This window comes from Gammaproteobacteria bacterium, assembly GCA_016200485.1.
Lineage (GTDB): Bacteria > Pseudomonadota > Gammaproteobacteria > Tenderiales > Tenderiaceae > JACQEP01.
The window spans coordinates 57672-112565 of sequence record JACQEP010000024.1 but is presented as its reverse complement, the minus strand read 5'-3'; the positions used below and the strand labels follow the sequence as shown (position 1 = coordinate 112565).

General features: G+C 54.2%; 64 protein-coding genes, 1 tRNA gene and 2 pseudogenes. 57 read left to right on the top strand and 10 right to left on the bottom strand.

The features are described from left to right. Positions 1-72: 72 nt before the first annotated feature. Entirely contained in the window at positions 73-606 is a 534-nt protein-coding gene (locus HY272_14225) for a DUF615 domain-containing protein (GenBank protein MBI3773838.1), read from the bottom strand. Between the two features lie 61 nt (positions 607-667). On the opposite strand from HY272_14225, the gene pmbA reads away from it, so the two are divergent. From pmbA to HY272_14165, 12 genes and pseudogenes are all read left to right on the top strand, one after another. Next, the gene (gene pmbA, locus HY272_14220) at positions 668-2020 is read left to right on the top strand and encodes a metalloprotease PmbA (protein MBI3773837.1); all 1353 of its coding nucleotides are present in this window, start codon (positions 668-670) and stop codon (positions 2018-2020) included. 43 nt (positions 2021-2063) lie between these two features. Continuing rightward, positions 2064-2354, top strand: coding sequence for a nucleotidyltransferase domain-containing protein (locus HY272_14215; GenBank protein MBI3773836.1), 291 nt, complete (start codon positions 2064-2066; stop codon positions 2352-2354). Further along, positions 2347-2717 (top strand): annotated as a pseudogene (locus HY272_14210) (DUF86 domain-containing protein). Before HY272_14215 ends, HY272_14210 begins: the two are co-directional and overlap by 8 nt. After that, complete coding sequence (locus HY272_14205) at positions 2717-3022, top strand: nucleotidyltransferase domain-containing protein (protein MBI3773835.1); 306 nt, start codon at positions 2717-2719, stop codon at positions 3020-3022. The pseudogene HY272_14210 and the gene HY272_14205 overlap by 1 nt, the downstream one beginning before the upstream one ends. A 288-nt stretch (positions 3023-3310) precedes the next feature. Further along, complete coding sequence (locus HY272_14200) at positions 3311-4144, top strand: ABC transporter ATP-binding protein (GenBank protein ID MBI3773834.1); 834 nt, start codon at positions 3311-3313, stop codon at positions 4142-4144. Further along, positions 4141-4917, top strand: coding sequence for a lipid asymmetry maintenance ABC transporter permease subunit MlaE (mlaE, locus tag HY272_14195; GenBank protein MBI3773833.1), 777 nt, complete (start codon positions 4141-4143; stop codon positions 4915-4917). The genes HY272_14200 and mlaE overlap by 4 nt, the downstream gene beginning before the upstream one ends. Positions 4918-4928: 11 nt before the next feature. After that, on the top strand, positions 4929-5417 hold the full coding sequence (gene mlaD / locus HY272_14190) for an outer membrane lipid asymmetry maintenance protein MlaD (GenBank protein MBI3773832.1): 489 nt from the start codon (positions 4929-4931) through the stop codon (positions 5415-5417). Beyond that, the gene (locus HY272_14185; GenBank protein MBI3773831.1) at positions 5414-6766 is read left to right on the top strand and encodes a TolC family protein; all 1353 of its coding nucleotides are present in this window, start codon (positions 5414-5416) and stop codon (positions 6764-6766) included. Before mlaD ends, HY272_14185 begins: the two co-directional genes overlap by 4 nt. Continuing rightward, positions 6763-7368 carry an ABC transporter substrate-binding protein gene (locus tag HY272_14180; protein ID MBI3773830.1) on the top strand — a complete coding sequence of 202 codons (606 nt, stop codon included), beginning with the start codon at positions 6763-6765 and terminating at the stop codon, positions 7366-7368. The genes HY272_14185 and HY272_14180 overlap by 4 nt, the downstream gene beginning before the upstream one ends. Continuing rightward, positions 7361-7660 carry an STAS domain-containing protein gene (locus HY272_14175; GenBank protein ID MBI3773829.1) on the top strand — a complete coding sequence of 100 codons (300 nt, stop codon included), beginning with the start codon at positions 7361-7363 and terminating at the stop codon, positions 7658-7660. Before HY272_14180 ends, HY272_14175 begins: the two co-directional genes overlap by 8 nt. 50 nt (positions 7661-7710) lie before the next feature. Continuing rightward, positions 7711-8106 carry a PA2779 family protein gene (locus tag HY272_14170; protein MBI3773828.1) on the top strand — a complete coding sequence of 132 codons (396 nt, stop codon included), beginning with the start codon at positions 7711-7713 and terminating at the stop codon, positions 8104-8106. Between the two features lie 27 nt (positions 8107-8133). Further along, the gene (locus HY272_14165; protein ID MBI3773827.1) at positions 8134-9105 is read left to right on the top strand and encodes a PA2778 family cysteine peptidase; all 972 of its coding nucleotides are present in this window, start codon (positions 8134-8136) and stop codon (positions 9103-9105) included. 13 nt (positions 9106-9118) lie between these two features. On the opposite strand, the gene HY272_14160 is transcribed toward HY272_14165, so the two are convergent. Next, positions 9119-10621: a methyl-accepting chemotaxis protein gene (locus HY272_14160; protein MBI3773826.1), complete on the bottom strand. Its 1503-nt coding sequence runs from the start codon at positions 10619-10621 to the stop codon at positions 9119-9121. Between the two features lie 63 nt (positions 10622-10684). Beyond that, positions 10685-11539, bottom strand: a complete 855-nt coding sequence (locus HY272_14155) for a PhnD/SsuA/transferrin family substrate-binding protein (protein MBI3773825.1) — start codon at positions 11537-11539, stop codon at positions 10685-10687. Between the two features lie 393 nt (positions 11540-11932). On the opposite strand from HY272_14155, the gene HY272_14150 reads away from it, so the two are divergent. The 14 genes from HY272_14150 to tatC all read left to right on the top strand — a co-directional run bounded on the left by HY272_14150 (position 11933) and on the right by tatC (position 23489). After that, positions 11933-13093 (top strand): ATP-binding protein, encoded by a 1161-nt coding sequence (locus HY272_14150; protein MBI3773824.1) that lies wholly within the window; start codon positions 11933-11935, stop codon positions 13091-13093. Between the two features lie 211 nt (positions 13094-13304). After that, complete coding sequence (gene murA / locus HY272_14145) at positions 13305-14564, top strand: UDP-N-acetylglucosamine 1-carboxyvinyltransferase (protein ID MBI3773823.1); 1260 nt, start codon at positions 13305-13307, stop codon at positions 14562-14564. A 13-nt stretch (positions 14565-14577) separates the two neighbouring features. Next, a complete protein-coding gene (locus HY272_14140) occupies positions 14578-15216 on the top strand; it encodes an ATP phosphoribosyltransferase (protein ID MBI3773822.1) in 639 nt (212 codons plus the stop codon). A 130-nt stretch (positions 15217-15346) separates the two neighbouring features. After that, on the top strand, positions 15347-16654 hold the full coding sequence (hisD, locus tag HY272_14135; GenBank protein ID MBI3773821.1) for a histidinol dehydrogenase: 1308 nt from the start codon (positions 15347-15349) through the stop codon (positions 16652-16654). 126 nt (positions 16655-16780) lie between these two features. After that, positions 16781-17872 carry a histidinol-phosphate transaminase gene (locus HY272_14130; GenBank protein ID MBI3773820.1) on the top strand — a complete coding sequence of 364 codons (1092 nt, stop codon included), beginning with the start codon at positions 16781-16783 and terminating at the stop codon, positions 17870-17872. A gap of 75 nt (positions 17873-17947) precedes the next feature. Then, on the top strand, positions 17948-18541 hold the full coding sequence (hisB, locus tag HY272_14125) for an imidazoleglycerol-phosphate dehydratase HisB (protein MBI3773819.1): 594 nt from the start codon (positions 17948-17950) through the stop codon (positions 18539-18541). Positions 18542-18580: 39 nt separating this feature from the next. Next, positions 18581-19237, top strand: a complete 657-nt coding sequence (gene hisH / locus HY272_14120; GenBank protein MBI3773818.1) for an imidazole glycerol phosphate synthase subunit HisH — start codon at positions 18581-18583, stop codon at positions 19235-19237. Between the two features lie 227 nt (positions 19238-19464). Next, entirely contained in the window at positions 19465-20196 is a 732-nt protein-coding gene (gene hisA / locus HY272_14115) for a 1-(5-phosphoribosyl)-5-[(5-phosphoribosylamino)methylideneamino]imidazole-4-carboxamide isomerase (GenBank protein ID MBI3773817.1), read from the top strand. Position 20197: 1 nt separating this feature from the next. Beyond that, positions 20198-20971, top strand: a complete 774-nt coding sequence (gene hisF / locus HY272_14110) for an imidazole glycerol phosphate synthase subunit HisF (GenBank protein MBI3773816.1) — start codon at positions 20198-20200, stop codon at positions 20969-20971. Positions 20972-20975: 4 nt separating this feature from the next. Beyond that, the gene (gene hisI / locus HY272_14105) at positions 20976-21374 is read left to right on the top strand and encodes a phosphoribosyl-AMP cyclohydrolase (protein MBI3773815.1); all 399 of its coding nucleotides are present in this window, start codon (positions 20976-20978) and stop codon (positions 21372-21374) included. Continuing rightward, on the top strand, positions 21371-21694 hold the full coding sequence (locus HY272_14100) for a phosphoribosyl-ATP diphosphatase (protein ID MBI3773814.1): 324 nt from the start codon (positions 21371-21373) through the stop codon (positions 21692-21694). Before hisI ends, HY272_14100 begins: the two co-directional genes overlap by 4 nt. A gap of 390 nt (positions 21695-22084) precedes the next feature. Next, positions 22085-22330: a Sec-independent protein translocase subunit TatA gene (tatA, locus tag HY272_14095; GenBank protein ID MBI3773813.1), complete on the top strand. Its 246-nt coding sequence runs from the start codon at positions 22085-22087 to the stop codon at positions 22328-22330. 12 nt (positions 22331-22342) lie between these two features. Further along, entirely contained in the window at positions 22343-22738 is a 396-nt protein-coding gene (tatB, locus tag HY272_14090) for a twin-arginine translocase subunit TatB (GenBank protein ID MBI3773812.1), read from the top strand. Continuing rightward, complete coding sequence (gene tatC, locus HY272_14085; protein ID MBI3773811.1) at positions 22716-23489, top strand: twin-arginine translocase subunit TatC; 774 nt, start codon at positions 22716-22718, stop codon at positions 23487-23489. Before tatB ends, tatC begins: the two co-directional genes overlap by 23 nt. Positions 23490-23995: 506 nt before the next feature. Here the strand turns inward: tatC and HY272_14080 are convergent. Next, positions 23996-25150: a Do family serine endopeptidase gene (locus HY272_14080; protein ID MBI3773810.1), complete on the bottom strand. Its 1155-nt coding sequence runs from the start codon at positions 25148-25150 to the stop codon at positions 23996-23998. A 63-nt stretch (positions 25151-25213) separates the two neighbouring features. On the opposite strand from HY272_14080, the gene HY272_14075 reads away from it, so the two are divergent. The 8 genes from HY272_14075 (at position 25214) to HY272_14040 (ending at position 33854) form a co-directional block, all read left to right on the top strand. Beyond that, positions 25214-25975, top strand: a complete 762-nt coding sequence (locus HY272_14075; GenBank protein ID MBI3773809.1) for a Nif3-like dinuclear metal center hexameric protein — start codon at positions 25214-25216, stop codon at positions 25973-25975. Between the two features lie 624 nt (positions 25976-26599). Beyond that, positions 26600-27112, top strand: a complete 513-nt coding sequence (locus tag HY272_14070; protein ID MBI3773808.1) for a cytochrome c3 family protein — start codon at positions 26600-26602, stop codon at positions 27110-27112. A 57-nt stretch (positions 27113-27169) separates the two neighbouring features. Next, complete coding sequence (locus HY272_14065; GenBank protein ID MBI3773807.1) at positions 27170-29389, top strand: molybdopterin-dependent oxidoreductase; 2220 nt, start codon at positions 27170-27172, stop codon at positions 29387-29389. Next, on the top strand, positions 29379-30224 hold the full coding sequence (locus HY272_14060; GenBank protein MBI3773806.1) for a 4Fe-4S dicluster domain-containing protein: 846 nt from the start codon (positions 29379-29381) through the stop codon (positions 30222-30224). The genes HY272_14065 and HY272_14060 overlap by 11 nt, the downstream gene beginning before the upstream one ends. 44 nt (positions 30225-30268) lie before the next feature. Beyond that, positions 30269-31696 carry a polysulfide reductase NrfD gene (gene nrfD, locus HY272_14055; protein MBI3773805.1) on the top strand — a complete coding sequence of 476 codons (1428 nt, stop codon included), beginning with the start codon at positions 30269-30271 and terminating at the stop codon, positions 31694-31696. A gap of 2 nt (positions 31697-31698) precedes the next feature. Further along, the gene (locus tag HY272_14050; protein MBI3773804.1) at positions 31699-32226 is read left to right on the top strand and encodes a DUF3341 domain-containing protein; all 528 of its coding nucleotides are present in this window, start codon (positions 31699-31701) and stop codon (positions 32224-32226) included. Continuing rightward, positions 32223-32777, top strand: a complete 555-nt coding sequence (locus HY272_14045; GenBank protein MBI3773803.1) for a cytochrome c — start codon at positions 32223-32225, stop codon at positions 32775-32777. Before HY272_14050 ends, HY272_14045 begins: the two co-directional genes overlap by 4 nt. Before the next feature lie 27 nt (positions 32778-32804). Beyond that, positions 32805-33854 (top strand): polysulfide reductase, NrfD, encoded by a 1050-nt coding sequence (locus HY272_14040; protein MBI3773802.1) that lies wholly within the window; start codon positions 32805-32807, stop codon positions 33852-33854. 172 nt (positions 33855-34026) lie between these two features. Here the strand turns inward: HY272_14040 and HY272_14035 are convergent, their stop codons facing one another. Both HY272_14035 and HY272_14030 read right to left on the bottom strand, forming a co-directional pair. Beyond that, the gene (locus HY272_14035) at positions 34027-34701 is read right to left on the bottom strand and encodes a hypothetical protein (protein ID MBI3773801.1); all 675 of its coding nucleotides are present in this window, start codon (positions 34699-34701) and stop codon (positions 34027-34029) included. Positions 34702-34832: 131 nt separating this feature from the next. Next, complete coding sequence (locus tag HY272_14030) at positions 34833-35693, bottom strand: DUF3530 family protein (GenBank protein ID MBI3773800.1); 861 nt, start codon at positions 35691-35693, stop codon at positions 34833-34835. 348 nt (positions 35694-36041) lie between these two features. Here HY272_14030 and rpe point away from each other — a divergent pair, with 348 nt between their 5' ends. From rpe to HY272_13985, 9 genes and pseudogenes are all read left to right on the top strand, one after another. Continuing rightward, on the top strand, positions 36042-36734 hold the full coding sequence (gene rpe / locus HY272_14025) for a ribulose-phosphate 3-epimerase (GenBank protein ID MBI3773799.1): 693 nt from the start codon (positions 36042-36044) through the stop codon (positions 36732-36734). Positions 36735-36751: 17 nt separating this feature from the next. Continuing rightward, positions 36752-37432, top strand: a complete 681-nt coding sequence (locus tag HY272_14020) for a phosphoglycolate phosphatase (GenBank protein MBI3773798.1) — start codon at positions 36752-36754, stop codon at positions 37430-37432. A gap of 123 nt (positions 37433-37555) precedes the next feature. Beyond that, positions 37556-39043 carry an anthranilate synthase component I gene (locus tag HY272_14015; protein MBI3773797.1) on the top strand — a complete coding sequence of 496 codons (1488 nt, stop codon included), beginning with the start codon at positions 37556-37558 and terminating at the stop codon, positions 39041-39043. A gap of 52 nt (positions 39044-39095) precedes the next feature. Then, positions 39096-39474: pseudogene (locus HY272_14010) on the top strand (GxxExxY protein). Positions 39475-39514: 40 nt separating this feature from the next. Further along, entirely contained in the window at positions 39515-40093 is a 579-nt protein-coding gene (locus HY272_14005; protein MBI3773796.1) for an aminodeoxychorismate/anthranilate synthase component II, read from the top strand. A 189-nt stretch (positions 40094-40282) separates the two neighbouring features. Then, the gene (trpD, locus tag HY272_14000; protein ID MBI3773795.1) at positions 40283-41305 is read left to right on the top strand and encodes an anthranilate phosphoribosyltransferase; all 1023 of its coding nucleotides are present in this window, start codon (positions 40283-40285) and stop codon (positions 41303-41305) included. Positions 41306-41387: 82 nt separating this feature from the next. Next, on the top strand, positions 41388-41657 hold the full coding sequence (locus HY272_13995; GenBank protein ID MBI3773794.1) for a hypothetical protein: 270 nt from the start codon (positions 41388-41390) through the stop codon (positions 41655-41657). Positions 41658-41729: 72 nt separating this feature from the next. Next, entirely contained in the window at positions 41730-42521 is a 792-nt protein-coding gene (gene trpC, locus HY272_13990; GenBank protein MBI3773793.1) for an indole-3-glycerol phosphate synthase TrpC, read from the top strand. Positions 42522-42640: 119 nt separating this feature from the next. Continuing rightward, positions 42641-43900: a conjugal transfer protein TraF gene (locus HY272_13985; protein ID MBI3773792.1), complete on the top strand. Its 1260-nt coding sequence runs from the start codon at positions 42641-42643 to the stop codon at positions 43898-43900. 84 nt (positions 43901-43984) lie between these two features. On the opposite strand, the gene crp is transcribed toward HY272_13985, so the two are convergent. Next, a complete protein-coding gene (gene crp / locus HY272_13980) occupies positions 43985-44626 on the bottom strand; it encodes a cAMP-activated global transcriptional regulator CRP (protein ID MBI3773791.1) in 642 nt (213 codons plus the stop codon). A 106-nt stretch (positions 44627-44732) separates the two neighbouring features. Between crp and HY272_13975 the strand changes: the two genes are divergently transcribed. The 3 genes from HY272_13975 to speD are packed head-to-tail and all read left to right on the top strand — an operon-like array spanning position 44733 to position 46432. Continuing rightward, positions 44733-45164 carry an OsmC family protein gene (locus tag HY272_13975; GenBank protein MBI3773790.1) on the top strand — a complete coding sequence of 144 codons (432 nt, stop codon included), beginning with the start codon at positions 44733-44735 and terminating at the stop codon, positions 45162-45164. A 19-nt stretch (positions 45165-45183) separates the two neighbouring features. Further along, entirely contained in the window at positions 45184-45567 is a 384-nt protein-coding gene (locus HY272_13970) for a VOC family protein (protein ID MBI3773789.1), read from the top strand. Positions 45568-45619: 52 nt separating this feature from the next. After that, entirely contained in the window at positions 45620-46432 is an 813-nt protein-coding gene (gene speD, locus HY272_13965; protein MBI3773788.1) for an adenosylmethionine decarboxylase, read from the top strand. 80 nt (positions 46433-46512) lie between these two features. Here the strand turns inward: speD and coq7 are convergent, their stop codons facing one another. Further along, positions 46513-47151 (bottom strand): 2-polyprenyl-3-methyl-6-methoxy-1,4-benzoquinone monooxygenase, encoded by a 639-nt coding sequence (coq7, locus tag HY272_13960; GenBank protein MBI3773787.1) that lies wholly within the window; start codon positions 47149-47151, stop codon positions 46513-46515. A 102-nt stretch (positions 47152-47253) separates the two neighbouring features. After that, positions 47254-48492: a (Fe-S)-binding protein gene (locus HY272_13955; protein MBI3773786.1), complete on the bottom strand. Its 1239-nt coding sequence runs from the start codon at positions 48490-48492 to the stop codon at positions 47254-47256. Positions 48493-48560: 68 nt separating this feature from the next. Here HY272_13955 and HY272_13950 point away from each other — a divergent pair, with 68 nt between their 5' ends. The 8 genes from HY272_13950 (at position 48561) to HY272_13915 (ending at position 52637) form a co-directional block, all read left to right on the top strand. Further along, entirely contained in the window at positions 48561-48869 is a 309-nt protein-coding gene (locus tag HY272_13950) for a (2Fe-2S) ferredoxin domain-containing protein (GenBank protein ID MBI3773785.1), read from the top strand. Between the two features lie 35 nt (positions 48870-48904). Then, positions 48905-49813 (top strand): ATP-binding cassette domain-containing protein, encoded by a 909-nt coding sequence (locus HY272_13945; protein MBI3773784.1) that lies wholly within the window; start codon positions 48905-48907, stop codon positions 49811-49813. 160 nt (positions 49814-49973) lie between these two features. Then, positions 49974-50726 carry an ABC transporter permease gene (locus HY272_13940; GenBank protein MBI3773783.1) on the top strand — a complete coding sequence of 251 codons (753 nt, stop codon included), beginning with the start codon at positions 49974-49976 and terminating at the stop codon, positions 50724-50726. A gap of 198 nt (positions 50727-50924) precedes the next feature. Then, positions 50925-51353 (top strand): 50S ribosomal protein L13, encoded by a 429-nt coding sequence (rplM, locus tag HY272_13935; protein ID MBI3773782.1) that lies wholly within the window; start codon positions 50925-50927, stop codon positions 51351-51353. 23 nt (positions 51354-51376) lie between these two features. Continuing rightward, positions 51377-51769, top strand: a complete 393-nt coding sequence (gene rpsI / locus HY272_13930; protein MBI3773781.1) for a 30S ribosomal protein S9 — start codon at positions 51377-51379, stop codon at positions 51767-51769. Positions 51770-51871: 102 nt separating this feature from the next. Continuing rightward, a tRNA-Gln gene (locus HY272_13925) sits at positions 51872-51945 on the top strand. A gap of 167 nt (positions 51946-52112) precedes the next feature. After that, a complete protein-coding gene (locus HY272_13920) occupies positions 52113-52403 on the top strand; it encodes a nucleotidyltransferase family protein (protein ID MBI3773780.1) in 291 nt (96 codons plus the stop codon). Positions 52404-52412: 9 nt separating this feature from the next. After that, on the top strand, positions 52413-52637 hold the full coding sequence (locus HY272_13915) for a DUF86 domain-containing protein (GenBank protein MBI3773779.1): 225 nt from the start codon (positions 52413-52415) through the stop codon (positions 52635-52637). A 63-nt stretch (positions 52638-52700) separates the two neighbouring features. On the opposite strand, the gene HY272_13910 is transcribed toward HY272_13915, so the two are convergent. Further along, complete coding sequence (locus HY272_13910) at positions 52701-52868, bottom strand: hypothetical protein (protein MBI3773778.1); 168 nt, start codon at positions 52866-52868, stop codon at positions 52701-52703. A 257-nt stretch (positions 52869-53125) separates the two neighbouring features. Between HY272_13910 and HY272_13905 the strand changes: the two genes are divergently transcribed. The 3 genes from HY272_13905 (at position 53126) to HY272_13895 (ending at position 54885) form a co-directional block, all read left to right on the top strand. After that, positions 53126-54205: a porin gene (locus tag HY272_13905; protein MBI3773777.1), complete on the top strand. Its 1080-nt coding sequence runs from the start codon at positions 53126-53128 to the stop codon at positions 54203-54205. Positions 54206-54373: 168 nt separating this feature from the next. Further along, positions 54374-54664, top strand: coding sequence for a BrnT family toxin (locus HY272_13900; protein ID MBI3773776.1), 291 nt, complete (start codon positions 54374-54376; stop codon positions 54662-54664). Then, on the top strand, positions 54661-54885 hold the full coding sequence (locus HY272_13895; GenBank protein MBI3773775.1) for a BrnA antitoxin family protein: 225 nt from the start codon (positions 54661-54663) through the stop codon (positions 54883-54885). The genes HY272_13900 and HY272_13895 overlap by 4 nt, the downstream gene beginning before the upstream one ends. Positions 54886-54894: the final 9 nt, after the last annotated feature.

Genomic DNA, 54894 nt, shown 5'->3' with positions numbered 1-54894 from the left:
ACCAAGCGTGCCCAAAGCGCTTCGCGGGGCAGGCTCTTGCGCAGCAACACAACTTGTTTTTGAAGGCGCAGTTTATTCTGCGGGGTGTTCGATCAGCTCGCGCAAATAGCGAAACAAGGTGCGGGCGGATTTTGGAGGCTGGTTCTGGTTGCGCTCTTTGGCGGCATTAACGACGAGTTGCCGTAAGCGCTGTCGTTCGGCATGCGGATATTCGTTGAGGAATTGGGTGAGAGCATCATCCCCTTCGGCAAGCAGGCGGTCACGCCAGCGTTCGATGCGGTGATAGTTGGCGGCGGATTGCTGGCCGCAGTGGCGAATGGAGTCGACGGCTTCACGGATAGGGTCGGCGTCGACCCGGCGCATCAGCTTGCCGATGTATTGCATCTGGCGGCGCAGGGCGCTGTGACTGCTGATACTGCGGGCGTGATGAACGGCGTCGGCCAATTGATCAGGTAAGGGTACCTTGGCGAGATCGGAGGCGGACATTTTGACCAGCACAGTACCCAGATCCTGCAAGCCCTCCGACTCGCGCTTGAGTTGGGAACGGCTTTTAGGTTCGCTAAGATCACCATCGTGATCAAAGGCATCATCGTCGTGGTCGTGCATCGGTCACAGGCTTTTCATGGTTGAATAGGTGAGAGTTTACAACGGATAGGGATGGAGGAGTATGGCGCAGGCGCCAGTGATTAAAAATTCGGTGTTTACCCGCGACAAGCTGGAATCGGTAGTGGCGGAGATTTTGGCCGCCGCCAAGGCCCAGGGGGCCACCGCCGCCGAGGCGGCTGTCAGTATCGAAGCTGGTTTGGCAGTGAATGTGCGGTTGGGCGAGGTCGAGACCATCGAGCATACCCATGACAAAGGTCTGGGCGTGACGGTTTATTTTGGCCAGCGCAAGGGTTCGGCCAGCAGCTCGGATTTTGCCTCCGACGCGTTGAATGATACGGTGGCCGCCGCGTGCCGGATTGCCAAATATACCGCCGAGGATAGTTACTCGGGCTTGGCCGCGGCCGAGCTGATGGCCAAGGATATCCCGGATCTTGATCTGTCTCATCCCTGGGATCTGACGCCGGAGCAGGCGATTGATGTGGGGTTGATCTGTGAAAATGCAGCCCGCGAATACGATTCACGCATCGACAATTCCGAGGGCGCTAGCGTCAGCAGCCATCAGGCCTATCGTGTCTATGGCAACAGCCACGGATTTATCGGTGCCTATGGCGGTACGCATCATAGCCTGAGTTGCGCCGTGATTGGCCGCGAAGGCGAAAATATGCAGCGTGATTATTGGTATAGCTCGTCACGCCTGGCACAGGAACTGGAAGCGCCATCGGATGTGGGGCGCATGGCCGCACAGCGTACCCTGCAACGGCTGGGGGCACGTCGTTTGAAGACACAAGAAGTGCCTGTGATCTTTGCCGCTGAAATCGCCGGTAGTTTGATCAGCAGTTATCTCGCGGCGGTACGAGGCGGTGCTCAATACCGCAAGACGACATTTTTACTCGATAGCCTTGGTCAGCAAGTGTTTCCTGAATTCATTCATGTTTACGAACGGCCGCGCCTGCCGCGCGCGAATAACAGCGCGGCCTTTGATCGTGAAGGCGTGGCAACGGTGGATCGTGATCTGGTCACGCAAGGCAGGGTGCAAACCTATACGCTCGATAGCTACGCCGCACGTCGTCTTGGCCTGCAAAGCACAGGCAATGCCGGCGGCACACGCAATGTGTTTGTTGACACTGGGGCGCTTGATTTCGCGGCGCTGTGTCGTGAAATGGGCTCTGGTCTGGTCATTACTGAAATGATGGGCCATGGCGCCAACATCGTCACCGGCGATTATTCACGCGGTGCCGCCGGATTCTGGGTCGAGAATGGCGAGATTCAATATCCCGTGGAAGAGATTACCGTTGCCGGCAATTTGCGTGATATGTTCAAAGGTATTGTTGCTGTGGGTAAGGATGTCGATCATCGTGGTAATGTGCATACGGGTTCGATTCTCATCGAGCGGATGATGGTCGGTGGTGAGTGAGAGGGGATGGCGATTTTTGTGGCGATTGTATCGGAGGTTGGTCATGAAAAGAGATAGCGTTCTTGCCATCTTGCGCGAGTTCAAGCGGGATTATGGGGAAAAATACGGCATTCTTGAGATTGGAATATTTGGCTCGGTTGCCCGCGATGAGGCGGGGGAGAAGAGCGATGTTGACGTCTGCGTCAAGACGAAAACGCCAGATCCCTTTGTGCTGGTGCATGTCAAAGAAGACATTGAGGCGCGGGTTCACGCGCATGTGGATATTGTCCGGGTTCGCGAAAAGATGAATCCCTTCTTAAAGGCGCGTATCGAAAAGGAAGGCATCTATGTTTGATCGTGCCCTCGCGCTGGCTATTCTCGAGCAAATTGATGAGGCGCTGGAAAAGATCAAAAGCCGTTCCGTGCAGATTCAAAAAGTAGAGGATTTTACCGGCACGCCATCGGGCATGGAAAAACTGGATGGTTTGTGCATGCTTTTTATGGCTATCGGCGAAGCGTTGAAAAATCTGGATAAAATCACCGGTGGTACGTTGCTTTCGCAATATCCCGGGACTGACTGGAAAGGTGCGATGGGATTCAGGGACATCATTGCCCATCATTACTTTGATGTTGATGCCGACAGGTGTTTTGGATATGTACTCACGAGGTAGGGTCATTGTCTGTGACCATAAAAAAGATGATAGAGGCTTTGCGTTAATGGAGCGTACGGTTTTGAAGCCTGAGCAACTCCGTGTCCTGCTGAAGGCGTTCAAAGAGCAACATGGCGCGGAGTACCGCTTGCGTGCTTTGGGTTACTTTGGGTCGTATGCCCGCAATGAGGCAACGCCTGAAAGCGATGTGGACGTTGTTTTCGAAACTGATGAGCCTAATCTGTTTAAAACGGTTCTCTTGAAACAGGATCTGGAAGCATTGCTGGAACATCCTGTGGATGTTTTGCAGTTGCGCGGACTGACGAATCCAAAGTTGCGCGTGCGGATAGAGAAGGAAGCGGTTTATGTATGATCAGAGATTGTTGATCGAGCGGTTGGAAAGCTGCGTCGAAGCTCTGGAGCGTATTCCCCGGCGGTTTGCAACTAATCATGCCCTGAGGATTTTGATGCTACCGAGGATGGTGTCGATCGGAAAGATGCTATTTGTATGATTCTGATTGTGGTGGGCGAAGAGTTTAAGCAGATTGATCGCAAGACCGGGGGGCAGTTTTTTAATCGTTACCCGCAGGCCATTGAGGCGCTCCGGAAAATAATCCAGGATTTACAGCATGGTGCCGGATAGAAAATTTTTGTGTTCTGAATGGATTGGTTGAGGGTGGCGGGCAGCAATAATGATGTCCTGGTCCGCGTTCGCGACATGCACTTCAGTCGCGGCGGGCGCGCGATTTTTTCCGGCGTTGATCTTGATATCTGTCGCGGCAAGATCACGGCGATCATGGGGCCGAGCGGCACCGGTAAGACGACAATGCTGAAGCTGATCGGCGGTCAATTGCGGCCATCGAAGGGTAGTGTTGAAGTCGATGGCCATAATGTCCACCGTTTATCGCGCACCGAGCTGTTCGAATTGCGCAAGCGGATGGGGATGTTATTTCAAAGTGGCGCCTTGCTGACCGATATCAATGTCTTTGACAATGTCGCTTTTCCCTTGCGCGAGCACACCAAATTGTCCGAGGCGATGATTCGTGATCTGGTATTGATGAAACTGGAAGCGGTTGGTCTGCGCGGCGCACGCGCGCTGATGCCCAGCGAACTTTCAGGTGGCATGGCGCGGCGCGTGGCGCTGGCGCGGGCGATTGCGCTAGACCCGATGATGATCATGTATGATGAGCCGTTTACCGGTCAGGACCCGATTTCAATGGGTGTGCTGGTACAATTGATCCGTAAGCTTAATGATGCGCTGGGCCTGACGAGCATTATCGTTTCCCATGATGTGCAGGAAACGGCGGCGATCGCCGATTACATCTATGTATTGTCAGACGGCAAGGTGGTGGGTGCGGGTACGCCGCAGGAATTAAGCCGCACGGATTCAGCCTGGGTGCAGCAGTTTCTGCAGGGACTACCGGATGGTCCCGTGCCCTTTCATTACCCCGCGCCTGAGTACGCCGTCGATCTGTTGGCAGGGGGGCAGGCGTGATTCGCGCCCTACGCCATTTGGGGCGATCGGGCTTGAGTTTTTTTGAGCGATTGGGGCGCGGCCATTTGTTCTTGTGGCAGGTGCTGGCCGGCGTGCCCAGCCTGTTGCCGCGGCCACGTCTGCTGATCCAGCAGATGTATTCGGTCGGCGTGCTCTCATTACTGATTATTGTCGTTTCCGGTATTTTTGTCGGTATGGTGCTGGGCTTGCAGGGTTACAATACCTTGGTCGATTTCGGCGCCGAGGAGTCGCTGGGGGTAATGGTGGCCTTGTCGCTGGTGCGCGAGCTGGGTCCGGTGGTGACGGCATTGTTGTTTGCGGGGCGTGCAGGATCGGCGCTCACGGCCGAAATAGGATTGATGAAGGCCACCGAACAACTCTCCGGCATGGAGATGATGGCGGTCGATCCGCTGAAACGGGTGATCGTGCCACGCTTTATCGCAGGGATATTGTCCCTGCCTTTGTTGGCGGCGATTTTCAGCGCGGTGGGGGTAATGGGCGGATATTTTGTCGGCGTCGGTTTGTTGGGTGTCGATGACGGTGCGTTTTGGTCGCAGATACAGGCACGCGTGGATTTTTATGACGATGTTGTTAATGGCGTGATCAAGAGTATCGCCTTTGGCTTTGCCGCCGCCTGGATTGCGATGTTTGAAGGTTATGATGCGGTGCCGACATCGGAGGGTGTGAGCCGCGCGACAACGCGCACTGTAGTGCACACCTCGTTGGCGGTGCTGGGCTTAAATTTTATGTTGACGGCATTTATGTTCGATTGAGGAGCGACTTTATGTTCCAAGGCAAGACGATCGAAGTAGCGGTAGGGGTCTTTGTGGCGGCAGGGTTAGGTGCTCTGTTCGTGTTGGCGATGAAGGTAAGCAATCTCGCCGCCTTCAATGACCAGGCAGGTTATCCTTTGATTGCGCGCTTCGATAATATCGGTGGGCTTAAGGAGCGCGCGCCAGTGACCATGGCTGGCGTGCGCATCGGGCGCGTGGAAAAAATCGGCTTTGATAACGGAACCTATGAAGCAGTGGTGACACTCAATATCAACAGCCAATATAACCATGTGCCGAAAGATACCTCGGCCAGCATTTTTACTTCGGGTCTGTTGGGCGAACAATACATCGCCCTGGAACCGGGCGGTGATGATAAATACATGGGCGCCAACGATTCGATCAAGATCACTCAGTCGGCGCTGGTGCTGGAGCAATTGATCGGTCAGTTCCTGTTTAAAACGGCCGAGGGTGGCAGCAAAGACAAAGGTAGCGCCGAGTGAGGCAGATGTTCTTTACCGTGTTGCTGGCGCTGCCCGTGTTTGCGGTGCGGGCCGAGACGCTAAATCTTGAGCAGGCGATTGATCGTGCCCTGCATTCCGATCCGCGCATTGAAGAGCGGCGGCAATTTGTTGAAGTCGCGCGCGCCACCTTGGCCGAGGTCAAAGGGCATGAGGGCTGGATTCTCGATGCCAATACCTTTTTAGCCTTGGCGCCAAAAGTTGAAGGCAATATTTTCAAGGACGGTGTTTGTAATCCCGGTCAGTGTCAATTGCGTAATGATCGTTATGATATTAATAACATCTCGCCCTGGGTTCATCTGAAAATGACGCTGGTCAAGCCGCTCAATACCTTCGGCAAAATTGAAAACTATGAAGACGCAGCGCAGGCCAATATTCTGGTCAAGGATCAGGATGTGCGCTTGCAGCGGACGAGCACTGCCATGGATGTGAAGCGTGCTTATTACGGCTATCTTGCCGCCCGCGACAGTCGTCTTTTATTGGAGGATGTCGCGCGCCGTCTCGATAAGGTCATCGCACTGGTTGAAAAATGGTTGGATGAAGGCGAAGGCGACGTCAAGCAGATGGATCTGTATGCCTTGCAGTCGGGGCGCGCCCTGGTGGCCAAGTATCGCGCCCAGGCGGAAGCCTTGGAGCAGGTGGCGCTGAGCGGGCTCAAAGTCGTGACGGGCGTTGGTCTTGATCAGCCGCTGGAAGTGAGCGATGAACGTTTGTCGCCGGTGGCATTGCCAGCCACAGCGCTGCCCGAGTTGCAGCAATTGGCGCTGGAGCAGCGTCCGGAAATGAAACAGCTTGCATCCGGTCTGCGGGCGCGGCGATCCTTGGTGGCGGCGAGCAAGTCCGAGGCCAATCCCAATCTCTACGCCGGTGTCTCCGGATTTCTTTCTTATACGCCGGGTCGTGATCACCTCGACAATCCCTATATCAGTGATCCGTTCAATGATATAGGTTTGAGCCCGATGATCGGCTTGCAATGGTCGTGGACCAAAGGCGTGCAGGACGCCAAGACCCAGGCCGCCGAAGCTGAGTTGAACGCCCTGATTGCCAAGTCCAGTCTTGCGCGACAAGGTATCCCGTTCCAGGTGGCAGAACAGTATTATCAGACTCAAGGTTATTATCAGGCGGTGCAAAATCTGGAAGAGGCCAGCCGTTCGTCGCGGCGCTGGATGATTGCCGCCTATACCGATTTTGAGGCCGGAATGGAAAAGGCCGAGAAAATCATGATGGCCTTTCAGGGATATGTGATGGCATCCACCGACTATTTGCAAACGATTTTCGAATACAATATGCATGTCGCACAGTTGGAGAGCGTCAGCGGAGCGTTGCCATGAAAAATTTGCTGTTGGTGTTATTGCTCAGTTGTGGTTTTACCTCGGCTGTTTGGGCCAATCAAGCGCCGGATCAGTTGGTGCAGGAAACCTCGAAGCAGATGCTGGCCAAACTCAAGGAGGAGCGCGACGTCATCAAAAAGAATCCTGAGCGGATTTATGATCTGGTGCAGCAAATCGTATTGCCGCATTTTGATTTTGAATACATGTCGCAACTGGTGCTGGCCAAAAACTGGAAACGCGCGACCGATGCGCAACGTAAGGCCTTTGTCAGCGAGTTCCGGACCTTGCTGGTGCGCACCTATGCCACATCGTTGAATGAATATACTGACCAGAAGCTCACCTATTTGCCCTTCCGTCAGAATCAGGGGGATACCGAAGTCACGGTGCGTACCGAGGTCGAGCAGCCCGGTGGTTTGCCGATCCCGATTGATTACCGGCTGCATCAGCGTGATAACGAGTGGATCGTGTTCGATGTCATCATCGATAACGTCAGCCTGGTGAGCAACTATCGCACCACTTTTGCCAAGGAAGTGCGTCAAGGCGATATCGATGGCCTGATCAAAACCCTGGTCGACCGCAATAAACAGGCTCGACGTGAGTGATCTGAAATTACTGCGGCTGGCGGAAGGTGAGTTTCGCCTTGAGGGCGAACTCAGTTTCAAGAGCGTCCCTATACTGGGTGATCAGGAAGACGTGCTGTTCAATAGTGGTGACACCGTCATTTGTGATTTGAGCGGCATCGAGCGCAGCGACAGCGCCGGCTTGGCCTTATTGATGAGTTGGATGCGTGCAGCGCAGCACCGTGGGAGATCTCTGCGTTTGCGTGCGATGCCTGCCCAGTTATTATCTTTGGTGCGAGTGAGTGGTTTGGAAGCGGTGTTGCCGTTGGAGTAATTCCGGCCGTATCATGAGATGTGTATTAATGTTTATTAACGGAGATGCTTATGTTGAACAGCGCCACACGTAAACGAATGGTTTCGTTATTTCTTTGTATGTCATTCACCGGGTTGAACGTCATGCCCGCACAGGCTGCTATGGTCAGCACGCCGGAGCTGGTGCAGAGCGAGCTCAAGCAGCTTAGTCGCGCGCAATTGGCGCAGTGGCTAAATCGTGGTGATGTACAGCAACGGTTGATAAAAATGGGTGTCGATCCTGCTGCCGCACAGGCACGCGTTGCCGATCTGACCGATGCCCAGGTCGCGGAACTCAATCAACGTCTGGAGCAGCTCCCGGCCGGTGGCGATATTCTGGGACTTGTAGTGCTGCTGTTTCTCGTTTTTGTCTTCACCGACATCATCGGCGCTACCGATATCTTCCCCTTTGTGCATCCGGTGAGGTAGTTGCCCTGGTATTATCAATACGCCCGCATGTTTGCGGGCGTTCTTTTTTGTGCGATGTTGGCAGCTTGTGCCACGCCGCCGCAAACCCGGCAGCTACAGGAAATTCCACCGTCGCTGCCGCCGCACATTGAACTGACCGAAACGCCATTCTTCCCGCAGGAAAAATATCAATGTGGCCCGGCCGCGCTCGCCACCGTGCTGGCAGCACAGCGAATTGAAGTCACTCCTGATCAGCTTGTAGCAGCAGTTTATGTCCCGGCAAAACAGGGTAGTCTGCAAGTCGAAATGATGGCGGCCGCGCGCAGTTATGAGCGGCTGGTTTATCCACTTGCGCCGGAGTTGACCGATTTGCTGTCAGAAGTCGCTGGTGGCAATCCGGTGCTGGTGCTGCAAAACGTAGGGCTGGATTGGTTGCCGCGCTGGCATTATGCCGTAGTGGTCGGTTATGACCTGGCGCGCGGCGAGATCATTCTGCGTTCGGGTACCTATCAGCGCTGGGTCACACCGCTCTCAGTCTTCGAACGCACCTGGCAGCGGAGTCATCACTGGGCCATTGTTGTCGTCCCGCCAGGGCGGATTCCGGCAACCGCCCAGCCGTTAACCTATCTCCAGGCCGCGAACGATCTCGAAACAACAGGCCACGCACAAGCGGCATATCAAGCCTATCAAGCCGCCACGCAGCGCTGGCCACAACATGAGCTCGGTTGGATGAGTTTAGGTAACGCGTCTTACGCGCGAGGTGAATATCAAAGCGCCATCGCCGCCTTTCGTCAGGCGATCACGCTCAATAACAGGCAGGCCGCCGCCTGGAATAATCTGGCGTATGCCCTCAAAGCTACGCAGTGTTCTGCCGCTGCGATTCAGGCGGTGCAGTGTGCCGTTGCTATAGCGCCGGATTATCCCGAGTATCAACAAAGCTTGGAAGAAATCGAGGATTCGTCCATGAACTCCGAAATGCAAAAAAGCTGCATAGTTATGGAATGTCCTGGCCATAAGTAGGATGAGCGCGTGACTATGTTCTAAATCTTCCCACCAGAGACTTTAGGTTGACTGACAATTTAGCCATCTCTTGACTGCTTTCACTTGATACCTTGGCATCCTCGGAAGTTTTATTCACCATTTCATTAATCATCAGCACATCAGCATTGATAGTTTCGGCGGCAGCAGATTGTTCTTCAGCAGCGCTGGCGATGGTATTCGTCATATCCGAGATCGAGGCGATTGACTCCGCGATGCGCGTAAATGAGTCATTCGCCACTCCGGCCTTGCCGACGCTTGTCACCGCTTGTTGCTTTCCGCGTTCCATGACGGTTACAGCATCGCCGGCGGCTGACTGGAGCCGTTGAATGATTTGCTGAATTTCCAGGGTGGAGTTCTGGGTGCGCTGGGCCAGTGTTCTGACCTCGTCTGCCACCACAGCAAAGCCACGGCCTTGTTCACCGGCGCGCGCTGCCTCAATGGCAGCATTCAGGGCCAGCAGATTGGTTTGTTCGGCGATACCTTTAATGACGTCGAGAACTGTAGCCACATCGTCTGTATCTTTGCTAAGGCGGTTTATGACTTCTGCCGCGCGTTGGACCTCCTCGGCAAGCAGATTGCTCGCCTTGATGGACTCATCAATCACTTTCTGGCCTTGCCTGGAATCTGCGTCGGCCCGTTTCGCCGCATCTGCGGCAGCCAGGGCACTTTGGGCCGAGTTTTGCACGGTTGCCACCATCTCGGTCATGGCCGTCGCGACCGAGTTTATCTTTTGCTGCTGCATGGCAACATTCTGCAAGGTGGTATTGGATACGGAGGCAATGCTGTCGGAAGCCCTGGTTAGCGGATCCGACGTTGCGCCGATATCCTTGATCATTGTCTGTAGCTTATCCACAAACTTGTTGAACCCCTTACCCAGTTCGCCAATTTCGTCACTTGTGGTAACGGTCAGCCGCTTGGTCAGATCACCCTCGCCCTCGCCGATGTTCTTAATCATGTCCACGGTCTCTTGCACGCGCCGCACGATAATCGTGCGCACCAGCATCATGAGACCTACGCTCATCAGTATCAGGGCGATGACAATTCCACCGATGACTAATAGTACGTTACGGCGTAGGTTATCTTGCAGGGCCTTGGTGCTGTAGCCGATGCGCAGCATACCAAGCACCTTCTTATCGTCACCGCTGACGGCACGCTCATAAATCTTTATATTGGTGTCCCCCTGCTTCTCTTCGGAGGTTTTGGTAACGGATTTCTTTTGCGCATCATAAAATACGGCAAACTCCACTTCCGGGTCGGCGACCATTTGCTTGACCAGTTGCTCCAAGGCGAGAAAGTCGAAATTCTGGTAAGAAGGCACGCTGATCTGGGCCATCAAATTTGCCATGGCACCGGATTTGTTATCCATGGTCTGCTCTATGGACGCATTATTGCTGGTGATCAGAAACGCACCCAATCCCACCAGGGACACTAGGGTCAACAACAGTGTCGGGGCCAGAAATTTCTTGCTGATGCTATTGGAGAAACTCGTGCTCATTATCATTCTCTCCCGGGTTTATCCGCAGGGGCGGCCCATGCCGCCCCTGTTTTTCGGCTTAAATTAAAACGCGAACTTGAAGGAGGCATCGATCCCCGCTTTCTTCAATAATTCCAAGTTGTGTTTAAAATCGGCGGTCGTCGTGGTGATGTACTCCTTAATGTTTAAGGAATCACGTACCGCATTGGCCCCGGCGGAACTGTCACCCTTCAAGCCCAACAAGGCGCTGGAGATTTTTTTGACAGTATCTGCATTGGCTTTTTTGGATACGATCAAAGTGCTATCCGGGTTTTCACCGGTGTCCTCGCCTACCACAGTCAGATTGGAATACTTACTCTTTTCCTTATCCCAAATCCGGTTCTTGACGATCGCCACATCGGCGGCACCCTTGGACAGGGCATCGATGGCGGCCCCATGGGAGGCGGCCTTCATGATGGTTGTCTTGACCGTATTGGCGCCCGGCAATGAGTGGTAAAAGATTTCACCAGTGGAACTGAGGCTGGCGAACATGACCTTTTTGCCGGCGAAATAATCGGCTGATCCAGTGAATTTGGCGGCACCCGCCGGGGCGATCACGACGGTCCAATAGGTGCTGGTGCCTTCCTTGCTCACCGGTCGCACCACCGGGGTGGCCAAATCCTTGATGATCATGGTGCCCGCCACGCCAGAGCCGCTAAACATGCCGTCGGCCTCCCCGGCAGCGAACATCTGTGCTGCCTTAACATAATCAGGGGCGCCGACCAAAGTGACGTCGACTCCCTTGGTCTTGAGATAGTCGGCGAGAGGGGCGTATTTTTGAGCGGCACCCTTATCATCCTGCATGATGACCAGCTTGAACTGATCGGCCTGGGCGATGACCGCCGAACCACTTAGTATCATGGCGGCAACGCTGCTAATGATGAGTTTTTTCACGTTCATATTGAGTTTCTCCGTCTAGAGTTTGGTGATAATTGGGGTGGACTATAATTGGAAAAATCGCCGCGCCTCATTTTTAGATGCAATTCCCATAATAAATTTCTTCAATATTTGATGATGGTTAATGAGGAAGCAACACGAATGCACTGAAGCTATCGTCCCCCCCCCCCCACACTAATCTTTAGTAGTAAACAAGGGACTTTTCATATTGGTGCCAGGACGAAGTGGTAGCGTTGAAACGCCCATAGGAGACGGAGATCTCAGGTTAAGGTTCTAAAGCCCTCCAACAACCGGTAATCCTATAGCGTTTCCCGCGCCTTCGGGACGGGTTCTGTATCTGATACGATAAAGGGCGTTATCCTTGCAATTTGTCCATTTGTAGGATAAATTACAAGGATGATTGATCGTCAATTAGCCAGGGATCTCACGGAAGCGTTGAGTCGCTTTCCCGTGGTTGCTCTGATCGGGCCGCGACAGGTGGGTAAGACCACGCTGGCGCGTGAGTTCCTGCGCTTGTGTCCGGGATCGGAATACCTTGATCTTGAGCGCCCCTCGGATCGGGCGCGCATCGCAGAACCGGAGCTGTATCTTTCCGGCCGCAAGGACAAATTGGTCATTCTCGATGAAGTGCAGCAACTGCCGGAACTGTTTCCGGTGTTGCGTTCGCTGGTGGATGAGCACCGTGAGCCAGGACGTTTTTTGCTGCTGGGTTCGGCATCGCCCGAATTGATTAACCGTTCGTCTGAGTCTTTGGCCGGGCGCATCCGCTATCTCGAAATGCGCCCCTTTGCGTTGGGTGAAATCGATGGCGGTACGAACGCCGTCGAGCGGCTTTGGATACGGGGCGGTTTTCCAAACAGCTATCTGGCCGCCGACGACATGATGTCATTCGAGTGGCGCGAAGCCTTCGTCCGTACCTTTTTGGAGCGGGACGTGCCAGCGCTCGGTTTTCGTCTCCCGGCGCACAGTTTGCGGCGTTTCTGGCAGATGCTGGCGCATTGGCATGGTCAGTTGTGGAATGCGAGTACCGTGGCGCGAAGTTTGGATGTTTCGCCCCAGACGGCTAATCGTTATCTTGATCTGTTGTGCGATGCCTTTATCGCGCGCCGCCTGCTGCCCTGGCATGCCAATACCGGCAAGCGTCTGGTCAAATCACCGCGCTTATATCTGCGCGATAGCGGGTTGCTGCACGCGTTGTTAAATATCCAGACGCTCGATAGTTTGTTGGGACATCCTTCGCTCGGTGCCTCCTGGGAAGGTTTTGTCATCGAACAAGTCATTGGGGTGCTCGATCCGGTTGAAGTGGGATTCTATCGAACGTCAGCGGGTTCCGAGCTTGATCTGGTGCTGAAGCTGCGAGGACGGAGCGACCCTGTCGCTGTGGAAGTGAAATACAGCGCCGCTCCAAAACCAGGCAAGGGATTCTGGAACGCGCTAGACGATCTCGGAATCGAAAGAGCATTTGTCATCTACCCTGGCAGGGACGATTATCCGATCGAGCAACGTGTTACGGCGTGGCCGGCGGTCAAGATACCGGCGCTCAATACAATGTTTTGATTTTCGAGCGACTGCCCTGGGGCCGCTTTGCGATTTCGGAAGATTGGTTTTTTTGATGGGATGCAAGGTAACTTTGAAAGTACCGCAAAGCTGACCACTTCCCTCAAATTCCACTCCCCGCTGTTCAAAATTGCCCCAACAACCGGTATCCTATGCCGTTCCCCCGCGCCTTTTGGCCCGGCCATGCCTTGATGAGAGTTTCTTGATTTAAATGGACAAATTACTAATTTCCGGTGGCGTGCCCTTAAACGGCGAGATCCGTATTTCCGGGGCCAAAAACGCCGCTTTGCCGCTGATGGCGGCGACCCTGCTGGCCGAGACCCCGATCACCCTGCGTAATGTGCCGCATTTGCAGGATATTACCACCACCATGGAGTTGCTGGGGCGGATGGGGGTACGGCTGACGGTCGATGAAAAGCTCAATGTCGAGGTCGATTCCTCGACCATCAATGATTTCTGCGCACCGTATGAGCTGGTAAAGACCATGCGCGCCTCGATCCTGGTATTGGGGCCGCTGGTCGCGCGTTTTGGCCAAGCTGAAGTGTCATTGCCCGGCGGCTGCGCCATCGGTTCGCGGCCGGTAAACCTGCATATTCAAGGCCTGCGGGCGATGGGGGCGGAGGTGGAGGTCAGTAATGGTTTTATCCATGCCAGAGCCAAGCGCCTGAAGGGTGCGCACCTGTTCATGGATGTGGTGACTGTGACCGGCACCGAGAATTTGTTGATGGCGGCGACGCTGGCCGAGGGCACCACGGTGATCGAAAACGCGGCTCGCGAGCCGGAAGTGGTCGATCTGGCCAATTGCCTGAATACGATGGGCGCAAAGATTACCGGTCACGGCACTGACCGGATCGTAATTGAAGGCGTTACAGGGTTGCACGGCACCGATTATCGCATCATGCCGGATCGTATCGAGACCGGAACTTACCTGGTCGGCGCCGCGATCACGGGTGGCCGGGTCAAGCTGCGCGAAACCGATCCCAATTTGCTGGATTCGGTAATTGCCAAGTTACGCGAGGCTGGGGCTGAAATTACCTGCGGCAAAGACTGGATCGAGCTGGATATGAAAGGCAAGCGGCCGCGAGCGGTGGATATTCATACCGCGCCGTATCCTGCGTTCCCGACCGATATGCAGGCGCAATTTACCGCGCTTAATTCAATCGCCGAAGGTACCGGCGCGATTTCCGAAACCGTGTTCGAAAATCGCTTCATGCATGCGCAAGAGCTGGCGCGCATGGGCGCCAAAATTCATGTTGAAGGTAACATGGCGATTGTGACTGGCGTGCAGAAGTTGACCGGCGCGCCGGTAATGGCCACCGATTTGCGTGCCTCGGCGAGCCTGGTGCTGGCGGGGTTGGTGGCCGACGGTGAGACCACGGTCAGTCGTATTTACCACATCGATCGTGGCTACGAGTGCATCGAAGAAAAATTGCAGCAGCTCGGTGCGCGGATTCGACGCGTGCCGGATTGAGGGAAGCGTGAGCGTGATTAATCGGATTACCATCGCGATATCCAAGGGGCGCATTTTCAAGGATGCACTGCCGTTGCTGGCCGAGGCCGGTGTGGTGCCGGTGGATGATCCGGAGACCAGTCGTAAACTGATTCTTGATACCACCCGTGACGACGTCAAGCTGGTATTGATCCGTGCCTCGGACGTGCCGACGTATGTTGATTACGGTGCCGCTGATATCGGCATTGCCGGTAAAGACGTGCTGATGGAATACGAAGGCGATGGTTTGTATGAGTTGGTGGATTTGAAAATTGCACGCTGCAAGCTGATGGTGGCCGGATTTCCGGGTAAGCCTGTAGGGGTGCGGCCGCGCATTGCCACTAAATATGTCAATTCCACCAAGCGCTACTTTGCCAGCCGCGGCCAGCAGGCGGAGATCATCAAGCTTTATGGCTCAATGGAGCTGGCGCCGTTAGTGGGGCTTGCGGATCACATCGTCGATGTCGTCGACACCGGTAATACCTTGCGCGCCAATGGCCTGGAACCGCTGGAACATATCGCCGATATCAGTTCGCGGCTGATTGTGAATAAGGCCTCGATGAAAATGAAGCACGCGTTGGTGAAGACATTTGTCGATAAGATCGCGCAGGCCGTGGCCAAGCGTGATAAATAGGGCGGCTAGAGACGCAAAAGATCCAACGCGGAGACGCAGAGGAAGGCGAAAATTTATGCGTATTTCAAAGTTTTTCTCCGCGCCTCTGCGTCTCTGCGTTAGATTTTTTGTTTTTTTATGAGGTGAATCAATGAGCGCTTTAGCGATCAAGCGGCTTAATGCGCAGGATCAGAATTTCTGGCAGCAACTGGATGCGCTGCTGGCATGGGATAGCGTGTCTGATGATGCAGTGGCCAATACCGTACGGGAGATTATCGCCAATGTGCGCAAGCGCGGCGACGCGGCGCTGATTGAATACACCAATCGTTTTGATCGCATGCAGGTGCGCGATGTGCGTGAGTTGGAAATCCCGGTCGAGCGTTTGCGCGAGGCCTTGGCGCGTATCCCGCAAGATCAGCGCAGGGCCTTGGAGTTTTCCACGCAACGCCTGTTTATGTATCACGAACATCAGCGCGCCGAGTCCTGGTCTTACACCGAGCCGGATGGCACGATGCTGGGGCAAAAGATAACCGCGCTTGATCGCGTGGGTTTATATGTTCCGGGTGGCAAGGCGTCCTATCCGTCTTCGGTATTGATGAATGCGGTGCCCGCCAAGGTCGCGGGTGTGGGCGAAATCATCATGGTCGTGCCAACGCCGGGTGGTGAAGTCAGTGACATGGTCTTGGCAGCAGCGGCGATAGTCGGCGTCGATCGCGTATTTGCTGTCGGTGGCGCGCAAGCAATCGCGGCCTTGGCCTATGGCACGGAAACGGTGCCGCGTGTCGATAAAATCGTCGGTCCTGGCAATATCTATGTTGCGACGGCCAAAGGCATGGTCTTCGGTGCGGTCGGTATCGATATGATCGCTGGGCCTTCTGAAATTCTGGTGGTGTGTGATGGCCGTACCGATCCGGACTGGATTGCGATGGATCTGTTCTCACAGGCTGAGCATGATGAAGATGCTCAGTCGATTCTGGTGAGTACTGATGCCGTATTTCTCGACAAGGTGCAGGCGAGTATTGATCGCTTGTTGCCGGAGATGGAGCGTGAAGGCATTATTCGTCAGTCGCTGGGGCGTCGTGGCGTCATGATTCAGGTGTCTGATATTGATGAGGTGGCGAAGGTCGTGAATCACGTTGCGCCTGAGCATCTTGAATTGTCGGTGGATGACCCGGAAGAATTGTTGGAAAACATTCGCCACGCGGGCGCGATCTTTATGGGGCGTTACACTGCCGAAGCGGTTGGTGATTATTGTGCCGGCCCCAATCATGTGTTGCCGACTTCACGCACCGCACGCTTCTCATCACCGCTCGGTGTGTATGATTTCCAGAAACGTTCCAGTCTGATTCAGTGTTCGGCGGCGGGCGCCTCTTTCCTGGGTAAGTCAGCCTCGGTGCTGGCGCGCGGTGAAGGACTGACCGCGCACGCGAGATCGGCTGAGTACCGCATTAAGAATTAATTATTTACCACAGAGGCACAGAGGACGCAGAGGGTGTGTTAATAAGAACTTTCAGCAGGCTATCAACTCCAAATGTCTTAAAAACCCTGCGCTCTCCGCGCCTCTGTGGTTAATGTTTATTATTTTATGACGCTAACTAAAAAATTAATCGAACAATGGGTGCGGCCCGAGATTCGCGCCCTGCATGCCTATCATGTGCCCGATGCGCGCGACATGATCAAATTGGATGCGATGGAGAATCCATACACCTGGCCCGCCTATTTGCGCGGTGATTGGATTGAGTTGCTGCAGGATGTCAGTGTTAACCGTTATCCCGACCCCAGCGCTCGCGCCCTAAAAGATCGGTTGCGAGATGTTTATGCTATCGATGATCAATTTGAGATTTTGCTCGGCAACGGTTCGGATGAGCTCATTCAGCTGATCGCCATGGCCGTAGCAGCGCCGGGACGCAAGCTATTGGCGCCGGAGCCCGCCTTTGTCATGTATCGCATGATCGCCGGTTTTGTCGGCATGGAATACGTGGGTGTACCGCTGCGGGCAGAGAATTTCACGCTCGATATGCCGGCGATACTGGCGGCGATCAAGCAGCATCAGCCCGCCGTCGTGTTTCTGGCCTATCCCAATAATCCCACCGGCAATTTGTTCGGTGAGGATGAAATCATCCAGATTATCGAGGCCAGCCCCGGTCTGGTAGTGGTGGACGAAGCCTATACACCCTTCGCCCAGGCGAGTTTCCTGCCGCACCTGGCCAAGTATGAAAATCTGTTAGTGATGCGCACCTTGTCCAAGTTGGGGCTGGCGGGATTGCGGCTCGGCTTTTTGGTGGGGGCGCGTGGTTGGCTGGAACAATTCGACAAACTGCGTCTGCCCTATAACATTAATACCTTGACCCAGGTCAGCGCCGAATTCGCCCTGACCTATGCCGATGTCTTCGACGGCCAGACGGCGCAGATTCGCGAGGATCGCGAACGGCTGGCACAGGCTTTGGCGCAGTTGCCGGGGCTGGAGGTTTTCCCCAGTGCCGCCAATTTCATCCTGTTTCGGGCGCCTGCGGGGCGCGGCCGGGAATTGTTCGCGGCGCTTAAGGCAACAGGAATTCTGATCAAGAACCTGGATGGCGGCAGCCCGTTATTGCGTGATTGCCTGCGGGTCACCGTGGGTAAGCCAGGGGAAAATCGGGCCTTTATTGCGGCCTTGGGGCGAGCGTTAGGGGCGTGATTCCCTTCAAACTGGGGCCCGAACAGAGTATCCTATACAAACCAAATACTTATTTATCGGGCGATGGAGCCGGCAATGGCGGAACGTAAGGCCGCAGTAAAACGCAATACCCTGGAAACGCAGATTGAGGTCACGCTTAATCTTGATGGCAGCGGTCAATCCCGCTTTGAAACCGGTGTTGCCTTTCTTGATCACATGTTGGATCAGGTCGCGCGTCATGGCTTGATTGATCTGACTGTCATCGCCAAGGGTGATTTGCACATCGACGCCCATCATACCGTGGAAGATATCGGCATCACGATCGGCCAGGCGTTGGCGCAAGCCGTCGGCGATAAAAAAGGCATACGCCGCTACGGCCATGCCTATGTGCCGCTGGATGAGGCCCTGGCGCGGGTGGTGCTGGATTTTTCCGGCCGTCCGGGGCTGGAATTTCACGCCGATTTTCCGCGGGCACGTATTGGTGATTTCGATGTCGATCTGTTTTATGAATTTTTCCAAGGGCTGGTGAATCACGCCCAGATTACGCTGCACATTGACGCTTTACGTGGCCGCAATGCACACCACATCGCCGAGACTATTTTTAAGGCGCTGGGCCGCGCGTTGCGCATGGCTGTGGAGCACGATCCGCGCATGCAAGGCGTCGTGCCGTCAACCAAAGGGACACTTTAAGCCCACGCCACTCTGGACCGATAATAGTTTTACTTTCTTATGACCCTGATGACCGTCGCTGTGATCGATTACGGAATGGGCAATCTCCATTCCGTGGCCAAGGCCCTGGAAAAGGTGGCGGCTGGCGGCACGCAAGTGCTGGTAAGTTCCGATCCGAAGCAAATTCTGGCCGCCGACCGTGTGGTGTTGCCGGGTGTGGGTGCGATCCGCGACTGCATGCATGAACTGGCGCGTCTCGGTCTTGATCATGTAGTGTGTGAAGTGGCGGCAAGCGGCAAACCGTTGTTGGGCGTCTGCGTCGGCATGCAGGCATTGATGGAATTCAGCGAGGAAAATGGTGGCACACCGTGTCTGGGCGTGTTGCCGGGCCAGGTGACCTTTATCGGCAATGATTTGCACGATGCGCGCGGCGAACGACTGAAAGTGCCGCACATGGGCTGGAATCAAGTGCACCAATCGATTCAGCATCCGTTGTGGGATGGGATCGCCCAGGATAGCCGTTTCTATTTTGTGCACAGTTATTGTGTGCGTGCCGAAGGTACGCCGGTGGCAGCGGCGACCACCGATTATGGTATCCGTCTGGCGGCGGCAGTGGCGCATAAAAACGTGTTTGCCACGCAGTTCCATCCGGAAAAGAGCGCGCGTGATGGTTTGCAGCTATATTCCAATTTTTTGCGTTGGAATGGAGTTTTTTAGAAATGTTTACCACAGAGGCACAGACGAGTGCATGGATGCACGAGGTATGGCAAAGCATGGAGCAATTGCCGAGTACACAGAGTCATAGCGAAGGTATTGATCGACAAGACAGGCTGCATGTCTGGAATAAGTGGTTGAATTTTTTACTTTTGAATCCTCTGTGCTCTCGGTGCCTCTGTGGTGGATGGTTTTGAATTTATTTTGAAAGATAACAAGAGACCTTAGTCATGTTACTGATCCCCGCGATTGATCTCAAAGGTGGTAAGTGTGTCCGCTTGCGGCAGGGACGGATGGAAGATAACACTGTCTTCTCCGATGATCCTGTCGCCGTGGCGGCACGTTGGGTTGAGGCGGGTGCCCGGCGTTTGCATATCGTCGACCTTGATGGCGCATTTGCCGGCAAGCCGATGAATGCCGGTGTCGTTCGCGATATCGCCAAGGCCTTTCCCGAGCTGCCGATCCAGATCGGCGGCGGCATCCGCGATGAAGAGACAATCGACACCTATCTTGAGGCAGGGGTCCGCTATGTGATCATCGGCACCGCTGCTGTGAACGTCCCGCATTTTGTTGGCGATGTGTGCGCGGAATTTCCCGGCCACATCATCGTCGGCCTGGATGCCAAAGACGGTAAGGTCGCGATCGATGGCTGGTCGAAATTGTCGCATCATGATGTGGTCGATCTGGCGCAACACTTCGAGCGTGACGGCGTTGAGGCGATTGTCTACACCGACATCAGCCGCGACGGCATGATGCAGGGCGTTAATGTTGAAGCGACGCGACGCCTGGCGCAGGCGATTACCATTCCCGTGATTGCCTCCGGCGGTGTGACCAATCTTGATGATATTCGCGCGCTGAAGGCGATCGAAGGCGACGGTATCATGGGTGCCATTCTCGGTCGCGCCTTGTATGAAGGCACGATCGATCTCGCTGAAGCACAAAAAGTGGCAAATAGAGACTAAGATGGGTTTAGCCAAGCGCATTATTCCCTGTCTTGATGTCGATCGCGGTCGCGTCGTCAAGGGCGTGCAGTTTGTCGGCATCCGCGACGCGGGCGATCCCGTTGAGATCGCTAAGCGTTATAACGAGGAAGGCGCCGATGAATTGGTGTTTCTCGATATCACCGCCTCGCACGAAGAGCGTGAGACCATGGTCCATGTCGTCGAAGAAGTCGCGAGCCAGGTGTTTATTCCACTCACCGTCGGCGGCGGGATTCGCAGCCGCGCCGATATCCGCCGCATGTTGAATGCCGGTGCCGACAAGGTGGGCATCAATACCGCTGCAGTCACCAACCCGGAATTCGTGCGTGAAGCCGCCGAATCTTTTGGCTCACAATGTATTGTCGTCGCCATTGATGCCAAGTGCGTGAGCAAACCGGGCGAACCGCAACGCTGGGAGATATTTACCCATGGTGGCCGCAAGGCGACGGGACTGGATGCCATCGAATGGGCGCGGCGCATGGTCAGTTATGGTGCCGGTGAGATACTGCTCACCAGCATGGATCGTGACGGTACCCGCGATGGTTTTGATCTGGCCCTGACGCGGGCCGTGAGCGAAGCGGTTGATGTGCCGGTCATTGCCTCGGGTGGCGTCGGAACCCTGGATCATTTGGTCGACGGCGTGGTCAAAGGTAAGGCCGATGCCGTGTTGGCGGCCAGTATTTTTCACTTCGGGCAGCACAGTGTCGGCGAGGCTAAGCGCTATATGGCCGAGCGTGGTGTCGAAGTGAGGCTCTAGGCTTATGTCAGAAAAGTGGTTGGATGAAATCAGTTGGACCAGCGACGGCCTGGTGCCGGTGATCGCCCAGGAGACCGGCAGCGGCAAGGTCTTGATGGTTGCCTGGATGAATCGCGAGGCGCTGGCGCTCACCGTCAGTACAGGCCGTGCTGTATACTGGTCGCGTTCGCGGGGCAAGTTGTGGCCCAAAGGCGAGGAATCCGGCCATGTGCAGCGGGTGCTGGGGATTTACCTGGATTGCGACGCAGATGTGATTTTGCTGGAGATCGAGCAGGTCGGCGGGATCGCCTGCCATACCGGTCGCCAAAGTTGTTTCTTCAAGCGGCTGGAAAACGGCAATTGGCGTGAAGTGGCGCCGGTGCTCAAAGATCCGGCGCAGATTTATCCACGAGGTGGCGCGTGACGGCAGACGTACTCAGCCAATTGGCGCAGGTGCTGGAACAGCGCAAACAGGCCGCAGCGGATTCCTCTTATGTCGCCGGTCTGTATGCCAAAGGTTTGGATGCCATTCTTAAAAAGATTGGCGAGGAAGCGACTGAAACGGTAATCGCCGCCAAGTCAGGCGATCGTGGCCAGATTGTGTATGAAGTCGCCGATTTATGGTTTCACACCCTGGTATTGTTGGCGCAACAAGGCCTGCATCCGGATGAGGTATTGAAAGAGCTGGAGCGGCGTTTTGGTCTTTCCGGTATTGATGAAAAGGCGTCACGTACGCCGAAATAAGCGTTTTTACTGAAGTCGAAAACAGGAATTTTGTCCCTCATTTCTTCCTGAGGGCATAGGTATCTACACTTGTGGGAAAGCGTGGCACAACTCGGCGTTATGCCCACCACCCCACCCCTCCTTGGATAAGGGTGAGGAGGGATAGAAAAAGGTCCAGTGGACCTTTTTCCCGACGAACGGGTGCACGCGCACCCCGGGCGAGATGTGGACGCGAAGCGGACGGGGTGGTTGAAGACGGCGACAGAATACATGTAGTTCTTTCTCGTCGTGACTTGTGTAGATACCTATGCCCTGAGGGAGAAGGGGTATCAGGTGGAGCGAATGGCAGTTCGTTCCGAACAGAATTTAATCCAGCCGCGATGGCGATGGATCAGCAGTGGAGAATGAACGATGGGCTTTAGTCTCTGGCATTTATTGATAGTGTTGTTGATTGTGTTGCTGTTGTTCGGCACCAAACGCCTACGCACGATTGGTAGCGATCTTGGTGGCGCCGTCAAAGGTTTTCGTGATTCCATGAGTAATGGTAAAGAAGGCGATAAAGACAAAGAAAATGAGGGTCGCCAAGTCATGGAGCGCAAGGACGAAGGCCGTGTGATCGACGCCAAGTCCGAGGTGAAGGACAAAGACCGCGCCTGATGATCCCCAGCCATGTTTGACGTCGGCTTCTGGGAAATATTGGTCATCGCCGTTGTCGCCTTGCTGGTGGTGGGGCCGGATGAATTCCCGACCCTCGTGCGCAAGGCCTCGCAGGCGCTATCCAAGGCGCGCCAGTTCGCCAGTGCGGTGAAAACCGAGTTTCAACGCGAAGTTGAAAAGGCGGAGGAAATCAAGCGCAAGATCGAGCAGGAAACGCGCATCGCCGAACTGCACAAAATGCTGGATCCTCGGCAAATGGAGCTGCCGGTGGATAACGATCCGCGTCGTGCTGCGCCATCAACGCCTTCGGATGCCGATACGTCGGCGCAAGCCTCAATTGCGGATCAGACGCAATCTCCTGTAGTGACGTCATCCGATCACAAGCATGAACCCACCCAAAAATCCTAAACCCTATCCCCCCCAGCAACCGCTGATTGCGCATCTGATCGAATTGCGTAATCGCCTGTTGCGCAGCGTAGTGGCAGTGGTAGTTGTGTTTCTCTGTCTGGCGCCGTTTGCCCGGGATATCTACGCGCTGCTGGCACAACCAATGCTGGATAAAATGCCCGCAGGGGCGACCATGATCGCCACCGAAGTGGCATCCCCATTTATTGCGCCATTCAAGTTAACCTTTCTGGTGGCAATTGCATTCAGCCTGCCGTATTTGATTTATCAAGCCTGGTCTTTCATCGCGCCGGGTTTGTATCGCCGTGAACGGCGCATCATTTTTCCATTAATGGTGTCCGGCACGGCCTTGTTTTTTACCGGCATGGCGTTTGCTTATTATCTGGTATTCCCGACGGTGTTCAGTTTTATGGTCGCTACCGCGCCGCAGGGCGTAGCGGTGATGACCGATATTTCGAAATACCTGGATTTCGTCCTCGCCATGTTCCTGGCGTTTGGCTTGGCGTTTGAAGTGCCGGTAATAACAGTGGCAGCGGTGTATGCAGGCTTCGTGACCCCGGAGAAGCTGGCCGCCTCACGGCGTTACGTGATTGTCGGCTGTTTTGTTGTCGGCGCCATCTTCACGCCGCCGGATGTGCTGTCCCAATTCATGCTGGCGGTGCCGATGTGGGTGCTATTCGAGATCGGACTGCTAGTGTCGCGTTTTGTGGTGCGCAGTAAAGAAGGTTCTGCGGCGGAAGAAGAGAAAATATAGCGCGGTTGCCCCATTCATTCCTTCTCGCTCTGGGAGCCAGGTAGCGTGGGCAACGCAAAAAACCGGTTGTCCAATCTGTGGTTCTCAAGCTAAATGTAGGGTGGGTTAGCGTTTTTTTGCGTAACCCACCAAGCATTGCGAAGCAACACCATCTGTTTTTTTAAGTAAGTGCCTGCGAGTCTGTCAATTTATCTTTATTGCGCACTGAATCTATTTCACTCCCATGCGATCACTGCCCGAGAGCAACATATAATCCAGCTCGTCGGCATTAAAATCCCGGAATTTGTAACCAATGATACGACGGCCCGGTGCCTTAGGGGTGTAATTCCAGTTGGCATTAGAAACGAGGTTAATTTTTTTGTAGGTGGGTTACGACGCTTTGCGTCTAACCCGACCTGCAAAATTCTTCTTTAATAATGCCCAGCGGGAATCAAAAGGTGTTCTGAATTAATGGACGTGGAATTAGCGGGGGCGTAATTCCAGCCCCCGTTTTTCATTCAGTTTGATTATTGCCGCGTCATCGGCGTCGGCCGTTCACCCACCGTAACATCCACATTTTGAATTTTGCCTTCGCGCAGGAATTTAATTGTCAGCTTGCTGCGCGGCGGGTTGCTGGCAATGGCGTTAATCAAGGCGCGGCTGTCGGCAATCTTGGTGTTCGCCACTTCCACAACAATATCGCCTGGGCGCAAGCCTGCCTTTTCCGCCGGGCCGTTTGCCTGAACACCGGCGATGATCGCGCCGGCGGTCTCCTTGAGGCCAAAAGATTCAGCCAGCGCCGGCGTCAGGTCTTGCGCCTCGACACCCAGCCAGCCGCGCAAGGCATGGCCAAACTCGATGATCTGTTTCATGACGTCTTTGGCGATGCTCATCGGAATCGCAAAGCCGATGCCTTGCGAGCCGCCGCTTTGGGAAAAGATTGCGCTGTTGATGCCGATCAATTGGCCGGCAGTGTTGATCAAGGCGCCGCCGGAATTGCCGGGATTAATGGCGGCGTCGGTCTGAATAAAGTTTTCAAAGGTACTGAGGCCAAGATGCGTGCGGCCAGTGGCGCTGACGATGCCGCTGGTGACCGTCTGGCCGACGCCGAAGGGATTGCCGATGGCCAGCACCACATCACCGACGCGCAACGAATCAGACTGTCCAATAACAATTTCAGGTAATTGCTGAGCTTCAATCTTCAGTACCGCCAGATCGCTTTCGGGGTCGGTGCCTACGACCTTGGCGGCAGCGGTGCGGCCATCGTGCAGTGCAACTTCGATTTCGTCCGCACCTTCGACGACATGGTTGTTGGTCAGGATATGCCCTTGCTTGGAAATGATCACGCCGGAGCCAAGACTGTTTTGAACTTGTTGTTGTGGTTCAGGCAGGCGGTCACCGAAAAAACGCTGGAAAAAAGGATCGTTAAAAGGGAGCTGGCGCTGGGCGACAACCTTGCGGCTATAGATGTTCACGACAGCGGGCGCGGCCTTCTCCACCGCCGGGGCGTAAGAGATCAGGCCAGGTAGCGAGGCGGCATTAACCCGTTCCGGCGAGGCGGCTTCAAGGAATTCAACCGTCGGCCGGCTAAAGGTCTCGGGCCGGAACAAAAGCAGGAGTACGAACGAAAATGCGAGTCCCGCTGTCGCTGCTTCGACGATGAATGTGATTACCTTGCGCATCTGCATGGTTGCTGTACCCTAATTCAAGTTGGACAAATTTTAACGTAACTGGAGGCGGACTGCATGATCTCCTTGAAAGAATTGGTGACTTATTGTGATTCGCTGCTGACGGTGGAGCGCTATCGCGATTATTGTCCGAATGGATTGCAGGTCGAAGGGCGTCCCGAGGTACGGCGGATCGTGACCGGTGTCAGCGCCAGTCAGGCTCTGATCGATGCGGCGGTGACGGATGCGGCGGATCTGCTGTTGGTACATCACGGCTTTTTCTGGAAAGGCGAACCCGCGCCGGTCACCGGCATCAAACGCCGGCGTTTGGCGGCACTGCTGAAGCATGATGTCAGCCTGCTGGCCTATCACCTGCCGCTGGATGGGCATGAGCAATATGGTAACAACGCGCAGTTGGCGCACTTGTTTGGGTTTGAGGTTGAGGGACGTTTTGGTGGTGAGTCAGGCGATGGGGTCGGCATGTATGGGCGCTTGCCGCATGCCATGACGCCGGAGGCGCTGGGGCGGCAGATCGAATTGCGTCTGGGGCGTACGCCATTGCATCTGAGTGGCGGCCAACACGCGATGATTGAACGTGTCGCCTGGTGCAGTGGCGCGGCGCAAAGTTATATCGAGGCTGCGCAGGCGCTGGAGGTGCAGGCGTTTATCAGTGGCGAAGTTTCGGAATACACCACACACTGGGTGCGCGAGACCGGGGTTGAATATTTTGCAGCCGGTCATCATGCGACCGAACGTTATGGCGTCCATGCCTTGGGCGAGCATCTTGCCGAGCAGTTTCAGTTGCAGCATCATTTTATTGATATTGATAACCCTGTATAAAATACGGGGTTGGTGGTTTGGTGAGATAAACCGTTATGTCTCGTATAAAAACGAGTTTTTCCGGCCGAATGCCAGAGAGTTTTGGGCGACATAATTTGTGTTTCTAGTTGACTTGCAAAGTTGACTATTCAGCGTTGACATTTTCTGTAGTCCTGGTCTAGGATGCTTGAACGCTTGCTAGCGCCAGCTGCTGATATCCGGCCAATAGTTAGGGATAAAGGTCGATTCAGCGCAATTGGGGGAAAACAGTTCAAAACTGTAGATTTAAGAGGTGCTGGCAAGTAGGTATGCGATACCGGACGAGGGAACGGCGCATGCGCAATCAAGTGGTGTTTGCGGCCGCTTTCAATTTCCTCTCTGGTTGACATGATGATTGGGCTAACCATTCTTTGATGAATGATGGTTTGTTGCGACCGGTGTTCGTGCGTGCGCGAAATTGGCCGGACGAGTGTTTTTTATTCAAAAAGACCTTTTGGATCTGGTAACTGATCGAGGATCAAGATGTTGGTGAGTAACTATTCTGACTCTAAGCGGCCCGTCGCTGGGCGTGGACGCCAGTTTGGCCAACGGATGCGTGCGCTTATGATGGCATGTCTCGGGGCTGGGGCGCTGTTTACGATGGCGATGGATGTGCAAGCGGAAGTGCCTAATGCCGTGCCGCCTGTCGGCGAGCATAAGGGCGATAAGGTGCCGCAGCCAATTGAATTCCCGCATGACATCCACGCGGATAAAAACGGCATCAATTGCATGTACTGTCATACTTATGCGCGTCGCAGTAAGGTTGCGGGTATTCCCCCGACCAGTAAGTGCATGGGTTGCCACACGGTGATTGCCACGGACAAGCCGCGGATCAAGCAGTTGACCGAGTACTGGGAAAAGCACGAACCGCCGCAGTGGAACAAGGTTCATGACGTCCCGGACTTTGTGCATTTCACGCATGAAAAGCATCTGCGCCGTTTTATTTTCGATAATGAAGGCATGGATGTATCGCGTGCGTCAGAGGTTTGCGCCTTCTGTCACGGCGATATCAAAAAAATGACTGTGGCCAACAAGGTCAAGCCGCTGAACATGGGTTTCTGTGTGCGTTGTCATGAGAAAAATGGCGGGCCTTCCGACTGTTGGAAGTGTCATAAGTAATCGGGGCGGCGAGCTGGTTGGCTGCCGGGGATTAACCAAAAATTCGGATGACGAGTCATGAGTGGTAACGAAATAAACCGCAGAGACTTTCTAAAATTCATGGGGATTGGGGGCGCAAGTGCGGCGGCCCTCAGTGGTTGCGATATGCCAACCACGGTGACGCTGGAAGAAGGCAAGGAAAAGGTTGCTGCCTATCTGGTGCCTGAAGAATATGTAATCCCAGGGGTGGGTGTGTGGTTCGCCTCGACCTGTCAGCAATGTGGTGCCGGATGCGGCGTGCATGGCCGTGTTCGTGAGGGCCGGTTGCTTAAGGTGGAAGGCAATCCCGATTCCGCGATCAACTGGGGTGGTTTGTGTCAGATGGGGCAGGCGGGATTGCAGGGGCATTACAACCCTGATCGCTTGAGCAAGCCGTTGGTGCGCAAAAACGGCAGCCTTGTTGAAGTCTCATGGAATGAAGCCTGGGCGTTGGTGGAAGAAAAGACCAGTGCCGTGAAGGGTGATCGTGCCGCCTGGTTGACGGGTTCTGTCAGTGGCCATCAAGCTGCGTTGCTCTCCAAATTGCAGGATAGCGTCGGTTCCAAAAATCATTTCGTGTATGAAGTCATCAATAATCGCGTTGCCGAAGCGGTAAACGAGGCGATGCTGGGTGAAGCCGTGCCACGTTATCGCTTCGATAAAGCCAAGGCGATTCTGTCTTTCGGCGCTGATTTCCTGGGCACCTGGGTATCGCCAGTTCATTTCACTTATGAATATGCCGGGTTCCGTAGTGGTGATCGTGGGGTGTTGATCACGGTTGAGCCGAAGATGACATTGACCGGTGCGAATTCAGATTTGTGGGTAGCCATTCGCCCGGGAACGGAAGGCGTGTTGGCGCTGGGAATTGCCAATGTGCTGCTGACCAAGCATCAAGTCGATGGTTCGCGGCTGCCGGCGGCGGCGCGTGACGCCATCGCACAATATACGCCAGATAAAGTCACCGAAATCACGGGCGTTGCCGGTGATACTGTGGTCAAGATTGCCACTTATCTCAAACAACGCAGCCCGAGTCTGGTGTTGTCGGGTGCCTCAGCCCATGATCATGCCAATGGTTATCAGAGCGCGGCTGCCATCATGATGCTCAATGTTTTGCTGGGCAACGTGGGGCAAACCATTGAATCCTCCGGCGGTTTCCCGGTGAAGGAATTGACGGCCAAACGCGGCAGTAGCAAGGCGCTGGCTGATTTTGCTGCACTGGCGGATCAGGGGGCATTGGATGTTGCCTTTATTTATGGGGCTAACCCGGTCTTTACTGCGCCCGCGCACATGAAGTTCGCAGACAAGCTGGCCAAGGTTCATTTTAAAGTTGCATTGACCCTGTTTGCCGATGAAACAACGGCAATGGCGGATGTGGTATTGCCATTGGCATCGCCCTATGAATCTTGGGGAACAATGGTTGCGGCGTATCAACCGCAGGAAATGACGTTGGGCATGCAACAGCCCTTGATGCAGCCGTTGTATGCCGAAACTCGTAGTTTTGGCGATGTGCTGTTGGCGCTGCTGAAAAAACGCAATGCCGCTGACTATCAGCGTTATGACGATTATTACGCCTATTTGCGCAACGCCATGACTCAATTGCCGGCGGGGTTGAGGCAGGGCAAGAGTGATGCCGAGTTCTGGGACACTACCGTGCAGAAGGGATTGCTCAAAGTATCGACGACAGCGCCTGCGCTCAAGGCTAATGTTCCGGATCTGACGCAAAAAACAGCCGCTGCCGCCAGCGATTTCCCTTTCCATCTCGTGCCCTCGGCGCGTCTTGGGTTGTGGGATGGCCGTCACGCCAACCTGCCCTGGTTGCAGGAAGCGCCGGATCAGGTCAGCAAGGTGTATTGGGATTCCTGGGCTGAGTTGCATCCGAAGACTGCGGCACAGCTGGGGGTCAAGGAAGGTGACTTTATCCGCATCGAATCTGATCAAGGCGCCATCGAGGCTCAGGTCTATGTCTTCAAGGGGGTGCACCCCGAAGTCGTTGCCGTTCCCATGGGGCAAGGTCACGAAAATTATGGGCGTTATGCCAGCAAGCGGGGCGTCAATCCGTTGAAGATTGTGAGTGCGGTGACGGATGAAAAAACCGGCGAAATTGCGACCCATGCCACGCGTGTCAAAATCACCAAGACCGGTAAATCTTCTCAATTGCCGCGCTTAGGCGGTAGCGATCGTCAGGCGGGTCGTCGTTTGGTCGGCACCGTAACCGCAGACGTGTTCAGAAAGACCGAAGGAGGCAGTAATGTCGCTTAAGAATCTTCTCGGAGACTGGTCCAAGTATCGCAAGGGCCACGAAGAAGGCGGTTTCCATAAATACGAGCACATGTGGGGGCTGGCGATTGACCTCAACAAGTGCATCGGTTGTAACGCGTGTTCCGTAGCCTGCTATGCCGAGAATAATCTGGCGGTTGTCGGCAAGGACAAGATGCTGTCAAATCAGGGAATGCACTGGTTGCGTATCGAGCGTTACTGGGACGAGCCGCAACTCGGTGGCGATGACCGCGATTTTCAGGAGCGCGGCGCCAGTTTCCTGCCGATGATGTGTCAGCAGTGTAATGCAGCGACATGTGAGCCGGTATGTCCGGTGGCCGCGACGTACCATACGCCAGACGGATTGAATGCGCAGGTTTATAACCGCTGTATCGGTTCGCGTTATTGCTCCAATAACTGCCCTTATCGTCTGCGTTATTTTAATTTTTATTCCTATTACGAATCTTCCTGGCCCGCTCCGCTGCATATGCAGCTGAATCCCGATTTATCGGTGCGCGATAAAGGCGTAATGGAAAAGTGCACCTTCTGTGTGCAGCGTATTCGTACCGCCAAAGATACGGCGCGGGCTGAGAACCGCAAAGTCATAGATGGCGAATTCAATACCGCCTGCGCTCAAAGTTGTCCGACCAAGGCAATCACCTTCGGTGACATGCTGAATCCTGACTCAGCGGTCAGTAAAAAGTGGAAAGCTCAGCAGGTGGAATTGGGTAAGGCCGAACAACACAAAGCCAATCGCGATTTGCGTGGTTATCGTGTTCTGGAAGGTCTCAATACCGATCCCAAGGTTCTGTATCTGGAACGGGTGCGGGAAGTCTGATCTCGAATTTTTTCGGGCATACAAAACAACAACTGGTGTGACCTATGCAGACAAAAGATATTAACGAGAATATTGAGTGGGCAAAGATTAACGCGGATGTGCTGCGAAGCATGGAAAATCCGCGCATTGGGTATTGGATAGCGGTTGCTACGTGCATAGCGATGGTAAGTTGCGCTGTGGTGGCCGAAATTTATCAATATCAAACGGGCATTGGTGTGGCTAATTTAAGTTGGCCGCAGATGTGGGGGCTTTATATTGCCACCTTCGTTTTCTGGATCGGCATGAGCCATTCCGGAACGTTATTGTCGGCGATTCTGCACATCGTGCATGCCGACTGGCGTAAACCGATTTACCGGTTCGCCGAGGCAATGACAACGTTCTCGTTGATGACGGCGGGTTTGTTCCCCATCATTCACTTGGGTCGCGTCTGGAATATGTACTGGGTATTGCCCTACGTCAGTGACCGTGGCATTTGGCCGAACTTCCGTTCGCCGCTGTCGTGGGATGCGTTCGCGATCACGACCTATCTGACCTCGTCGGCCTTGTTCCTGTTCATAGGGATGATTCCTGACTTGGCGATTTGTCGCGACAATGCCCGTGGCTGGCGCCAGAAACTTTATACCGTGCTGTCGCTGGGATGGCAGGGTGATGATCGTCAATGGCGCCACTTCCGTAAGATTTACCTGTTGATGGCGTGCTTCCTGATCCCGCTGGCAGTCTCCGTGCACTCGATCGTATCGGCTGACTTTTCAATGTCGATTATGCCGGGCTGGCATGTCACCACCTTCCCACCGTACTTCGTTGCGGGTGCTCTCTACTCGGGTTGTGCGGCGATCATCACGCTGTTTATCATCTTGCGCTACTTCTTCCGTTTCGAGGAATACATGACGATTCCGATTCTGGAGAAAATTTGTAAATTGACCTTCGCCATCGCCATGGTTTGGAGCTATCTGAATCTGGTTGAGTTTGCCGCTACTTGGTATGGTCATGATCAAGTCGCCAAAGAGCTGCTGTTGTGGAAGTTCAATGGCCCTTACGCGCCATTCTTCTGGACGATGTTGTTCTGCGGTTCAGTCATGCCGTTTGCCCTGGCCTTCGAGAAACTGCGCCGTCACTTGCCAACGATGTTTGTGGTTTCGCTGCTGCTCAATCTCGGCATGTGGCTGGAGCGCTGGATGATCGTGGGGCCAACGCTGTCACTTTCTTATGAACCCTTCGCTTGGGATATCAACTGGCCGAGCATGGTGCAATGGGCAATCGTCTTCGGCAGTTTTGGTTGGTTTGGTTTGTTGTTCCTGGTGTTTGTGAAGGTGTTCCCGTCAGTCTCGATGTATGAAGTGAAGGAAATGGTCTTCCATCGCCGTCGCGCACATCGTCCGGATTTCGCGGTCGAACTCCATCGCCGTGCGACCGATCCGCAACCCGGGCGGAGTCCGCAGCCTGGACAGAACCCGAGCACAGAAGGAGCGTAAACATGAGACGTTATCACATCATGGGATTGTTCAAGGATTTCGAGGAGGCATTTGCCGCCATCGCCGATATCCGTAATCACAAAATTCCGGGGGTTTCGGTTGACGATGTCACCTTGAAGTCTCCAATCGAGCATCCGGAGGTGGAAGAAGTGCTGGGGGATCGTGGTTCGCCGGTGCCTAAATTTACCTTGTTTGGTGCTTTGTTCGGCGCAACCTTTGGCTTTCTGTTTTTGAGTTCGGCGCAGGCCACTTTTCTGGTGCAGCCACAAGGTGGAAAGCCAGTGGTGCCATTGCCGTCAAACATTGTGTTGACCTATGAATTGCTGATTCTGTTTGGTGTGTTGTTCACGGTGGTGGGTTTCTTGATCAGTGCCCGGATGATGACCCGTCGCCATCCGCTTTACTCGGAAAAGGTCAGCCTTGATCAGATTGGTGTGATGCTGGAAGTGGATGAGAAAAATCTGAATCCGGTAAAAGAATTGTTCAAACAACATAAAGTGTTGGAAATTCGCGAAGAGGTGGCTTCATGAAAGTAAGGGCAATAATCGCTGCCACAATTTTGATGCCGTCCGTGGCCTTTGCCTGGCCGTGGTCGACGGACATGATGAATCAGCCATCGATCAAGCCTCAAGAGGGGTTGATGACGCCGTTTCCTGAGCGCTCGATACCCGTGCAAGGGATTCCAACCAAGGTTGCCAACCGCGATGAAGCAAAACCGCTAACCAATCCGATCCCGGTGAGCCCGGCGTCACTTAAAAAGGGGCGCGATTTGTTTCGGATTTATTGTGCGGCATGCCATGGTTTGACGGGTGCTGCTGATTCTCCAGTGAGCGGCAAGATAGGCGCCATACCGCTAAATGACAGTTATGTTCAGGAAACGCTGACCGAAGGTTGGGTGTGGGGTACGATTACCTTTGGTAGTTATGTGATGCCGGCTTATGGTGTGCCACGAGCAAATGCAACTTCGCGTGGGTCGAATGACCTGTCAGTGGAGGAGCGTTGGCACGTTGTGAATTACGTCAAGCACGGTTTGGTAAAAGAACAAGAGGATGCCACCCGCTCTGCGGCGGCATCCAAGTAATCCAACTCGTAGCGACTGAGGATTAGTATGGAAAACTTCAGCTTCTGGTCTGTAGTAATCACGGACTTTCTGTTCGTGCTCTATCTTGCGCTGGGCGGCGTCACTTTGTCGGCAGTGTTGCACTTGGTGAATGGCCAATGGCGGTTTCAGGTACGTAAACTGGCCTGCTCATTGGCGATTCTGTTCCCGATCGCCTTTGTGTTGTTGCTGATCATCCTGGCATCTGGAGAGGCTTCCTTCCCCTGGATTGCTCAATTACAGCATGGCGGTGAGAGTGGTGAGCATCATATGTCTGGCTGGCATAACCAAACCTTCTTGATTGCACGTCAAGTGATTGGTTTCCTGGTGGTGGCTGGCTTGTATTTGCTGTTTATCAAGCTACAGCATCAGAGTGAGGTCGATAGCTCCTACGCGGCACAGCGTCGTTTCCGCAACGTGGCATTGATGATTCCATTTTTCTATTTCACATACGGCACAATGGTGGCCTGGGACTTTGAAATGACACAAATGGCTGGATGGCACAGCGCGAGCTATGGCGCTTACCATTTCCAGAGCAATTTCCATATGTTCCTGGGATTTTTTACCATCTTCCTCTTTTTCCTGGCGCGGTCGCGTAATTTAACGAAACCATTTGAAGGTTATATCTTCAACTTCATGGCTCAGTTCATGTTGGCGATGACTATCCTCTGGACTTACCTGTATTTCACGCAGTACTTGATCATGTGGTATGGCCGCTTGCCAGATGAAACGACACGCTATTTCCATATGATGACCGAGGGGCTGGCGCCGTTGTGGTGGATCTTCCTGACATTGAAGTTCATCATTCCTTTCTGCACGCTGGCGATTACGCCTAATCGTCACAATCCAGCGGTGATTGTCATGGTCGCATTCAGTATCGTGATTGGCACCTGGATTGAGCGTTATACCTGGATCTCGGGTTCGGTAGATCCGCAATACTATCGCTTGCCAATGACCTCGATTATGGACATTGTGGTGACAGCGGCGGTTTTTGCGGCATGCTGGTTCGCGGTGCGTTACTCATTGATCCGCTATGGGTTGATCAAAACCAGCGCGTAAGCAGAACTCAGTAGTCGAATCAAAGAAAAGGCGGGGGGAGAACCCCGCCTTTTTGTTTGTGCGGCTAACGTCGTTAGAGGCGACTTCGTGAATCCGTATCTAGGTAACCCTCTGAATAAAATCACCCCTACAATCTTTCGCAGCAAACTGCGGGGAATTACACCCATAGAGATTAATAATATGCGGAAATCGAGAACACAGTGCTATGCGAGTCACTGTCAACCGAATAATGGAGTCCTGCTGAAACTTGATTAGTAAAGTAATAGGCGCCGCCAACCGTCAGTTTGCTGCTGGAGTTGTATTCAGTAACTGCTTGGACATTGGTTAGATTGATGACGTGAACGGATTTAATCCTTGTCAGCTCGGCGCTGGCGTTTAGTTCGAGATGCCTGGCAACTAAAGAACGAATGCCTAAATTTACACCATATCCATTTTTATTGGAGTTGATGGCTGGGCTGCCATTTACCTTGAGAGTTGTCTTGCCTCCTAAAATCGATGCGCCAAATACAAGATCGGTATCGTAGTAAATCGGGGTATGGTAACTCGCGCCGATGCTGGCGGCATTTTTGATATCAAGTTCCCACTTGTTATTTTTGTAGGTGGTATCGGCTGTGCCATTGCCATAATCGAGGTTAATCGCGACATTTTTGAAAGCATCATAAGACAGGGCCAGATAGGTGCCGCCGCCATTGAGGTTTTGAGTTGTCCCGGAAAGCGTGGTCGAGAACATCTCATAGCGGAGCGCGATTTCTGAATAACTGAGGGTAAGCGGTTTGGTTTTGGCTAATGCCTGATGTGAAATACACATGGGTGCGAGTATCGCAAGACCATAGATAAGTTGTTTCATAAGTTTCCCTTATTAGCGAGTTGGGATGAGCGAAACAGTGGTTCGTGCTAACGCCTATTCATAGCAGTAAATCATTACTGCCTCAAGATTGGCAATGGGGGAGGGGGCAGAAGATAAAGTTAAAAAGCAGATTAGCCGTCGCTCTTGACCGCAACGCCCGCTGCGTGGCGATTGAGCCAGCCGAGGATGCGCTTGACGAGCGCTGTGCTGGAACTGGAAAAGCTGTGATCGGTGCCAGCGATACGTACTTGGCGATAGACGACGTAGCCTTTGATCAGGGCGCTGGGGGTGGTGGCCATGCCTGCGTGCTTGAATGGATCAAGTTGTTTGTCGCGAGACGCCCTGGCACTGGATTGTTTGGCGGCCAGCGCGCGTAGTGGAGCGCTTTCGGTGACGGCAAGTAAATCGCGCTCAGCGAAAATATCGAGCATCGGCACACTGATTTTTTCGAGTAGAGCAATTGCCCGCCATTCCGGGGCAAGGTCATCGTATTGTCCGAGACTGACAGCGACAAAGCCGCGTATGGGGTGTTCAGGGGTGGTGGCGAGAAAGTGGGTGGCAGCCAACGCGCCGCTACCGTAACCGATCAAGGCGATGTTGCTGATTCCGTTGCTCTTGAAGTGTTCAATCGCGGCCAGGATGCGGCCCCGAGTCTGTTTTTGGTTACGACTGAGCGCAGGTATGTCATCGGCGGCCGGAAGCTCGATGGCCAGTGTCGCCCAGCCATGCTCAGGCAGGGTGCGGCGCAAAGGATGGATGACGCTAGGCCAGTCAGGGTGGGTGTTCGTGTCGGGAAGCAGGATTACACCGCCCTGGGGGCGGTTGCTTTGGTCGGCGGTATAGATAGCAAAGAATTTGCTGCCCTCGGCTTGCAACCAGATTCCCTCGCCGAGGTCAAGTGTTTTTTGCAGTGGGTGGGAAGGCTGGTTCGGGGCCGGGCTTGCAGGTACTGTGGTTTCGGCGGTTTCCCCCGGCGGGTGCCAGAGGCTCAAGGTTAGTCCCAAGATTATAATAAGTCTATATTTTTCTATTTTATAACAATAGGTTATAGCCATTTGTCGATCCCTGGGGGCGGTAGTTGCCGGGGCAGCGTGAAAAATCTACGCCAATCGGTTAAAGTTAGCGGCTATTTGCTGCAAGTGCTTTACCCGGTTTGATTTTTAGGGCAGCTCTAAAAATTCGCTAAAGCCGCGCTGGTGGCGTTGGCAAGCAGGCTCAAAATGCTCATTTACTGCGGTAAATTGCGCTTTCTCGCCCGCGTGTGCCTTGTCGTCATCGGTTTGACCGAATGTTTAGAGGTACCCTAAATTAAACAAAGTTAGATTTTACGAGGCTAAACCATGTCAGATTACAAAATCGCCCCTTCGATACTGTCGGCGGACTTTGCTCGCCTGGGCGAAGAAGTCAAAAATGTACTTGCTGCCGGCGCCGATATTGTCCATTTCGATGTCATGGACAACCATTATGTGCCCAATCTCACCATCGGTCCGCTGGTGTGTGAGGCATTGCGCAATCACGGCATCACCGCGCCGATCGATGTGCATTTGATGGTCAAGCCAGTGGATCGGATCATTCCTGATTTTGCCAAGGCCGGTGCTACCTATATTACCTTCCATCCCGAAGCTTCGGAGCATGTTGATCGTAGTTTGGGATTGATTCGCGAAAGCGGTTGTAAATCTGGCCTGGTATTCAATCCAGCAACGCCCCTGGATCATCTGAAATATGTGATGGACAAGGTCGACATGATTCTGTTGATGTCGGTTAACCCTGGTTTTGGCGGCCAGAAATTTATTCCCGCCACGCTGAACAAATTGCGCGAAGCGCGCAAGATGATCGACGAGAGCGGTTACAAGATTCGGCTTGAAATCGATGGCGGTGTGAAGACCGACAACATTCGTGAAATCGCCGCCGCGGGTGCTGACACCTTCGTTGCCGGGTCTGCGATTTTCAATGCGGGCAAAGACAGCGATCCTCATCGTTATAATACCGTGGTGGCCGGCATGCGCGCCGAGCTGGCGAAAGCCGGCAACTAAGCGCAGTGTTGAGTGGTATGGTGTTGCGTAAGCCGCAGTTGGTGGTGATTGATCTGGACGGCACGCTGGTCGACAGTGTGCCGGATCTTGCCTATTGCGCCGATGAAATGATGAAGGCGATTGGCCGTGCGCCGTGGGGCGAAGACAAGGTACGCACCTGGGTCGGTAATGGTGTCGAGCGCCTGGTGCGTCGTGCCTTGACCGATACCTTGTGGGGCGAGCCTGCCGACGCTGAATTTGCCAAGGCCTATCCTATCTATATGGAGTTGTATGCGGCGAATGTCAGCGCGCGCAGCCAGCTTTTTCCGGGTGTGATCGAAGGGCTGCAATATCTAAAGGCGGTGGGCTTGAAGCGAGCCTGCGTTACCAATAAGGCAGCAGCGTTTACCGAGCCGTTATTAAAAGATTTGGGGATATATTCTTATTTTGATGTTGTGGTGAGCGGTGATACCACGCCCAAGAAGAAGCCCGATCCGATGCCCTTGCTCTACGCGGCCGAGAAATTGGGTGTGACACCGCAGGAATGTCTGATGGTGGGAGATTCGCAGCACGATGTGCAGGCGGCGCGTGCGGCAGGTTTCCAGGTAGTGTGCGTGCCCTACGGCTATAATCACGGTGAAGATATTCGTGATGCCAAGCCGGATGCAGTGATTGACTCCCTGTTTGCATTGAAGAAATTATTTGAAAAAGCGGCGTAATCTAATGATGGTCAATATTACGAACCAGCAATCCTTGAGCAAGCCAGTCCACGAGCGATGGTCATGCTGTCGCGTGTGTGATTGATGCTTTCTTGTGGCTGACAGTTCAGTAAGGTGATGACCATGACTCGTGAACAATTCAATGCCCTCGCGGCCGAGGGTTACAATCGCATCCCGGTGATGCGTGAAGTGCTGGCGGATCTCGATACTCCGCTCAGCGCCTATCTTAAATTGGCCAATGGGCCCTATTCCTATCTCTTTGAATCCGTCGAGGGAGGCGAGAAGTGGGGCCGTTACTCGATTATCGGCCTGCCCTGTCGTACGGTATTACGGGTGCGTGGCCATGAGATGACGGTGCAGCACGAGGGGAAGACCATCGGCAGCACTTCGGCGCCAGATCCTTTGGCAGCGATTGAATCGTTTCGTGAGCAGTTCAAAATTCCACAGATTGAGGGCGCGCCGCGTTTTACCGGCGGCCTGGTCGGTTATTTCGGCTACGACACGGTACGTTATATCGAGCCGCGTCTGAATAAGGCCGAGCTGAATGATGAGTTGCAGGTGCCGGATATTTTGTTGCTGGTGTCCGATGAAGTGGTGGTTTTCGATAATCTGCGGGGCCGGCTTTCTGTTGTCGTGCATGTTGATCCGTCAGTACCCGGCGCTTATGATCAAGGGCAGCAGCGTGTTGATCAAATCGTAGCCCAGTTGCGGCGCGCATCAGCTGTGCCGCCACAGCCTGGTGGACGGTCGCGGCGTGAGGTACGGGAGTCGGATTTTGTTTCGCGCTTCAAGCAGGAAGAGTTCGAGCAAGCCGTTAATCGCATCAAGCACTACATCCTTGAAGGCGACACGATGCAGGTAGTGTTGTCGCAGCGCATGTCGATTCCACTGAATGCAGCAGCGTTGGACGTTTATCGCGCCTTGCGCGGATTGAATCCGTCACCGTATATGTTTTATCTCAATCTGGATGATTTTCATGTCGTCGGCTCCTCGCCGGAGATATTGGCGCGGATGGAAGATGGGCAAGTCACCGTCAGGCCGATTGCCGGTACACGGCCGCGTGGTGCAAATGATGTCGAAGATAAAGCGCTGGAGAGGGAGTTGCTCGCCGATCCCAAAGAACGTGCCGAACATTTGATGTTGATCGACCTGGGCCGCAATGATGTGGGTCGGGTCGCGGAAACAGGGACGGTGAAAGTCACCGAGCAAATGGTAGTCGAGCGCTATTCGCATGTGATGCACATTGTTTCCAATGTCACTGGGCACATCAAACCGGGAATCCAGGCGGTTGATGTCTTGCGCGCGACATTTCCGGCGGGAACGCTATCGGGCGCGCCGAAGATTCGCGCCATGGAAATTATCGATGAGCTGGAGCCGGTCAAGCGCGGCATCTATGGCGGCGCCGTGGGTTACATCGGTTGGAACGGCAATATGGATACGGCAATTGCGATTCGCACGGCAGTCATTAAGGACGGTAAGCTGCATATCCAGGCGGGTGCCGGCGTGGTTGCCGATTCCGTTCCCGCAAAAGAATGGGAAGAAACCATGAATAAGGGGCGGGCGATTTTTCGTGCCGTAGCCATGGCGGAGGCGGGGCTTGATCGAATTTAAAAATCCAACGCGGAGACACGGAGGCGCGGAGTTCGCGGAGGATTTCCAGAAAATGGATGAGAATGACATTGCCACACAGCTTATCGGTGCGGCAGTCGAAGTTCATCGAGTTCTGGGCCCCGGTTTGCTGGAATCGGTATATCAGCGTTGTTTGGCGCGAGAGCTTGAGCTACGCAATATTTCTTAACTCAACAGAATCTCCAATACAGGCGTCATATAAAGGATTAGAATTTGATATGGCATATCGCATGGATATGCTGGTTTCTGATAAGGTTGTCGTTGAGTTGAAAGTGGTGGAAAAGCTGTTGGCCGTACACGAAGCACAATTGCTATCTTATTTGCGGCTTTCAGGTAAGAGGCTGGGTTTGTTGATTAATTTTCACGTGCCGGTACTAAAGGCGGGAATAAAACGGGTCGCGAATAATCTTTGATTTTCTCCGCGCCTCTGCGTCTCCGCGTTGGATTTTACTTATGTTATTGATGATTGATAATTACGATTCCTTTACCTATAACCTGGTGCAATATTTCGGCGAGCTGGGCGCAGACGTGCGCGTCTATCGTAATGACGAGATCACGCTGGAGCAGATCGAGCAGCTTGCGCCGCGGCACATTGTGATTTCACCCGGGCCATGTACGCCGCATGAGGCCGGCGTTTCAGTCGCCACGATTGAGCGCTTTGCCGGCAAGATTCCGATTCTGGGCGTTTGCCTTGGGCATCAGAGTATCGGCCAGGCCTTTGGCGGCAAGATTGTCCACGCCCGCGAAGTGATGCATGGCAAGACGTCGCAGATTTATCATCAGGATAAAGGTGTGTTCAAGGGGCTGGCGAATCCACTGGAAGCAACCCGTTATCACTCCTTGGTGATCGAGCGTGCGAGTTTGCCCGATTGTTTGGAGATGACTGCCTGGACGCAGTCGCCGGACGGTCAAGTCGACGAGATCATGGGCGTGCGGCATCGTGAATTGGCAGTGGAGGGTGTGCAGTTCCATCCTGAGTCGATTTTGACGCAGCATGGGCATGAGATGTTAAAGAACTTTTTGAGAACATAAGATCTAACGCGGAGGCGCAAAGGTCGCAGAGGAGATAAAAGCGATATCGGGTTGGTTGGGCGGTTGCACAAAGAAAGCGGTTAGCTATCGAGTTATGATTGCAGGACATTATATGAATGAATTCTCCGCGCCCTCTGCGTCTCCGCGCCTCTGCGTTGAGATTTTTTCTATCGTAAGGATTATTGAATAATGGACATGCCAGCTGCAATCCGAGCCGTGACAGAACGCCGCAATCTGACGGCAGCAGAAATGACTGACATCATGCGTCTGATCATGACCGGCGCGGCAACGCCCGCCCAGATCGGTGGTTTTCTGATCGGTTTGCGGATGAAGGGCGAAACCGTCGACGAGATTGCTGCTGCGGCCGGTGTGATGCGTGAGCTGGCGGCGAAAGTACCGGTAAAAGCAGATCATCTGGTCGATACTTGTGGCACGGGTGGTGATGGGGCCGCGACATTCAATATCTCCACTGCCAGTGCCTTTGTTGCCGCCGCCGCCGGGGCGCGTGTGGCCAAGCATGGTAATCGTTCAGTCTCAAGCAAGTCAGGCAGTGCTGATGTGCTTGAGGCGGCGGGTGTCAATCTCAATCTGACGCCGCAACAAGTGGCGCAGTGCATTGAACAGGTCGGTGTTGGTTTCATGTTTGCGCCGCAGCATCACAGTGCGATGAAGCACGCGATCGGCCCGCGGCGCGAGATGGGTGTGCGCACCGTGTTCAATGTCTTGGGGCCGCTCACCAATCCCGCCGGCGCGCCGAATCAGGTGTTGGGTGTGTTTGGCGCCCAGTGGCTGGAGCCTCTGGCGCACGTTTTGGCCAAGCTCGGCAGCCGTCATGTAATGGTGGTGCATGCAGAAGACGGCATGGATGAGATCAGTGTTTGTGCGCCGACCAAAATTGCTGAACTAAAAAATGGTTCTGTGCAAACTTATACCATTACCCCGGAGCAATTTGGCATTCAGCGTGCCGAAGCAAAGGCGCTGGCGGTTGCCAGTGCCGAAGAAAGTTTAGCGGTGATCAAGCGCGTGTTTGCTAACGAAACAGGTCCGGCGCGTGATATCGTTGCGCTTAATGCCGGGGCTGCAATTTATGTGGCAGGATTGGCACCGACATTGGCGGAAGGTGTAGTTAAGGCCAATGAAATCATTGCCTCGGGTGCAGCTCAATCTAAATTGGATCAGCTAATTAAGTGCTGTGCGCTCTTTAAGGGATAGAGTGGTCAGGTAGAACAGATAAGCGCGATATAGCTTTGCCCTATCTGTTCTGTGGTGTCATTTATCGTCAGGGGGTGTGAACATGAAAAAACTGGTAATCGCTGCGGTGGCGGCTCTTTTTGCATGTAATCTGGCACTGGCGGCGGATAGCGGCTGTGATGTCAAGGCTGCCGAAAAGAAACTGGCAGGTGCCGCCAAGAATAGTTTTGTGAAAAAGTGTGAGAAAGACTTCAAGGCGATCGAGGTTAAGGCTGGTTGCGAAGCCAAAGCGGCGGAGAAGAAGCTCTCCGGTGCGGCCAAGAATAGCTTTATGAAAAAGTGTGTGGCTGACGGTACCGCGGCTGCTAATTAGTGTTTTATCAATACAGGCCGGACAGACATTGCTCCGGTCTGTGTTGAATTGCTGATTCAAAATTTTTTAACGATGAACGATATTCTCCACAAAATACTCAAGCGCAAGGCCGAAGAAATCGCCGAGCGCAGCGCTCGGCTCAATATGCGTGAGTTGAGTGCGCGTGTTGTAGAGATGGTCAAGCCGCGAGGTTTTGTTGCGGCCATCGAACACAAATTAGTCCTTGGTGAATCGGCAGTCATCGCCGAGATCAAGAAGGCTTCACCGAGCAAGGGCCTGCTGCGCGAAGATTTTCGCCCGGCTGAGATTGCACGGAGTTACGCACAGGCAGGCGCAGCCTGCCTGTCAGTGTTGACCGATGCCGATTTTTTCCAGGGCTCGGAAGAATATCTCAAACAAGCGCGTGCCGCCTGCGAGCTGCCGGTGTTGCGCAAGGATTTCATGATTGATCCTTATCAGATCTACGAAGCGCGGGCGATGTGTGCGGATTGCATCTTGTTGATCGTCGCTGCATTGGATGATGCCGCGTTGCGCGAGCTGTCACAATTAGCCGCGAGTCTGAAGATGGATGTGCTGATCGAGGTGCATGATGCCGCTGAATTGGAACGCGCGCTGGCCTTGCCTTTGCGCCTGATCGGTATCAACAACCGTAATCTGCGCACTTTTGAAACCTCATTACAGGCGACTATAGATTTACTGGAACGGATTCCGGGAGATCGCATCGTGGTGACCGAGAGCGGTATTCATGTCGCCGCCGATGTGGCGCTGATGCGCGAGCACAAGGTCAACACCTTCCTGGTTGGCGAAGCCTTTATGCGGGCGCCTGATCCTGGCGCGGAGCTCAAGCGCCTGTTTTTCGTCTAAATAATTCCTTCCTGCGCGTTAAAGCGATTTGTCCTGTGGCCGATACTTCAAACGTGTAGCGGCCGAGCGCCGGGTCGAATCAATGCAACTTAGGCAAGCAGAGAAAAGAAGGGATAACTATGCGTAACTCCATGTTAATCAAAGGGATGAGTTCTCTTTTGGTGCTGTTTTCAGTCCAGGCGGCAGCGCTGCCGTTCAATTCCATCGACCCGCGTTCGCTGGGTATGGGGGGAACCGGAGTGGCCTCGGGTACGGCGGCCAATGCGGGTTTAATGAATCCGGCCTTGCTGGCGGCGGCCAAAGAGGGTGAGGATTTCGCTGTGGAGCTGCCAATTGTTGCGGCGCGAATCTATGATCCAGATAAAGTTTTGGATGAAATTGATAATTACCAAAATGGAAATTACGAGACTAATCTCAATGCCGCGGTGGCAGCGTTCACGGCAAGCCCAACCAACCCTAATGCCACGGCCGTTGCGACTGCCACTGATGCCTTGTTAAAACAATTACTCAAGTTATCAAACAAGAGTCTGCAAGGTGAGGTAATGGCTGGCTTTGTGGTGGGGATACCGAGTCGCCGGATCGGGGCTTCGTTGACTGCGGATGCATGGGCTGTAGGCGGAGGTTTACTTGATGTCACGGCGGCAGATCAGACAGCATTACAAACCATGATCAATGCGAGTGGTGATGCAGTAGCGCTGACTGGTAATACCATCACGTCTAGTCAGTTGACCTCCAATCTTCAGGCGCGTGGTGCAGTGATCAGTGAGGTGGGTTTATCTTTGGCGCGTGAAGTTAATCTATTTGGCACTCCCGTGGCAGTGGGGGTTACTCCCAAATATATCAAAGTGACCACGTTCGATTATAAGGTCGGGGTTAATAGCGCAAACTTCGATGCCAGTAAGGGCAAAAAGGAATATTCCGGTGCCAATCTCGATGTCGGCCTGGCCAAGGATTACAAGAATGGCTGGAAAACAGGCGTTGTCGCCAAAAACCTGATTAGCAAAGACTATGAGACTCAGCCTTATGCCTCGCCTGGATTGACAGCGCCGACACCGTCAAAGATCAAAATCGAACCGCAGTTACGCGCCGGAGTGTCGCACAACAATGACTGGAGTACGGTAGCGCTGGATGTTGATCTCAAAGAAAATAAGCCAGTGGGCTTTGATAGCAAGACGCAATATATTGGATTGGGGGCCGAGCTGGATGTGTTCGATCTTATGCAAGTGCGCATCGGCTATCGCCACAATATGAAAAACAGCAAGAACAGTATTCCAACGATTGGTTTAGGCTTCTCGCCTTTTGGTGCGCATCTTGATTTTTCTGCCGGTGCCAATGGCGACGAAACGGCGCTTTCCATGCAGTTGGGATTCCGTTTTTAACAACCTAAAAGGGGGAAGTCGGGTTAATATAAACACAAAGCCCGCTTAAGCGGGCTTTGGTTTTTTCTGGGTAAGGGTTCGCTCTTATCTCGCTCCATGCACCACAATTGTCTTGCCTTTCGCTGAGATCAGATTCTGATTCTCCAGGCTCTTTAGCACGCGGCCGACCATTTCACGCGAGCAGCCAACGATACGCCCCAGTTCCTGGCGAGTGATACGAATCTGCATGCCGTCGGGGTGAGTCATGGCATCCGGTTCCTTGGTCAGATCGAGCAGGGTGCGGGCAATGCGGCCGCTGACGTCCATGAACGCCAGCCGGGTCACCATGCCTGAGGTACGGCGCAGCCGTACGGCCATCTGGCTGGCGAGTTGAAACAGGATCTCCGGGTCTTCCATCGCCATTTGGCGGAAACTGGCGTAACTGATCTCGGCGACTTCGGTTTGACCGCGCGCCCGGATCCAGGCGCTGCGTTGCGGTGTGGTGCTGAACAGGCCCATTTCACCGAAGAAATCCCCTGTGTTGAGATAGGCAAGAACCATTTCACGTTTCTCTTCTTCCTCGACCACGACCGAGACCGAGCCCTCAATGATGTAATAGAGAGAGTCCGGAATGTCGCCGGCATAAATAATCACCGCCTTGTTGGGGTAGCGCCGCCGGTGGCAGCGGCTCAAAAAACGCTCAATGGCGGGGTTTTTCTTGAGAGGGGTATTATTGCTTTGGCTCATTGCATTGAATCCCTGGCAAGTGAAGTCCTAACCTTATATATCGGCCTGCCCCCACTTAGTTTGAGTTATTATTAGCGCCATTGGATGGCGAGCAAAGGAGCGGGTAATGAAGGCGCGCATCAAGTGGGTGGAAAATGCCATGTTCGTGGCCGAGTCCGGCAGCGGCCATGCGGTGGTGATCGACGGCCCGGCGGACGGCGGCGGGCGCAATATGGGTGTCAGACCGATGGAATTGCTGCTGATGGGCACCGGTGCCTGCAGCGCCTATGACGTGGTCCACATTCTGCGCAAGGGGCGGCATCCGGTGACTGATTGCGTTGCCGAGCTGGAGGCCGAACGGGCCGAGACCGTGCCGCACGTATTCACCAAAATCCACCTCCATTTCATTGTCACCGGCCATGGCCTCAAGGCCGATGTTGTAGCGCGGGCGGTGGAGCTGTCAGCGGAAAAGTACTGTTCGGCCTCGATCATGCTCGGCAAGACCGCCAAAATCACCCATGACTTCGAGATCCGTGAGGCGGAGGTGGCCGGTGCTTAAGCCCAAGCCGACCTCCGGCATGCGGCATGTCGCTTTGTTCGTCCCGGATCTTGAAGGCTGCGAGCATTTTTATGTCGATCTGATGGGGATGCAGGTCGAGTGGCGGCCCGATCAGGATAACGTTTACCTCACCTCCGGCAATGACAACCTGGCCCTGCACCGGGCGCCCGCCGGTTATGACCTCTCCGGCGACCAGCGACTCGACCACATCGGATTTATCATCGACGAGCCGGAACAGGTCGACGTCTGGTTCGATTTTCTGCGTGGCCACGACGTGAAAATGAAGACCGCGCCCCGTACCCATCGCGACGGTGCTCGCAGCTTTTACTGCTTCGACCCGGCCGGCAATTCGGTCCAGATTATCAACCACCCGCCGATAGTGTTTCCCAAGGGGGCGAAATAGTGGATAATCACGCCCTTTGCGCATCGGAACAGGTTTAGGAGGCGGATCGCCCGTGGCCAAGTCATCGAAGAAATATAAACTGCACGGCTTTAATAATCTCACCAAGAGCCTCAGTTTTAACATCTATGACATTTGCTACGCGACCACGCGCCGTCAGCGCATGGAATACATCGAGTATATAGATGAGGCCTATAACGCCGAGCGACTGACCCAAATCCTGACTGACGTTGCCGACATCATCGGCGCCAACGTTCTTAACGTCGCCCATCAGGATTACGATCCGCAGGGCGCCAGCGTCACCATGCTGATCTCGGAAGAGCCGATTTCTGCCAAGGGATTGTCCAATACCGAGGCACCAGGGCCGCTGCCGGATACCGTGGTCGCGCATCTCGACAAAAGCCACATTACCGTCCACACCTATCCCGAGAGTCATCCGCACGATGGCATCAGTACCTTCCGTGCCGACATCGACGTCTCTACCTGCGGCCGTATTTCACCGCTGAAGGCCTTGAACTACCTGATTCATACCTTTGAGTCGGATATTGTGATCATGGATTACCGCGTGCGCGGTTTTACCCGCGATACCGAAGGCAAAAAACTGTTCATCGACCACAAGATCAGCTCGATCCAGAACTATCTGCCGCGTCATTTCAAGGACATGTATCAAATGATCGACGTCAATGTCTATCAGGAAAACATCTTCCACACCAAGATGATCCTGAAGGAATTTGACCTCGACAATTATCTGTTCGGTGTAGTTTCTGATGATCTCGATGCGAAAGAGTGCAAGAGCATCAAGCAGCGGCTGACACGGGAAATGGCCGAGATATTCTATGGCCGGAACTTGCGGCGGGCGTTGTCTTAAAGTCAGTAATCAATGTAGGGTGGGTTAGCCCGGTAGGGCGTAACCCACCAAGCCGTCGCCAACGGCGACACTAGTTTGTTTTAAATCCTAAACGCCGTTTCCGTCATCACCTTCGACGTTAACGCCATTACCTTCTTGATCGGCTCCGGCAGCGGCGCGCCGCCGTGTTCTAACGCGACGGTGGCGTGATGTGCTTCATCGACCTTCATCTGTTCGACAATGACGCGGCTCTTCTGATCCTGCGGCGGCAGCTGTGCCAGGTGGTCGTCGAGATGCTTGATGACCTGATGTTCGGTCTCAGCGACAAAACCTAAACTCCACTTATCCCCCGCCAAGCCGGCGATGGCGCCGATGGCAAACGAGCCCGCGTACCAAAACGGATTAAGCAGGCTTACACGCTCACCCAATTCGTGCACACGTCGCTCACACCAAGCGAGGTGATCGTTTTCTTCCAGCGCTGCGCGTTCCATTTTTTCGCGCACCTCAGGCAAGCGCGCCGTCAACGCCTGGCCCTGATACAAGCCCTGAGCCGACACCTCGCCCGCGTGATTAACGCGCATCAAACCTGCGGCCAGCTTGCGTTCAGCATCTGACAGTTCCGTTTCTGGCACATCAGCGGCAGGGTCGGGGCGTTCCGTAATTTGCGGCTGCCCAAAGATAGTGCGGACCGCTTGGTCCACATTAAATAACAAATGGTCGATGGGTGAGTAGTGGCGCATAGCTACAGAGTAAAGCGAAAAGCCAAAAGGGTAAAGCGTACATTATAGATGTAGGTCGGGTTAGGCGAAGCCGTAACCCGACAAGCCATCGCCGCAGGCGATTCAGCTGGATTGTATTTGAATCTGCCGCGCCACCAACATCACCGGATGCACCACTTCCAGTGTTAATCCCGACTGTCTTGCTCCGGCCGCCAGATGCATGGCGCAGCCGATATTTGAAGTCACCAGCAAATCAGGCTTGAGCTCAAGCAGCGCCGCAATTTTGTCATCGCGCAAGCTATCCGCCATCGCTGGGTGGTCGAGCATGTAGCTGCCCGCCGCGCCGCAACAGCGATTGTTGCCGGGCAGGGGCGTGACTTCGAGTTGCGGGATCTTCGCCAGCAATTGATAAGGATGTTGTGCGCCTTTCAGTACATTAACAAGGCTGCACGGATCGTGCACCGCTGCGCGTTGCGCCAACGGTTGTAGTTTTATGGTTGCGGGCCACTCGATCTCATTCAGGAAACGATTGATGTCACGCACTTGCAACGCCAGCGATTTATCGCCGTTCAATATCCGGTCATATTCGCCCAGATGTGCGCCGCAACCAGTGGCAGTGCTAATGATGGCACTGATGTTCAGCTCTGCAAATGCCGCGCGATTTTGTTCCGCCAATTGCCGTGCCCGATCGCTATCGCCTTTATGGCTATGCAAGGCGCCACAACAGGTTTGCGTGGCCGGCACATGCACGCCATAACCGAGATGTGTGAGTACCTTGATTGCAGCATCGAGCGTTTGTTGATCGAATAATTCGGTGAAGCAACCGGTGAACAGCGCCACGTCGCCACACTTTTCGCTCACCGCAGGATAATAATTTTGCCACGGATGTAGCGCGCGCATCTTCGGCGCCAATTGCTCCAGCCGATTCACGCCCAGTAGCTTGGTGATGCCTAGCCCCCGGCCAAGCGCGCGCAAACCACTGCCTTCAAGCAAGGCGAGTCCTCGGCTCAGGCGCTGACGCCGTGTGCGATCGGTGGCCAGTTGATCCAGTGACACAAATGCGGTTTTTACTGCTGCCGGCGGAGCCAGTTCCGCGCGGGTGGCATCCATCAAGGCGCCATAATTCACGCCCGAGGGACATTTGTTTTCGCAGGCGCGGCACAGGAGGCAGTTATCCAGATGTTGTTGCAGTTTGGGCGTCAGTGGCAGGTCGCCTGTTGCCAGCGCCTTCATCAGCGATATACGTCCGCGCGGCGACTCGGCCTCGTTGCGGGTTTTGGCGTAGGTCGGGCAATGCGGCAGGCATAATCCGCACATTACGCAGCGATCGGCCTCGATCTTGATGAAGGTTTTGGTGTCCAAACAATGGCTCGGTAATGGGTGAGTGATTTTGTTATTATACCGCCGTCATTCACGGTTCGGGGGGAACCATGTCTTATTATCAGCATCATATCTTTTTCTGCACCAATCAGCGCGATGACGGTCAGGCCTGCTGCCAGGATCACAAGGCGCAAGAAATGCGCGATTACTGCAAGAAGCGTGTCAAAGCGCTGAACCTTAACGGCAAGGGTCAGGTGCGCGTCAACAATGCCGGATGTATGGATCGCTGTGATGAAGGTCCGGTGATGGTCGTTTATCCCGAAGGTACTTGGTACACCTATGTCGATAAGGACGATATCGACGACATCATCGACCAACATCTGGTTAATGGCCAGCCGGTTGACCGGTTAAAAATCTAAACGTGGAAGCCTTGTCAGCAGCGCCAACGGAAGTGGTGGTCGAAGCGCGCGCCTTGTGCAAGCGGTACGGCGAGCGCGATGTGGTCGCAAATGTCGATCTCACCGTGCGTCGCGGCCAATGTTTCGGTTTGTTAGGTCCGAACGGCGCCGGCAAGACCACGACCTTGCGCATGCTGCTCGGCGTCACGCCGCCGACAAGTGGCGAGCTTAATGTGCTCGGTTATTCGATTCCGCACGCCGCGCGCTTCATGCATCGCCGCCTGGGTGTCGTGCCGCAGGCCGATAATCTCGATCCCGATTTCACTGTCACCCAAAATCTGCGCACCTACGGCAGTTATTTCGGTATTCCGGCGAAGGAGATTGCCGAACGCCTGCCGCAACTGCTGCAATTCGCCGCGCTTGAACACAAGGCCGATGCCGGCATCGGCACCTTGTCCGGCGGCATGAAACGACGTCTGACGCTGGCGCGCGCCCTGGTCAACGATCCAGACTTGCTGATTCTGGATGAGCCGACCACCGGCCTCGATCCTCAGGCGCGGCAACTTATCTGGCGCCGGTTGCGGGAATTGCTTGCTGCCGGTAAAACGCTGATCCTCACCACGCATTACATGGATGAAGCTGAGCGTCTCTGTGATCGCCTGGCGATCATGGACAACGGCCGCATCCTGGTCGAGGACGGCCCGCAGTCGCTGATTCGCGCCCATATCGAACCCCAAGTGATCGAAGTCTACGGCCCCGGCGTCGAACAATGGAGCGCCGATCATGGCCGCGCCCTAACGCAGCGCATGGAGTTCGTCGGCGAAACCGTGTTTTGTTATGCCCAGGACGAGCACCCCTTGCTCCGTTCCTTGCAACAATACCCGCGACTGAACTTCCTGCATCGTCGCGCCAATCTGGAAGACGTCTTCCTCAAGCTCACTGGCAAGGAGCTGCGCGATGCTTAGTTCAGAGACAAAGCGAATATTTGTAAACGCAGAGGGCGCAAAGACGCAGAGATGCAAAGAAGAATCTATCAGTTTGACCGGAAAATTCGTTCGTTTGGTTTTTTCTCCGCGCCTTTGCGTCTCCGCGTTGGGTTTTTTGCCGTTTTGAAAGAGTTGGTGCATGTTTAACTGGTACCCCGTCTGGCATCGTAACGCCCTGGTCTGGCGCACCATGGCCATACCCTCATTGCTCGGCAACTTCGGCGAGCCATTCCTGTATTTACTCGCCCTCGGTTACGGCCTGGGCAGTTTTGTCGGCGAGGTGAACGGCATGTCCTACGCCACCTTCCTCGCCGCCGGCATCGTCTGCGCCAGCGCCATGAATACCGCCAGTTTCGAGTGCATGTATTCCGCCTTCACCCGCATGAAAGTCCAGCTCACCTGGGACGCCATGCTCGCCACCCCCTTAAGCCTGCCCGACATCCTCATCGGCGAGATCATCTGGGCCGGAACCAAGGCGCTCATTTCTTCCGCCGCCATCCTGATCGTCGCTGCCCTCATGGGCTTGGTCGATGGCTGGACCGCGCTGCTGGTGCTGCCGATCGTCTTTTTGCTCGGGTGCTGTTTTGGCGCCATGGCCCTGGTGGTCACCTCGCTGGCCCCGGGTTATGACTTTTTCCTCTATTATTTCACCCTAGTGGTAACCCCCATGTTCCTGTTAAGCGGAACCTTTTTCCCGCTCGATGGCGCCGCCCCCTGGGTCCAGACCGGCGCCTCGCTGCTGCCGCTGACCCACGGCGTCGACCTCGTGCGGCCGCTAATGACAGGCACTGAAATCAATGGCTTATGGTTGCATCTGGCCGTACCGCTGGCCTACGGTATGATCTCCAACGTCATCGCCCTGCGCCTGATGCAGCGGCGGCTGTTGGTTTAATGTAGATCTAAATGTAGGGTGGGTTAGGCGTGAGGCGCGACGGCCCCTGTAAGGGGCCTAGTCCTGTGGATAACCCACCAAGTCGTCGCCGAAGGCGACTCATATCTTCTTGAGTGCTCAAAGGTCTTGTTTCCTGAGGCCGGGCTGTGTAAAATCTCGCCTCTTTCCGAAGGGTTCGTTTGATTTTTGGGGTTCATGATGAAAACGTTTAGTGCAAAAGAAGCCACCGTCAAGCGCGATTGGTATGTCGTCGACGCCGATGGCAAAACCTTGGGTCGCCTCGCCACCCAGATCGCCCTTCGCCTGCGTGGCAAGCACAAAGCGGAATACACGCCGCACGTCGATACCGGTGACTACATTGTCGTGGTCAACGTCGACAAGATTCGTGTCACTGGCCGCAAAGCCAAGGACAAGATCTACTATCACCACACCGGTTACATCGGTAACATGAAGGCCATCAGCTTCGAAAAGATGATGGATCGTGCGCCAGAGCGCGTATTGCAGCTCGCCGTCAAAGGCATGTTGCCGAAAAACCCGCTGGGCCGCGCCATGTTCCGCAAGCTCAAGATCTTTACCGGCGCCACGCATGAACATACCGCACAGCAGCCCAAGCCGCTGAACATCTAACGGTTTAACACAGGATCAACACCATGGCACAAGCAAATCAGATCAATACCGGCCGCCGCAAGACCGCCTCCGCCCGCGTCTGGATCAAGCCCGGCACCGGTAACATCACCGTCAATCAGCGCACACTGGACCAATATTTTGGCCGCGAAACCTCACGCATGATCGTGCGTCAGCCGCTGGAAGCTGCCAACCTCGTCGGCAAGTACGACGTCTTCGTCACCGTTGAAGGGGGTGGTGGTAGCGGTCAAGCCGGCGCCATCCGCCTCGGTTTGGCCCGCGCCCTGGTCGAGCAAGATGAAGCCCTGCGCAGCGTCATGCGCCAGGTCGGCTTCCTGACCCGCGACGCCCGTGAGGTCGAGCGTAAGAAAATCGGTTTGCACAAGGCGCGCAAGCGTCCACAGTACTCCAAGCGTTAATTCGCTTTTTGTACCCAGTACCAAACAACCCGGGCTTCTGCCCGGGTTGTTGTTTTCAGACTTGCAACGTGTTCCTGGCCTTTATATCCTAAGGGCCCGCATTGGGGGATCGTCTAGCGGTAGGACTGCGGACTCTGACTCCGCCAACCTAGGTTCGAATCCTAGTCCCCCAGCCAATTTTTCTGTAATTAGCCCCCAAAATTATCTTTAAATGTAGGGTGGGTTAGCTGCGCAGCAGCGTAACCCGCCAGGCGATCGCCGCAGGTGACACAACACAAGGTATTGGATGTTCTTCAAGATCAGCCTATCATCGAAACACGTTGACGGAGTCGCCGAGGAAATAATGAAACCCTCAGAAGCACTACACATACACAGGAAAAATATCCGCCGCATAGTGGCGTCGCACCGGGCGCGCAATGCGCGGGTTTTTGGCTCAGTCGTCCATGGCGATGATGTCGAGGGCAGTGACCTTGATCTCCTGATTGATCCGACACCAGAGACGACTTTGCTGGATATCGGGGCAATTCGTCATGAGCTGCATGAGTTGCTAGGGGTGCCGGTGGATGTGCTGACACCGAAGGCGCTCCCTGATTCTTTCCGGCGCCAAGTATTGTCTGAAGCAAAGCCGGTATGAGTCGCCGGGATAAGCAACGTCTTTGAAGTTATTGGCGAAGCCAGTCGTAATATTCAACGAGACTCCCCGGAGTTTGCCGCTGCTCATCCCGAGTTACCATTGGCATTCGCCTATGAAATGCGCAACGCATTGGCGCATGGTTATTTCAAGATAGATCTCGAGATTGTCTGGAAAACCATTAAAAACGATCTCCCGAAGTTGAGGTCACAAGTGCAGTCAGCTTTGAGCCAATAATATCAGGCGGTTTAGGCGAAGCAAAAAATCATGTCCTCAGGCAGCCACCGTTATGGAAAGAATTCAACCGTTTTGTCGCTGACGCAGGTTCTTGATTGCCTCCGAGACAAGATAGACGCGCCCCTCTTCGAGCTGGCGTTCGCCGAGCGCCAGAATTTTGATTAATGTCACTGTTTGCTCGGGTTGTGTAGCACGAGGGTTGTTGGATTCAATTTGGTTGGAAGGTTTCATAATTTGTTTTCCAATCGGGGGGATTTTACTTCGATCCAAAATCAGGCTGGTTGTCAGTTATTTTTACCAGTGTAATGTGTCATCTTACTGCTTCTCAAGCATCTGATTCGCCTCTGTATCATTTTCGCAACACATTTGACCGGATGTTGCATTCACGTAAAAACTGTAGCATGCTCCTCCCCACGGCGCTTTAAGGTGCTGTTGTAAGTGTTTAAGTCACAAGACTATTTCACTAACCTATATAGGGAGATTCAATAATGCAGAAGAAACTAATTACTCTGGCAGTGGCTGGCATTCTGGCCGCGCCAATGATGGCCCAGGCCGCTGTGGAAACCTACGGTCAGGCACGTGTATCCGTCGGCTATATCAGCGATGACAACCCGACCACGACCGCTGAAGACAGCAAGATGGCGGTATCCAGCCACGCCTCGCGCCTCGGTTTCCGCGGTAACGACGATCTGGGCGGTGGTTTGAAGGCTGTGTGGCAGATTGAGCGTGGCGTTGATTTCACCGACAACAGCGCGACTCTGAGCGTTCGCAATACCTTCGTTGGCTTGGCCGGTGGCTTCGGTACCGTGATTGCCGGTACCCATGACACCCCGTACAAGATCGCGACCGCCAAACTGGATCCGTTCGCTGACACCTACGCTGACTACAATGCCGTGATCGACGCGACGATGGATGCCCGTGCACCGAACGTTATCGCCTACATCTCGCCAGACTGGAGCGGCTTCACTCTGGCTGCGGCCTATGTGGCTGACGCTGGTGTGACCGGTAACGGTGCCGACAACCTGCCTGATGGTACCAAGGATAATACCAACTCTGCCGTCAGCTTGGCCGGTATGTACACCAATGGCCCGCTGTATGTCTCCTTGGCCTATCAGACCATTGACAACGCGGCGGGTCTGGCTGCCAATGGTGAGGCGCTGAACGGCACCAAGCTGGGCGTGGGCTACAGCATCGCCGGTTTTGACCTGGGTCTGGTCTATGAAAACAAGAGCCAGGATGCAGATGCTGTTAACGCGACTGCCAAGATCGATCAAAGCAACGTCTACATTAGCGCTGCCTATGGCGTGACGGCTAACACCAAGGTGAAGCTGGCAGTGGGTCAGAAAGATGAGACCGACAGCGGTAACAACAATGGTGGTACCTTCTTCGCCTTGGGCGCAAGCACCAACATGAGCGCCAACACCGAAGCCTATGTTCTGTATACGCAGATGGGCAACGACAATGGTGCTACCGCTGCTAACGGTCTGGTTGGTGTCAGCAGCGGTTTCTCTGACAAGACCACCAGCGCGCTGGCGGTGGGCCTGAACGTCAAATTCTCTTCCATGTAATTGGTTCGAGAATCTGAAGTTCAAGAAGGGCGCCTCCGGGCGCCCTTTTTTATTTGTGATTCGGATAAAAAAGGAAAGGTAAAGTAAGCGGATAATGGGAAGATCTGCCGATAGGGCGATATTGTCCCAGGGCTTGAAAAGATTGACGTATGTACATACACTGTACATATGATCAAGTTTGAATGGGCCCCGGTAAAAGCGGCATCGAATTTACGAAAGCACGGTGTTTCTTTTGAAGAAGCCAGGTCCGTATTTTATGATGAATTTGCGATTCAGTTTTTTGACCCGGAACATTCTGGAATGGAAGAGGATCGATTCATTATGCTGGGGCTGAGTAGTGAGGCGAGAATTCTGGTGGTGTGTCACTGTGAAAGAGGTTCAGGCGATGTCATCAGAATAATCTCGGCACGCAAGGCCACGCGGAAAGAATGTAGGTATTACGAAGGTGACGCATCATGAAAAAAGAATATGATTTTTTAAAAATGAAGTCGCGCAAGAATCCGTACGCATCAAGCTTGAAAAAGCCGGTGACCATGCGGCTTGGCGAGGATGTGATCGATTACTTCAAGAAAATGGCGGAGGAGTCGGGGGTCCCTTATCAAAGCCTGATCAATTTGTATCTTCGCGACTGCGTTGCGCACCACAGAAAAGTTGACATCTCGTGGCGCAAGCCTGCCTGACCAGTGAGC

Bases quoted from the DNA above. Each gene is read 5' to 3' on its own strand.
- HY272_14225 (MBI3773838.1), bottom strand. From the start codon at position 606: ATGCACGACCACGACGATGATGCCTTTGATCACGATGGTGATCTTAGC.
- pmbA (MBI3773837.1), top strand. From the start codon at position 668: ATGGCGCAGGCGCCAGTGATTAAAAATTCGGTGTTTACCCGCGACAAG.
- HY272_14215 (MBI3773836.1), top strand. From the start codon at position 2,064: ATGAAAAGAGATAGCGTTCTTGCCATCTTGCGCGAGTTCAAGCGGGAT.
- HY272_14205 (MBI3773835.1), top strand. From the start codon at position 2,717: ATGGAGCGTACGGTTTTGAAGCCTGAGCAACTCCGTGTCCTGCTGAAG.
- HY272_14200 (MBI3773834.1), top strand. From the start codon at position 3,311: ATGGATTGGTTGAGGGTGGCGGGCAGCAATAATGATGTCCTGGTCCGC.
- mlaD (MBI3773832.1), top strand. From the start codon at position 4,929: ATGTTCCAAGGCAAGACGATCGAAGTAGCGGTAGGGGTCTTTGTGGCG.
- HY272_14180 (MBI3773830.1), top strand. From the start codon at position 6,763: ATGAAAAATTTGCTGTTGGTGTTATTGCTCAGTTGTGGTTTTACCTCG.
- HY272_14170 (MBI3773828.1), top strand. From the start codon at position 7,711: ATGTTGAACAGCGCCACACGTAAACGAATGGTTTCGTTATTTCTTTGT.
- HY272_14165 (MBI3773827.1), top strand. From the start codon at position 8,134: ATGTTTGCGGGCGTTCTTTTTTGTGCGATGTTGGCAGCTTGTGCCACG.
- HY272_14160 (MBI3773826.1), bottom strand. From the start codon at position 10,621: ATGAGCACGAGTTTCTCCAATAGCATCAGCAAGAAATTTCTGGCCCCG.
- HY272_14155 (MBI3773825.1), bottom strand. From the start codon at position 11,539: ATGAACGTGAAAAAACTCATCATTAGCAGCGTTGCCGCCATGATACTA.
- HY272_14150 (MBI3773824.1), top strand. From the start codon at position 11,933: ATGATTGATCGTCAATTAGCCAGGGATCTCACGGAAGCGTTGAGTCGC.
- murA (MBI3773823.1), top strand. From the start codon at position 13,305: ATGGACAAATTACTAATTTCCGGTGGCGTGCCCTTAAACGGCGAGATC.
- hisD (MBI3773821.1), top strand. From the start codon at position 15,347: ATGAGCGCTTTAGCGATCAAGCGGCTTAATGCGCAGGATCAGAATTTC.
- HY272_14130 (MBI3773820.1), top strand. From the start codon at position 16,781: ATGACGCTAACTAAAAAATTAATCGAACAATGGGTGCGGCCCGAGATT.
- hisB (MBI3773819.1), top strand. From the start codon at position 17,948: ATGGCGGAACGTAAGGCCGCAGTAAAACGCAATACCCTGGAAACGCAG.
- hisH (MBI3773818.1), top strand. From the start codon at position 18,581: ATGACCCTGATGACCGTCGCTGTGATCGATTACGGAATGGGCAATCTC.
- hisA (MBI3773817.1), top strand. From the start codon at position 19,465: ATGTTACTGATCCCCGCGATTGATCTCAAAGGTGGTAAGTGTGTCCGC.
- hisF (MBI3773816.1), top strand. From the start codon at position 20,198: ATGGGTTTAGCCAAGCGCATTATTCCCTGTCTTGATGTCGATCGCGGT.
- hisI (MBI3773815.1), top strand. From the start codon at position 20,976: ATGTCAGAAAAGTGGTTGGATGAAATCAGTTGGACCAGCGACGGCCTG.
- tatA (MBI3773813.1), top strand. From the start codon at position 22,085: ATGGGCTTTAGTCTCTGGCATTTATTGATAGTGTTGTTGATTGTGTTG.
- tatB (MBI3773812.1), top strand. From the start codon at position 22,343: ATGTTTGACGTCGGCTTCTGGGAAATATTGGTCATCGCCGTTGTCGCC.
- tatC (MBI3773811.1), top strand. From the start codon at position 22,716: ATGAACCCACCCAAAAATCCTAAACCCTATCCCCCCCAGCAACCGCTG.
- HY272_14080 (MBI3773810.1), bottom strand. From the start codon at position 25,150: ATGCGCAAGGTAATCACATTCATCGTCGAAGCAGCGACAGCGGGACTC.
- HY272_14075 (MBI3773809.1), top strand. From the start codon at position 25,214: ATGATCTCCTTGAAAGAATTGGTGACTTATTGTGATTCGCTGCTGACG.
- HY272_14070 (MBI3773808.1), top strand. From the start codon at position 26,600: ATGGATGTGCAAGCGGAAGTGCCTAATGCCGTGCCGCCTGTCGGCGAG.
- HY272_14065 (MBI3773807.1), top strand. From the start codon at position 27,170: ATGAGTGGTAACGAAATAAACCGCAGAGACTTTCTAAAATTCATGGGG.
- HY272_14060 (MBI3773806.1), top strand. From the start codon at position 29,379: ATGTCGCTTAAGAATCTTCTCGGAGACTGGTCCAAGTATCGCAAGGGC.
- nrfD (MBI3773805.1), top strand. From the start codon at position 30,269: ATGCAGACAAAAGATATTAACGAGAATATTGAGTGGGCAAAGATTAAC.
- HY272_14050 (MBI3773804.1), top strand. From the start codon at position 31,699: ATGAGACGTTATCACATCATGGGATTGTTCAAGGATTTCGAGGAGGCA.
- HY272_14045 (MBI3773803.1), top strand. From the start codon at position 32,223: ATGAAAGTAAGGGCAATAATCGCTGCCACAATTTTGATGCCGTCCGTG.
- HY272_14040 (MBI3773802.1), top strand. From the start codon at position 32,805: ATGGAAAACTTCAGCTTCTGGTCTGTAGTAATCACGGACTTTCTGTTC.
- HY272_14035 (MBI3773801.1), bottom strand. From the start codon at position 34,701: ATGAAACAACTTATCTATGGTCTTGCGATACTCGCACCCATGTGTATT.
- rpe (MBI3773799.1), top strand. From the start codon at position 36,042: ATGTCAGATTACAAAATCGCCCCTTCGATACTGTCGGCGGACTTTGCT.
- HY272_14020 (MBI3773798.1), top strand. From the start codon at position 36,752: ATGGTGTTGCGTAAGCCGCAGTTGGTGGTGATTGATCTGGACGGCACG.
- HY272_14015 (MBI3773797.1), top strand. From the start codon at position 37,556: ATGACTCGTGAACAATTCAATGCCCTCGCGGCCGAGGGTTACAATCGC.
- HY272_14005 (MBI3773796.1), top strand. From the start codon at position 39,515: ATGTTATTGATGATTGATAATTACGATTCCTTTACCTATAACCTGGTG.
- trpD (MBI3773795.1), top strand. From the start codon at position 40,283: ATGGACATGCCAGCTGCAATCCGAGCCGTGACAGAACGCCGCAATCTG.
- HY272_13995 (MBI3773794.1), top strand. From the start codon at position 41,388: ATGAAAAAACTGGTAATCGCTGCGGTGGCGGCTCTTTTTGCATGTAAT.
- trpC (MBI3773793.1), top strand. From the start codon at position 41,730: ATGAACGATATTCTCCACAAAATACTCAAGCGCAAGGCCGAAGAAATC.
- HY272_13985 (MBI3773792.1), top strand. From the start codon at position 42,641: ATGCGTAACTCCATGTTAATCAAAGGGATGAGTTCTCTTTTGGTGCTG.
- crp (MBI3773791.1), bottom strand. From the start codon at position 44,626: ATGAGCCAAAGCAATAATACCCCTCTCAAGAAAAACCCCGCCATTGAG.
- HY272_13975 (MBI3773790.1), top strand. From the start codon at position 44,733: ATGAAGGCGCGCATCAAGTGGGTGGAAAATGCCATGTTCGTGGCCGAG.
- HY272_13970 (MBI3773789.1), top strand. From the start codon at position 45,184: ATGCGGCATGTCGCTTTGTTCGTCCCGGATCTTGAAGGCTGCGAGCAT.
- coq7 (MBI3773787.1), bottom strand. From the start codon at position 47,151: ATGCGCCACTACTCACCCATCGACCATTTGTTATTTAATGTGGACCAA.
- HY272_13950 (MBI3773785.1), top strand. From the start codon at position 48,561: ATGTCTTATTATCAGCATCATATCTTTTTCTGCACCAATCAGCGCGAT.
- HY272_13940 (MBI3773783.1), top strand. From the start codon at position 49,974: ATGTTTAACTGGTACCCCGTCTGGCATCGTAACGCCCTGGTCTGGCGC.
- rplM (MBI3773782.1), top strand. From the start codon at position 50,925: ATGAAAACGTTTAGTGCAAAAGAAGCCACCGTCAAGCGCGATTGGTAT.
- rpsI (MBI3773781.1), top strand. From the start codon at position 51,377: ATGGCACAAGCAAATCAGATCAATACCGGCCGCCGCAAGACCGCCTCC.
- HY272_13920 (MBI3773780.1), top strand. From the start codon at position 52,113: ATGAAACCCTCAGAAGCACTACACATACACAGGAAAAATATCCGCCGC.
- HY272_13910 (MBI3773778.1), bottom strand. From the start codon at position 52,868: ATGAAACCTTCCAACCAAATTGAATCCAACAACCCTCGTGCTACACAA.
- HY272_13905 (MBI3773777.1), top strand. From the start codon at position 53,126: ATGCAGAAGAAACTAATTACTCTGGCAGTGGCTGGCATTCTGGCCGCG.
- HY272_13900 (MBI3773776.1), top strand. From the start codon at position 54,374: ATGATCAAGTTTGAATGGGCCCCGGTAAAAGCGGCATCGAATTTACGA.
- HY272_13895 (MBI3773775.1), top strand. From the start codon at position 54,661: ATGAAAAAAGAATATGATTTTTTAAAAATGAAGTCGCGCAAGAATCCG.